Source organism: Massilia sp. UYP32, from assembly GCF_050434365.1.
GTDB classification, from domain to species: domain Bacteria; phylum Pseudomonadota; class Gammaproteobacteria; order Burkholderiales; family Burkholderiaceae_D; genus Telluria; species Telluria timonae.
This window is the reverse complement of record NZ_JBNDIK010000004.1, coordinates 110853-168523: the sequence shown is the minus strand read 5'-3', so window position 1 is coordinate 168523 and position 57671 is coordinate 110853. Positions and strand designations below refer to the sequence as shown.

Below are 57671 nucleotides of genomic sequence, written 5' to 3'. Positions count from 1 at the left end.
GTCGACGGTGTCGTTGACGAAGACGCAGACCGCCTCGCAACCCTTGGCCAGGATGGCGGTCTCGCGGCTCAGGCGGTCTTCGAGGAAGCGCAATTCATGGCCGGCGGCTTCGTTGGCCTGGGCCAGCATGGTCTTGTCGTAGCGGCGGGCGCTGTACACGGCTGTCTTCAAGAGTGACTCCCCTGATAAGTGGCACCGCTGAATTCTATTTAATGTCGTTGTAAGCCGTCGCCCGCGAAATGCCGAGGTGGCCGGCCGCCACTTCCATCGCGCGCCGCACTTCGAGATAACCGCCCTCCTTCAGCTCGCGCATCAGCGCGCGCCGCTCATGCGCCTTGAGCAGCTGGGGCGAGGAGGCCAGCCGCGCAGCAAAGGCGTCGATGCGGCGCCGGATGGCGTCGGCATTGGCCGGATCGAGCGATTCGCCCACCGGCGCCTCGCCCACGGCGTTGAACCGTTCGAGGATGCCCTGCATCGAACGGAACAGGGTCAGGTCGACGTTCAGGCACAGCGCCGCGACATAGTTGCCGTCGGCGTCCTTGATGCCGATCGAGGTGCTCTTTGCCGGGCGGCCATCCGGAAACTGGTTCGGATAATTGGCGACGACTTGCGGGTAGGCGCTGTCGGCGATGCGCGCCAGCCCCAGCTCCGTGGCCGGATCGCCGGCGGCACGGCTGGAGAGATTATTGTGGATCGCCAGCACCGCATGGCCGGGGTCGCGCAGATCGTGCACCACCACTTCGCAGAACGGGGCGAAGGTCTGGGCCAGGCCCTCGGCGATGTGGCGGACCTGCTCGATGAGCGCGGACTCGTCCTTGCTTGGCAATGTCTTGGTCATGCTGGACATTTTATCCAAGACTGGCGGTTCTGTAAAAAACGACGGCGCGCAGGCCTACACCGCCACGTGAAGTGGCGAACAGAAGCGTAGTGATGCAAGGAAGACAATGAAATCCCGAACATGGATCCGTCCAGGAGCCAATCATGAAGCGTCAACTGAGCATCTGCCTGCTGGCCGCCGCCGCGATCGCCGCGCCGAGCGCCTATTCCGACACCGTCATCGTCAAGTGCATCGACGACGCCGGCCGCGTCACCCTCACCGACCGCCCTTGCGAAGCCGGCGCCGTCACCGTGCGCACGGCCAGCATGCCGTCCAGCGAGGGCGTGACCCGGCTTGCTCCCTATCCGCTGGCGGCGCGTGCAGACGTGCTGCCGCCGCCGCGCGAGCTGCAGCGCCGCGCCGTTCCGATGCCGCGGGTCAAGGCCGAGCCGCTGGCCAGCGACGTCGCCACCCTGAAGGCGGCGCGCGCGCAGTTCCTGCTCGACGACGTGGGCAGCAGGGAAACCCTCGCCGGCCTCGAGTGATTCAGAGCAGCCGGCTCAGTGCAGCCTGCTCACGCTGGCCAGGTGCGGCGCCGGAGGATTCTCCAGCTCGCGCAGCAGCTCCAGCAAGTCCTCGTCCCTGATGAAGCCGGCGCTCGAGCGTCCTTCCAGTAAACGCTCGGGCGGCATCGAGCGCGCCACCACATAGCCCTGCACGTAGTCGACGCCGATCTCGTGCAGCGTCTGCACGGTGGCCGCGTCCTCGGCCCATTCGGCGATCGTCTTCATGCCCAGGTTCACCGCCAGGCTGACGATGGCTTCGACGATCGCCACGTTGGCCGGGTGGGCGTTGATGTTGACGATGAAATTGCCGTCGATTTTCAGCACGTCGGCCGGCAACTCCTTCAGGTACGAGAACGAGGTGTAGCCGGCGCCGAAGTCGTCCAGCGCCACCTTCACGCCGAAGCTGCGCACCTGGTCGATGAAGCGGCGCGTGTTGTCCAGGTCGTGCAGCGCCACGCTCTCGGTGATTTCCAGGCACAGGCGGCTGGCCACGTGCACGTAGCGGCCCAGGATATCGAAGGTGTCCTGCACGAAGCGCTCGTCGTTGAGCGAGGCTCCCGACAGGTTCATGCACACGAAGCGGGTATTGACCAGGTCATCGGTGTGCTCGGCGATCCAGGCCAGGGTGGTGGTGAGCACCCAGCGGTCGATCATGCTGGCGCGCCCGCTCTTCTCGGCGGCGGCGATCACGGCGCCGGCCGGCACCACGCGCCCATCCGCCTCGCGCATGCGCAGCAAGACCTCGAAGTTCATCGATTCGTGCGGCGCGCGCAGCGACATGATCGGCTGCATCTCGAGCAGCAGGTTGTCGGTCGCGTCCGGGCCGGACAGGCGCTCGACCAGGTCCAGTTCGGCCGCGCGCTGGCGGAAGGCGTCGGCGCCGCGTTCATACACCACCAGGCCGTCGCCCAGGCCGGTCTTGGCTTCGCGGCAGGCGCGGTCCGAGGTCGACACCGCATCCTTCATCGGCATGCCCGGCACCACCTCGATCAGGCCGACCGAGGCGCGCACGTGGAAGGCCTTGTCGCCCACCCGGTACGGGGTGTTGCCGAGGCGGTCGACGATGCCGCGGCAGATGATCGAGGCCAGCGGGATCGCCGTCTCGGGCATCACGATCACGAATTCGTCGCCGCCCACGCGGCCGATCTGCTGGCCACCGGCCAGCATCGTGCCCATCCGCTCGCACACCTGCTTGAGCACTTCGTCGCCCGCCGCATGGCCGAACAGGTCGTTGATCAGCTTGAAGCGGTCGAGGTCGACGTAGGCCAGCGCCATCGGCCGCCCGGCGGCCAGGCTGGCGGCGGCGCCCGAGAATTCGCGTTCGATGCCGCGCCGGTTGTAGACCTTGGTCAGCGGATCGTTGTTGGCCATGAAGCGCAGCTGCTCGGTGGCCTTGTGTTTTTCGGTGGTGTCCTGCAGCACGCCCTCGATGCGCGAGCGCGCCAGGGTGGCGCTGACCAGGAAGCGCTGGTTGCCGTCGCGGCTGGCCAGTTCCATCTCGGCCTCGGACTTGGCATGCACCTGCTCGTGCAGGTTGGCCCAGCTGGCTTCGGTGAAGAACTGGCGCCAGGCGGTGCGGCCCGGCGCGAAGCCGCTCATGCCCAGCATCTTCTGCAGGGCCGGATTGACACTCAGGAAGTGGCCGTACATATCGAGCGTGAACAGGCCGACCGGCATCGCCTGGTAGGCGTGCTCCAGCTCTTCCTGGGCTTCCTGGCGCTTCTCGGTTTCCATCCGCATCTGCTCGGCCACGGCCAGCGCCGCCAGCAGGCTCGACGCGAGCGCGGCGGTGACGCTGTTGATCACGCCGAGCAGCTCGCGCATGCCGAGCGCGGCCGACAGGACCTCGGCCAGCGACGCCAGGAAGGTCACCGCGAACGAGGCCGCGAACCAGGCCGCGACCCGCGTGCGCGATTCCACGATGATCTTGAACAGGCCGATCGTCATCAGGGAGAAGCAGCACACCAGGATGCCCCACAGCAGCGGCAGGTACATGCCATACGGCAGCAGCATGGCGGCGGCCAGCATCGGCATGCACAACCACTGCATGACGCGCATCGGCAGCAGGTAGCGCATCTCGGCCAGGTGCTCCTTGAGCAGCGCCTGGTACAGGGTCAGCGTGGCGATGCCGTACAGGGTGATCGTCACGGCGCGGCTGCGCAGCAACCATTCGGAAGGCACGGTCTGGCCCAGCCACTGGATGTCCCAGCCGGCCGACAGCGCGCCCACGCGCAGGTTCAGGATCAGCCAGCCGGCGAACAGCACGTACACCGGCTGGCGGTTGATCAGGGCCGTGATGATGATGAACAGGGCCAGCACGATCATGCCGCCGTCGAGCAGGCCTGATTTGCGGTGGTATTGCTTGACCGACAAGGCGAACTGATCGGCCGGCCATTGCAGCACCGACAGGCGCGCCGGGCCCGAGAAGGTGGCGCGGCACAGCAGCTGGCGCGGCAGCGGCGCCAGGCGCATCGCGAAACCGGCCTTGTCGGCGCGCAGGGCGCCGTCGTCCGTGCTGCGGGTGGCGGCGCCGAGGGGCTCCAGGGTATTGGCATTCCAGCAGCCGATGTCGAGCGCGTGGCGCGACGGGAATTCGATCACCTGCTCGCCGGCGCGCGGCATCGGCTCGAAGACGAACCAGACCGGCGCTTCGGACAGGTGGGTATCGTGGCTATTGATCAGCGGCGTGGCGCGCGCCAGGGCCAGCGCGTCGCCTGGCGCCAGCGCCGCGGCCCGGTCGACCGTGACGTGCATCGCAAGCGGCACGTCGCCGCTGGTGCGGTATTCGTCATGCCAGAAGACGAGCGCGATCAGCGAGACGACGCCGATCCCGACCGGAATCAGATAGTAGGCAAATATCTTCAGGACCAGCTCGACAGCCGCATGGAGCGCGGCCGGCAGCGTTGCACGGAGCTGATGATTGACGTTGGGCATGGACGATCTTGGGTGGCACTGGTGGCCCGGCGCGACGAGCGGCGGGCCATTAAAGCGCAAGGATACCGCTTTACGCTAGTGCCGTCATGCAATTATTAGGCCAGCCAGGGCGATTTCACAACGGTTTGTCATTGACAGTAAGGCTTAGGTCCGATTGCGCGCCTGCCGCGTCGATGGCTCACTAGTGCCATGGCGGCCGGTCGCACGGCGCATCAAACGGCCCGGCGTAGTCTGTTCGCAAACGAAAGGAAAGTCTATGCGGGCTGTCCCGATCCGATTCCTGTGCGCCGCGGCCTGGATGCCGCTGGCCTGCCTGGCGGCGCCGCAGAACGCGCCACCGGCGCAGTCCACCGCGCCGGCCCCGCCCCCAGCCCCGGCCCCGGCCGCGCAGCCCGATCTCGAGCCCGAGGCCGTTTCCGCCCTCGGCGCCATGGGCGCCTACCTGCGCACCCTGCCCGCTTTCGAAGTCGTCGGCCGTGCCACCACCGAGACCGTGATGGACGACGGCATGAAGCTGCAGTTCGACAGCACGGCGAACCTCAGGGTGCGCCGGCCCGACCGCCTCCAGGTCGACGTCGCCAACGACCGCAAGCAGCGCCAGATCTTCTATGACGGCAAATCGGTGACCGTCTACGGCCAGCGCCTCAAGTACTACGCCACCGTCGCGGCGCCGCCGACCCTGCGCGAGACCGTCGACGCGCTGGGCACGAAATACGGCATCGAACTGCCGCTCGCCGACCTGTTCTATTGGGGGACGGAACAGGCGCCGGTGTCCGACATCCGGGCCGCGCATTACATCGGCCCGGCGACGGTCGGCAGCCTGAAGGCCGGGCACTACGCCTACCGCCAGGAAGGCGTGGACTGGCAGGTCTGGATCCAGGACGGCAAGACGCCGCTGCCCCTGAAGCTGGCGATCACGGCCAGCGGGCAACCGGGCGAACCGACCCATACGGTGTGGCTGCGCTGGAACCTCGCGCCGCGCTTCACCGATGCCACTTTCTCCTTCCGGCCGCCGCCGGGCGCGATGAAGATCGCGCTGCAGACGGCCGACGGCAAGGTCGCGTCCATCAAATGAACGGGGGAGAACCCATGCCGCTCACTCCAGGACATCGGCGCGTCATCGGTGTGCTGCTCGCGCTGGCGGTCGTCGTCATCGCCTACGAGGCCGCCGCCCAGCGTGGCGCGGGACGCGTCGGCGGCGCGGCGGTCAGCCGCAGCGGGAGCGCCCAGGTGCATCGCGGCGCCTATGGCGGCAATTACCACGCCTCGAGCAGCGTCAGCCGCACCTCGGTCAACGGCCACGCCAACGTCAACCGCAACGTCAACGTCAACCGCAATATCAATGTGGATGTCGACCACGATTACTACCGCCCCGGCGCGGGGCTGGCGGTGGCCGGCGCGGTGGCGGTGACGGCGGCGGCGATCGGCTCGGTGGCATATTCGATCCCGTCGTCCTGCGTGGCCGTGGTCCGGGCCGGGGTCACCTACCAGCAGTGCGGCAGCACCTGGTACCAGCCGCAGTACGCGGGCACCAGCGTGAACTACGTCGTGGTCGCGCCTCCAGGATGAGAACGAGGCGCGCTTGCGCGACGGCGGCCGGCCTGGCCTGGCTCTCCTGCCAGCCCGTCCGCGCGCAGGAGGAACAAGAGCTGGCCAGGAAGCTCGCCAATCCCGTGGCCGCGATGATCAGCGTGCCGCTGCAGTCCAATGTTGACCGGCACGATGGTCCCACGCGCGATGGCCGCAGGTACACCATGAACGTGCAGCCGGTGGTGCCCGTCACGCTCAACCCGGATTGGACCCTGATCAGCCGCACCATCGCGCCGCTGGTCAGCCAGCACGACCTGGCGCCCGGCGCCGGCGGCCAGCACGGCATCGGCGACATCACCCAGAGCTTCTTCATCTCGCCGTCGCGGCCCGCGGCGCACGGCATCGTCTGGGGCGCGGGGCCCGTGTTCCTGCTGCCCACCGGCAGCGAGAGCGCGCTCAGCGCGCGCCAGTGGGGCATCGGCCCGACCGGCGTGGTGGTCAGGCAGCACGGCGCGTGGACGTATGGCGCGCTGGCCAATCACATCTGGTCCTTCGCCGGCCATGACGACCGGCCGAACGTCAGCGCCACCTTCGTCCAGCCCTTCCTCAACTACACCACCAGAACCGCCTGGACCTTCGGCATCAACACCGAGTCCAGCTACGACTGGAAGCAGGAACAGTGGTCGGTGCCGGTCATCGTCACCGCCAGCAAGCTGATCAAGGTCGGCCGGCAACCGATATCGATCGGCGGCGGCCTGCGTTACTGGGCCGACAGCCCGAGCGGCGGGCCGCGCGACTGGGGCCTGCGCCTGAGCGTGACCTTCCTGTTCGCCAGATAGCGACGCGCCGGCAGCGCCGGCGAGTCGGAACGCCCGCCGGCATGCCGCCCTGCCGTTCTCAGAACAGGTAGGAGAACGCGATCCCCACCGTCCACTGGTCGGCGTCGCCGCGGCCCTCCACCACCGGGCTGTCCTTGGCGTCGTCCAGCAGCCGCTCATAACGCCCGCCGACCGTCATCAGCCATTCCGGGTTCAGCTGGGTCGTCAGGCTGAAGGGAATCTTGATCGAGGTGACCGACGGGTCGGGGTCATAGGGCACGCCGAGCCGCTCCGGGTACAGGAAGTCGTCGCCTCCCCCGACGCCGAAGTACTTGCGGTTGAAGTCGTTACTGGCGAAGAACAGGCCAAAACCGATGCTGCCGATCAGCTGCATGCCGGCGACCGGCTGCGGGAAGGGGTGGATGTAGTTGACGCGCACGTTGCCGGTGGCGCCGTTGTACACATTATTGGTGTTGCCGACCACGTCGGCGCTGAACACCAGCTTGTGCATTGGCTGGCCTTGCGTCAGCGGCATGTGATAGGCGACGAAGGCGCCGATCTCGGTGGCCGTGGCGACCGGACGCATGCGCGAGACGATCTCGTCGTCGACATCGTCGTCGCGCCGCATGCGCCAGCGAATCAGCGGACCGGCGCGCCAGTCCTTGCGCGGCACCAGGTTGGCCATGATCTCCGGACCGAGCACCCGGACGTAGCGGTCGGATCCGAAGTTGTAGTGCAACACCGGCGCCACGGCGGCCTGGTAATCGGACGAGCCGTAATAGTCGGGCACCGCGAACACACCCAGGCCCACCAGATTGCGTTCCTCGAGTAACTCGACTGGGAGCACGTCTTGCGCCGCGGCGAGCGGTGAACAGAGCAGCGCCGCGGCGATGGCGAGGCTGCGGGGGCTGTGCGTGAATGTCTTCATGACTGACCTCTCGGAGCTGGTGGGTGGAACATCGGGGCCGCCCCGGCGCCATTCGCCGGTGCGCTTCGCACTGCTGATGGTGTGTAGACAGTCAGCGCCGCGTTTTGTGCCCCTGCCTCGTCAAGAACGTCGTGCGTCGACAGCGCTACGGCCAAGGTCCACTACCGCGCGCACCCGAAGAATGCTTATGATCGTGACTGGCCCAAAATGAAGGAGCGGGATGGAAGCGCTGGTGCATGCGACCGCCGGCTGGATCGCGCTCGCCCTCGACGCGCTCGCGGTGCTGACCGTGGCCGCCGGCGCGCTGGAGGCGCTGGCGCGCGTGCTGGCACTGTGCCTGCGGGGCGCCGCCACGCCGGCGCGGGTGCACGCGGCCTTCATCGGCTTCGGCGACTGGCTGGTGGTCGCCCTCACCTTCCAGCTTGCCGCCGACATCGTCGGCACCACGATCGCGCCCGGCTGGGACGAACTGGGACGGCTGGCCGCGATCGCGGCCATCCGCACCTTCCTCACGTTTTTCCTGGACCACGACCTGGCCCGGGCCCGCGCACGCGAGCTGGCCGAGCAGGAACGCAACGGGGCGCAGCCCGTCAAGGCTGCGCCCCGCGATCCCGGCTGACGGCGTCACCGCCGGACCGGAACACGATCAGGAGAGAATCAGTCGAACATCAGGCGAACGCCAGTTCGACGCGTGGCCGGCTGGCCGGCGGCAACGGGCGCTGCGGCAGCGCCAGCGATGACGGCGCGACCGGACCGACGTCGATGTCCGGATGGTGGGTATTGAAGAAGAAGTTCAGCATCGGGTGGCGCGCCTCGGCCCAGCGCTGCTGGAAGGTGGCGATCTCGAACGCCATGATGCGATGCGGGATATTGCCCACGTGACGCAGCGGCACCAGACCCAATTCAGGGAACACGTCGACGAACATCAGCTGATCGTATTGCCTGTCCACGGGTGGACGGCCGGTCGCCACCGAGTAATCGATAGCGTTGTCTTCGCAATACATGAAGCAGGCCTTGATCAGTGCAATCTTGACCATGCGGCCGACCCGGCCTTCGTCGATGCCGAGGCGGGTCGCCTCGACCAGGCGCTTGCCCTGAAGCCAGTCGGGCAGGACGATCGATTCCTCGACGCCCAGGGGGCGGTAGAGGTTGGTGCGGATGCGGGTGCTGCCGATCGGCGTGCCGTCCAGCTTGGACTCGGCCAGCAGGACGATGGTGTCGGCATCGTAGTCGGCCGCCTCGGGCTGCGCCAGGCTGCGGGCGAAATCCGGGACATGGCGGGCATAGGCGGCGTGGCGGATGCGCACGGCCTTGAGAAGATCCGCTTCGGTTTCTACCCGGCGGACAGTGAACGGCAAACGCTCGATCGCGCCTCCAGCGACCGGTGCGCGCGCGGTGCGCGGACGGGTCGCTTTCGGGGGGGTGAACACGGCTGCTGGAAACAGCTCCATGGCGGTACTCCTGGTTGATAAGTTGAAACAGATTTGGTCTGGATCAAATTATCAATCCGCTCACGGAAATTCGAACTGTTGAGCAGGCGTGCTTTTTGCCCTCTATTTAATAGTAAGTACACCAGTAGTTTTATGACAAAGTTGTTGGCTTTGCCCAACGAAAACCACCAGAAATCACAAGTATTGCTTTACATCAACCTCGCCGTTCCTGACACGCGGATCGAACCGCCCGCCTCGTCGCCGATCTCGGCCGTCAAACGCGAACGCGCGCCCATGTCTTCGCCCTGGACGATCTCGATCCGTCCGCCATGCGGCCAGCCGATGTCGCGCAGGTAGCCGGCCAGTGCCGCGGTGCCGGCGCCGGTGGCCGGATCTTCATAGACGCCGCCCGAGGCGAAGGGATTGCGGGTGTGGAATAGCTGCGGATGCTCGGCCCAGACCAGTACAACCGTCACCAGGCCGTGTCCCAGCATCAGCGCCCGGCCGGCGTCCAGCTCGTAGCGCATCGCCGCGAGCAGCGCGCGGCTCGACAGCGCCAGCGCCAGGTGGTCGGCGCCGCCATGGGCCAGCGCCGGCGCGATGCGCGGATCGAGATCGGCCCGGGTGTAGCCGAACAGCGCCAGCGCCGCATCGACCAGTTGCGGCTCGGCCGCCCGGCTCCAGGTCGGCGGCGACTGCAGCGCCGCATGCACCCGCTCGCCCTCGCGCCGCCCCTCGACCGTGATGCTGGCCGCGTTCAGGGTCAGCGCGTAGCGGCCGTCGCCGTCGCCGTGGGCGCGGGCCAGCGCGGCGCCGAGGGCGATGGTGGCGTGGCCGCAGAACGGCACCTCGGATTCAGGCGAAAAATAGCGCACCCGCCAGGCCTCGCCCTCCGGCGCGGCGAAGGCGGTTTCCGAAAAGCCGACCGCGTGCGCGATCCGGGCCATCTCGGCGGCGTCCGGCAAGACGGCGCCGATCCAGACGCCGGCCGGATTGCCGCCCTGGCCGTTGTCGTCGAAGGCGGCGATGCGCTGGATGTCGTTCAGGTTCATGGCAATCTCCCTTGGTGAATGCACGATACTACCGCTTCGCCCCTTCGATCTTCGGCAGCAGCGCCGCCATGATGCCCAGCAGCGGCAGGAAGGACGCGATCCGGTACACCTGCTCGATGCCGTGGATGTCGGCGATATGGCCCATGGCCGCCGCGCCGACGCCGCTGATGCCGAACATCAGGCCGAAGAAGATGCCCGAGATCAGGCCCACCTTGCCCGGCACCAGCTCCTGGGCGAAGACGACGATGGCCGAGAAGGCCGACGACATCACCAGCCCGATCACGACCGACAGCACGCCGGTCCAGAACAGGTTCGCATACGGCAGCATGATGGTGAACGGCGCCGCGCCCAGGATCGAGAACCAGATCACGCGCTTGCGGCCGATCTTGTCGCCGATCGGGCCGCCGGCGAAGGTGCCCGCGGCGACCGAAGCCAGGAACAGGAACAGGTAAAGCTGGGCGGTGCCGACCGGCAGGTGGAATTTCTCGATCAGGAAGAACGTGTAATAGGTCTGCAGGCTGGCCATGTAGATGTACTTGGAGAACACCAGCAGCGCCAGCACCACCAGGGCCTGGACCACCTTCTTGCGCGGCAGCTTTGGTCCCGCGTGCTGCGCGGCCTTCTTGACCATGTTCATCAGGTGGTTGCTGTACCAGCGGCTGACGCCGACCAGCACCGCCACCGCGACCAGCACCAGCAGCATGAACCAGGCGATCTCGCCCTGCCCGCGTCCGACCACGATGGCCGCCGCCAGCAGCGGTCCGAGCGCCGAGCCGGCGTTGCCGCCGACCTGGAACAGCGACTGGGCGAAGCCGAAGCGCCCGCCCGAGGCCAGGCGCGCCACGCGCGAGGCCTCGGGGTGGAAGGTCGAGGAACCGATGCCGATCATCGCCGCCGCGGTGAGCAGCATCGGGAAGCTGCCGGCCCAGGCCAGCAGGCCGACGCCGAGCAGGGTCACGCACATCCCGGCCGGCAGCAGGAAGGGGATCGGACGCCTGTCGGTGTACAGGCCGATCCAGGGCTGCAGCAGCGAGGCGGTGCACTGGAAAGTCAGGGTGATCAGGCCGACCTGGGCGAAGGTCAGGTCGAATTCATGCTTCAGGAGCGGATAGATCGACGGCAGCACGGCCTGCACGCAGTCGTTCAGCAGGTGAACGAAGGCGACCGAGAACAGGATTTGCATGACGGTGCCGGAAGCGGCGGGGGATATCGTGGAAGGTGAAGACGGTGATGTGGACATGGGACGACGGACTCGGATTGCGCCAACGCGGTATGGACAATCCGACAGCATATGCCAAATCCGCCGAACGCGCAGGGCCGGTGCTTCCGGTCCATGCGCGTTCGCGTCGTGCGCGACGTTCCGTTACTTCACGGGCACAAGGCGAATCGCCTGCCCACCGCCCGGCGCCAGCACCATCTTGATGGTGTCAAGGCTGGTGACGTTGCGCTTCTCGATCACGATGTCGAAGCGGCGCTTGTCGTCGCGGTAGTCGGCGTTGTCGCCGTCGCGGTAGATCTCGGCCACGTAGGTCTTGCCGGCGTCCAGGAAGTCCAGCTTCAGGTCCAGCGTGCGCCTGGCGCCATCGGTCACCGAGCCGACGTACCAGGCGCTTGACGCGCGGTCCTTGCGCGCGATGGTCACGTATTCGCCCACCGCGCCGTGCGGCACGCGGGTGTCTTCCCAGTCGGTCGGCACGTCCTTGATGAACTGGAACGGGCCCGGATAGCGCTCGTAGTGCTCGATCAGGTCGGCCGCCATCACCACCGGCGAATAGATCACGACAAAGTTGGCCAGCTGCTTGGCCTGGGTGGAGTTGAACGGCTTCTTGTCCTTGCCCTCCAGGCTCAGGATGCCCGGCGTGTAGTCCAGCGGGCCGCTCAGCATGCGGGTGAACACCAGGTTGGCCTCGTGGTCGACGCTGTTGACCGGATTGCCCCAGGCGTTGTACTCGACGCCGCGCGCGCCTTCGCGCGAGATCCAGTTCGGATACGTGCGGCGCAGGCCGGTGTCCTTCACCGGCTCATGGGTGTTGATCGCGATCTTGTAGCGCGCCGCCTCCTCGACCACCTTCTGGTAGTGGCGCACGCCCTCTTGCGAATCGGTGTAGCCGAAGTGGACCTTGCCGTTCTTGCCCATGAACTGGGCCGCGCCGCCGTCGGTCACGTAGCCGGTCTTGATGCTGTCCACGCCGTGTTTCGCGTACAGCTTGAAAGCCGCGTCCATCTGCTTCTCGTAGTGCGCGACATTGCCGCCGGTCTCGTGGTGACCGATCAGGTGCACGCCCTTCTTGCGCCCATAGTCGGTCACGGCGGCGATGTCGAAGCTCGGATGCGCCTTCGTGAAGTCCATGTCGGCGCCGTTGCCGGCCCAGTCGCTGTCCCAGCCCGGGTTCCAGCCCTCGACCAGCACGCCGCGGAAACCGTTCCTGGCCGCGAAGTCGATGTAGCGCTTGGTGTACTCGGTGGTGGCGCCGTGTTTCGGACCCGAGGCCCACGACTTGGTTTCCAGGTGCATGTCCCACCACACGCCGACGTACTTCGACGGCTTGACCCAGGAGACGTCGCCCAGCTTGTTCGGTTCGTTCAGGTTCAGCACCAGGTCGGACATGTACAGGCCGGCCGCGTCGTCGGCGATCTGCATCGTGCGCCATGGCGTGGTGAAGGCGCCGGTGCGCACCACCGGGTTGCCGGTGGCGGACGGGGTCAGGTGCGCGCGCAGGCGCTGGCCCTCGACCCGGCGCAGCCACATCGAGGCATAGTCGACCAGGGCCGCCTCGTGGAAGGCGATGTGGGTGCCGTTCTCCATGCGCACCGTCATCGGGGTGTTGGCCATGCCCACTTCACGCAGGGGCGACTTCTGGATCGGGTATTCCAGCGCCCAGACTTCGCCCGCCTGCTGCCACCAGGCGGTGGCCGGCTGCGCGACCACGAACTCGGTCAGCTCGTCGGCGATGTGCAGCGCGCGGTTGTTCGGCTGCTTGGGGAACTCGTAGCGGAAGCCCAAACCGTCGTCGAACACGCGGAACACGATCGCCAGGCGGCGGCCATCGTTCTTCTTGACGTCGACCCGCATCTGGCGGTAGTGGTTGCGCACCGTGCGGCGCTCGCCCCAGGGCTGCTCCCAGGTGCTGTCATGGTCGGTGACCACCTGGCGCTCGATCTTGAAGCCCGAGTCGAGCGGCTTGTCGCTGCCCAGCACGAAGCCCAGGCGCGACGGCGCGATCACCTGCTGGCCCTTGCGTTCGACCTGGTACGACAGGCGTCCGTCCGGCGCGACCTGCACCGACACGTTCAGCACCTTGCCCGGCGACTCGACGCTCGCGCTCGTCGCATCAAGCGCGAAGGCGCTCGAGCTCACCACCATGCCCAGCACCACGCAGCAATGCGTGGCCAGGCTGACATTCATGAATCTGGAAACCATATCTCTCCTTGTTTTACTTCACCAGCACGCGGTAACTCCACGGTGCCATTTCAACATCAAGCGATCCGCCCACCTCGACCTTCGCGCCGGTGGCGAAGTCGCGGTACGACCCGTGATGCAGCGTCTTGTCGAAGCTCGCCTTGACCGGCTTGTCCGACAGGTTCAGGGCGACGAACACCTTGTCCTTGTCGTTGGCGCGCACGAAGCTCAGGACCTGGGCCGGCGCATTGTTCGGCACCTGCACCATCCGCGCGCCGTATTCGCCGTTCCACAGCGCCGTGTTCTGTTTCTTCAATGCGATCAGCTTCTTGTAGAGCGCCGTGTAGGGCGACGCCTTCCACTCGATCGGGTCGCGCTCGAAGAAGGCCAGGCGCTTGGTGTTGCCCGCTTCCTGGCCGTTGTAGACCAGCGGGATGCCTTCGCTGACGAAACTGAACACGATCGCCGCGTCGACCGCCGGGCCGAAGGCTTCGAACTCGGTGCCGTCCCAGGCGTTCTTGTCGTGGTTCGTCGTGTACAGCATGCGGTAGGCCTGGCGCGGATAGAACTTCGCGTTCCAGGCGTAATACGCGTGCAGGCGGGTGGCGTCCGAACGGCCGCGCGCGATGTCGTGCAGCGCGTCCCACCAGGTCCAGGCATAGCTGGCGTCGAAGGCGTCGCGGTGCATGTCGCGGCTCTCCCACTCGGCCAGCATGAACACCGGCTTGATCGCGCGCAGCTCGCGGCTGGCGTGGTCCCAGAAGTCCTGCGGCACCAGTCCGGCGGCGTCCACGCGATAGCCGTCGATGCCGGCCTCCCGCACCCAGAACTTCATCGCATCCGTCATATAGCGGCGCAGTTCGGGCTTGCCGTAGTCGAGGTCAATGATGTCGTCCCAGTTGAACCAGGGCGTCGGCTGCGGCTTGCCATCGGCGCCCCTGGCGTACCACTCCGGGTGCTGCGTCATCAGCACGTTGTCCCACGAGGTGTGGTTGCCGACCCAGTCGATGATCACGCGCTGGCCCAGCGCATGGGCGCGCTCGACGAAAGCGCGCAGGTCGGCCATCGTGCCCAGCTCGGGATTCACGGCGCGGAAGTCGCGCACCGCGTAGGGACTGCCCAGCGACCCCTTGCGCTTGACTTCGCCGATCGGGTGGATCGGCATCAGCCACAGGATGTCGACGCCCAGCTCCTTCAGGCGCGGCAGCTGGCCGGTCGCGGCCCTGAACGTGCCTTCCGGCGTGAACTGGCGCGTATTGATCTGGTAGATGGTGGCGTTCTTCGTCCAGTCGGCATGCTGGAACTGGACGTACTCCCGCGGCTGATAAGGATCGGCGGCCGGCGCCGCCAGCGCCGCCGGCGCGGCGGCCAGCAGCGCCAGCGTGGCCAGGGCATGGACAAGAACGGGTTTCATGGGCAGTCCGGTCATGGTCAGAACTTGTAGTTGAGACCCGCCGAGTAGGTGCGGCCGAAGGTGACGGTGTTGGTGTACACCGTCGGATCGCTGGTGTACTCGCGGAACGGTTCGTTGGTCAGGTTATGCCCTTGCAGGAACACCGACCAGCCCTGCAGCATGCCGCCCCGGAAATCGTAGGACACCTGGGCGTCGGCAATCGTCTCGCCCTTGATGAAGGTGAACTGCGATTCGCTGCGGTAGTCGAGGATCTGGCCGATGAAGCTGGAGCGGCGGTAGGCCGCCAGCGACACCTGCAGGCCGTGCTTCTCGTAGTACAGGCGCAGGCTGGTCACGTTGCGCGACAGGCCCGGCAGGCCGATCTCGGACACCGCGCCGTTGAACACCGGCGCATTGCTGCCGGTGACGAAGGCGCTGGTCGGCAGGCGCACCGAGGAATCGGTATGCGAATGGTTCACCTGCACGCCGAAGCCATCCAGCGCGTTCACGACCAGGCCGAACGGCAGGTTGGCCGACAGCTCGATGCCGCGCATGATGCCGCCCTCCCCGTTCTGCGGCATGGTCAGGAAGCCGATCGTCGAGCCGGCGTACTGGCCGGTGGTCGGCAGCGGCGTGCTGGCGCTGGTGTACTGGGCGAAGTCGAACATCTGCGGCGCATTGATCACGTAGTTGTCGAGCTTCTTGTAGAACAGCGCGGCGCTGACATAGCCCTTCTTGCCGAAGTATTTTTCGTACGACAGGTCGAGCGCGCGCGCTTCATAGGGCTTGAGTTCCGGATTGCCGGCGAAGCCGGTCAGCGCCGGGTCCTCGGCGGTGGCGCTCTGCAGGCCGAAGTTCATGCTGGCCTTCAGGTTGTCCAGGTTGGCGCGCGAGACCTGCTTGCCGGCGCCCAGGCGCAGCAGCTGGTCGTTGCCCAGGTCGAAGGTCAGGTTCAGGCTGGGCAAGACCTCCGTGTAGTCGACGCCGCCGGTCTTGACGACCGCCGGGCAGGTGTCGGTGGTGATGCCGGTGCAGTTGGCCAGGTCGACCTGGTTGCCGCTGGCGCGCTGGCGGGTGTCGACCACCTGCACGCCGATATTGCCGCTGTACGGCAGCGACATCAGGGTGCCGTCGAGTTCGCCCATCAGGTAGGCGGTGGTGACCTTCTCGCCCACCGTCCAGTCGCGCGCCAGCACGGTGGCGTCGACCCAGCGGTTCAGTTCATACAGCGAGCCCAGGCTGCCGGTCGGATCGAACGAGGCGACCGGGATGCCGGTCGGGCCGGCGACTTCAAGGCCGCTGCCCGGCATCGGGATGCTGGCATAGCCGTCGCCGCCACGCACCGACAGGCGGCCCTCTTCGCCCAGGCGCGACTTGTCGCGCTTGGTGTAGTTGACGCCGAAGCGCACCGCGGCCAGCGGGCCCCAGTCGGTGTCGCGCTCGGCCGACAGGCGCACCGCCTGCACCTTGTCGTCGATGGTCGGCAGCGCCAGGTAGCCGGCCTGCGGCGACAGCGGGCCGCCGCCCCAGCCGGCGACGTCGGTCAGCACGGCCACGTTGCGGTCGGCGTAGTTCAGGCTCGGGCTGTAGCGCACGTCGGCGAAGTTGTTGCCGTTGAAGCCGCTGTAGCTGATCGCGCCGAGCTGGCTCTCGGGCGTGTTGCCCGGCTGGCCGGCCATGGTCTCGAAATTGCTGATGCGCTTGGTGCCCTTCGAGTACGACAGGTCGTTCACGATGCGCCACTCGCCCACCTTGAGCTCGTTGTTCACGCCGAGCGACAGCAGGCGGTCCTTGTTCGAGAACAGGTGATTGCGCACGTCGCCCTTGTAGTTGCTGAAGGTGCCGGCGGTGACGATGCCGTTCTCGATGGTGGCGTCGGTGAGCACCGCGTTCGGATCGTAGATGCCGGTGCCGCCGACGATCGCGCCTTCGAGGCCGGTCTTCTTGGTCGCCTCTTCGCCGCGCGAGTAGAACGCGTCGAAGGTCGAGCGGAATTTGTCGTTGGGCCGGAACTGCAGGGTGACCGAGGCGCCGTCGCGCTCGGCCTTGCGGCGCGAGGTCTCGGCCATGAAGCCGTTGATCGCCTTGACGGTCTGGCCGTTGTAGTCGATGTCGGCGGTGTTGGCGCCCCAGCTGTCGAATTTGAGTTCGCCGCCGTTGTCCTGCTTGAACGAGGTGAGGCCGACCGACAGGCCCAGCTTGCGGCCGAAGTACTGGTCGACGTAGGTCAGCGTCTTGCGGTGGCCCGAGCCGAGGTCGGAACCGGAACCGAAGCCGATGCGCTCCTTGCGCGCATTGGCGGCGAACATGCGCTTGCCGAAATCGAGCGGGCGCAGGGTGCGCAGGTCGATGGTCGAGGCCAGGCCCTGGCCGATCAGGCTGGCGTCCGGCGTCTTGTACACCAGCACGCTGCCGGTCAGCTCGGACGGGAACAGGTCGAATTCGGGGCTGCGCGCATCGCTGGTGGAGGCCTGCTCGCGGCCGTTGAGCAGGGAGCCGTTGAAGGTCGGCGACATGCCGCGCACGCTGACCTCGGTCGCCTTGCCGTTGATCTTGCTGCGCTGGGTGGTCACGCCCGACAGGCGCGAGATCGACTGGGCGACGGTGGTGTCGGGCAGCTTGCCGATGTCTTCGGCGGACACGGCTTCGACAATCGACGTCGCGTTGCGCTTGATCTCGATGGCCGCCTCGATGCCGCGCCGGATGCCGGACACGTTGACGGTGGCGATCGGCGCCTCGCCCGAGACGGTCGCCGCGGGCCGGACCGCGTCCTCGGCGTCCTGGGCGCCGGCTTCCTGCGCGTGCAGGGGCGCCGCCATGGTCATCAACAGCGCACAGGCGCCTGCAACCGGATGCAACTGGAAAAGCTGGCGCCGCGCGCCATCCCGACGTGTCGTCATGTCTGTCTCCTGATTATATTTATTCCAACTTGGTGTTGGTTGGATGCGATGGTCCAATATCACGCGGGCGGGGTCAACGCATGCGCTGAAGCGAATCTGAAGATTCACCAAAGCCCTGTCGCTACGCCGCGCTGGTAAACTCGCGCCATGAAAATTCTCATGATCGAAGACGATCTCGCCATCGGCCAGGCGCTGTTGTCGGTATTCCAGGACGAGGGCCACACGGCGGTGTGGCTGCGCCTCGCGGCCGACGCCGGGGCGCGCATCCGCGACGAGGCCTTTGACGCGGTGGTGCTCGACCTCGGCCTGCCCGACGGCGACGGCAACGACCTGCTGCGCGCGTTGCGCGCCGACGGCGTGCGCCTGCCGGTATTGATCATCAGCGCGCGCGACAGCCTGCAAGACCGCCTGAAGGGCTTCGACCTGGGCGCCGACGACTACCTGATCAAGCCGTTCGAGATCCCCGAGCTCTTGGTGCGCCTGCGCGCCATCGTGCGCCGCAGCCACGGCACGCTGGAAGAGAACCTGTGGACATCGGGCGACATCGTGCTCGACGAAAACCGCATGGCGGTGACGCGCGGCGGCCAGCCGGTCACCCTGTCGAAGACCGAGTTCGCGCTGCTGCTGACGCTCATGAAGCAGGCCAACCGGGTATTGACGCGGGTCGAGCTGGAGCGGCGCGCGCTGCCCGCCGGCGAGGGCCAGAGCCAGACCCTGGACGTGCACATCTTCAACCTGCGCAAGAAGATCGGCGAAGGCGTGATCCGCACCGTGCGCGGCGTCGGCTACATGGTGCAGCAGGATGCTTAGGCGGCTGGCGAACCGGCCGTCGTCGCTGTTCCAGCGCCTGATGTTCAGCTTCACGGGCGTGATCATCGGCGTGGCCATCATCGGACTGGTGTGGGTATTCCTCGAGGCCAAGGCCACCCAGCGCAGCCGCACCTTCAGCGAGAACAAGGCTCACACCGCCAATATCCAGGCCCACCTGTCGGACGTCGGCCCGGATGTGGCGCGCATGCTGCCGGTATTGGCGGAGATCGAGGCGAACCGCGTGCGCATGTTCCAGGAACTGGATTACCACTCGCACGTGCGGGTGCGCGTCTGGCTGCACGGCCGCCTGATCTACAACTCGGCGCCGCAGTGGCCCGACCGGCTGCCCGAAGTCGCCACCCGCGACGCCTATTCCTGGGTGCGCTGGGAAGCGCACGACAAGGCCCAGGACATCCTGGTCGAGCGCAGCCACGAAGTCGACGACGAATGGATGTTCTCGATCGGCGGCGTCGGCTTCCTGCTGTCCTCGACCATCTTCAGCCTGCCGCTCCTCCTGATTCCCGCCTGGCTGATCGTCGGCATTGGCCTGCGTCCGCTGCGTTCGATCGCGTCAAGCATCGCCCAGCGTTCGGACGGCGACCTGACGCCCCTGCCCGATTCCATCTACCGCGAACTGTCGCCGCTGGTGGACGCGATCAACGGCCTGATGGCGCGCCTGTCGCAGCGCATCGAGCACGAACACGAGTTCCTGACCGACGCCGCCCACGAGCTCAAGACGCCGCTGGCGGCGATCCAGATCAATGCCCACGTGCTGCTCAGCCGCGCCGGCAGCGAGATGGCCGAGCGCTGCGCCGAACCGGCGGCCGGCCTGCGAAGCGGCGTGGCGCGCGCCACCCACACCGTGCACCAGCTGCTGGCCCTCGAGCGGGCGCGCGCCGAGCCGCAGGTCGACCATCCCTGCCCGCAGACCGACGTCGCCGAGTTCGTGCGCGACCGGGTGGCGGCGGCGGCCCACCTCGCGGTGCAGCGCAATATCGAGATCGAGTTCCACGCCGATGGCGACGGCAGCGTGCCGCTGCACCTGGAAAGCATGGCGTCGGCCGTCGATAACCTGATCAGCAACGCGATCAAGTATTCGCCGCAGGACAGCCGCATCGCGGTACGCCTCCACCGCATCGGCCACATCTATCGGCTGGCGATCGCCGACCAGGGGCCGGGCATCGCCCCCGACCTGCGCGACAAGGTGTTCGAACGCTTCTACCGGGTGCCGGGACAGGAGCAATCGGGCAGCGGCCTGGGACTGGCGATCGCCGAACGCGGCGCCGCGCGCAATGGCGGCATCATCGTGCTGTCGGACGGCGACGGCGGCCGCGGGTTGACGGCGACCATCGAGTTCGCGGGCGCCGCCGCCTGAGTCACTCCCCGAGGAACGGCAGCACGCGCCCTAGCAGCAGCTCGGGCGCTTCTTCCGCGATGTAGTGACCGCAGGGCAGCGCCCCGCCCTGCACGTCGTCCGCCACGCGTTTCCACTCCGCGATCGGCTCGAAACAGCGCCCCACCACGCCCTGCTCTCCCCACAATGCCAGCAGCGGCATCGTGAGCTTGCGGCCGGCGGATCGATCAAACCGGTCGTGTTCGAGGTCGATCGTGGCGGCGGCCCGGTAATCCTCGCAGATGCCGTGCGCCGCGCCCGGCAGCGCCAGGCAGCGCTGGTATTCGCGCAGCGCGCGCGGATCGAACGGCGCCAGGCCGGCGCTGCGCTTGCCCATCACGTCGCGCACGTAGGCGGCCGGGTCGGCCTCGATCAGGCGCTCGGGCATGGGCGCCGGCTGGATCAGGAAGAACCAGTGCCAGTAGGCGCGCGCGAACGCTTCCGAGGTCTGTTCGTACATCGCCAGGGTCGGCGCGATATCCAGCAACGCCATCCGCTCGACTGCCTGTGGATGGTCCAGCGCCAGCCGGTGCGCCACGCGCGCGCCGCGATCGTGGGCCAGCACACTGAAGGTCTCGAAGCCCAGAGAACGCATGACGGCCAGCGCATCGAGCGCCATCGTGCGCTTGCTGTAGTTGGCGTGATCAAGCGCCCCTTGCGGCTTGCTCGAGTCGCCATAGCCGCGCAGGTCGCAGGCGACCACCGTGAAACGCTCGGCAAGCTGGGGCGCGACCTTGTGCCAGATCGCGTGGGTTTGCGGGTGGCCGTGCAGGAGCAGCAAGGGCGGGCCCTCGCCGCCGACGATGCCATTGATGGTGACCAGTGGGTCGACTTCGACCCGCAAGGCGCGGAAATCCGGGAACAGTGCTGTCATCTTGCCTCTGCCAGTGTGAAGATTCGTGGGCTACCACCAGGACTATACGTCACTCCGGCAACAACTCGACATTCTCGATCTCGCCGGCCTTGTTGAGCGAGAACTTCATCGTGACGTCGTCATGCGCGAAACGCGCGCGGTAGACATACAGGCGCTTGCCGTTCTTCTCGCCGCGTTCCATCGGCTGTACCTCGGACAGCTTGCCGAAGTCCCGCATGTCCGCCCGCACCCAGCCCATGAACTGGGGCGAGAAGAATTCCCTGGCCGATGCCGACAGCCCGGGTGGCTGCTCGCCGCGCTCGAAATATGCCAGGATCTCTTTCGCGCGCGCGGTGGCTGCAGGCTCGGTGTCGGCGATCGGATGCTGCACCAGGGCCGGCAAGACCATGCGGGCGACCTGGTTGCCGATTTTTTCCACCGGCGCCGAGGTCGAATTGGCCAGCACGATCACGGCCAGCCGGTCGTCGACGAAGCGGTGGATCACGCTGCGAAAGCCCTGCCAGCGGCCGTTGTGCCAGACGCGCCGGTGGCCGTTGACCGGTTCCAGGCTCCAGCCGAAGCCATATGGCTGGGTGTTCCCGTTCTTGAGGGTGACCGGCGTCCAGCTGGCCTGGCGGATGCGCGCGGTCAAAGGCTTGTCGCCATACAGCGCCAGGTCCCACAGGGCCAGGTCGTGCGCCGTCACGTACAGGCTGCCGTCGGCGGTGGCGTTCATCGTCGGCGATACCCATTCCTGGTTCTTGACCTGCCCGTCCACCAGCTCGTAGCCGGCCGCACGATGCGGCACGATATCGCGCTCGCTGATCACGCGCGCCGACATGCCCAGCGGTGCGAAGATCCGCTCGCGCAGCTGGTCACCATAGAACTTGCCGCCGACCTTCGTGCACAGGTAACCGAGCAGCTGGTAGCCGACGTTGCTGTATGCCCAGTCTTCACCCGGCTGGAAATCCAGCGGCAGCGCACCGGCGATCGCGATCATTTCGTCGTCCGTGTAATCCTTGCGCAAGTCGATTCTGTTGCCCGGGTCGGCCAGGCCCGAGGTATGCGTCAGCAGGTGGCGCACGGTGACGTCCTTCCAGGCCGGCGGCGTGTTCGGCAAGTGGCGCGCGACCGGGTCGTCGAGCCCGAGCTTGCCATCCTCGACCAGCAGCATGACCAGCGCGGCCGTGAACTGCTTGCCGATCGACGCGGCCTGGAACAACGTCGCTGGCTTGACCGGCACCTGGTGTTCGAGGTTCGCCAGGCCATATGCCTGCTCGCGGACGATCTTCCCATCACGCACGATCGCCAGGCTCAGGCCAGGCGTCTGGCTGCGCTGCATTTCCGCCTTGATGAAGTCATCGATGGGATCGGCGCGGCCCCATGAAGAGGCAAGCAAGAGCAAAACGGCAAGCAATGTCCACAAACGCATAGGGTATCCTCGGTCAATTGAATGGAGTAGATTACTTCCCAACAGTAGCATTTAAAATTGCCATGCAATAGCAACATTCTTACATGAAGATAAATTCATGCGCACCGCATGAGCTTTGCTTATGCATTGCACATGTTCTTACATAAACCTGACATTTCGATAATTGTTGTAAAGATGCACGGCGGCGGTTTTAACGAATTGACACCATGAATGGTGCTGCGCAGTATGGACCAGAGGCAACCGCCTCGCCCTTTCCCAGGACCACCGCCGTAGAACAAAAAAAGGAATCAGCACCATGCAGAAAGCCAGGACGGAAAAAACAGCACTCGCTCTCGCCATCGCCGCGCTGTGCGCGGGCGCCGCCCATGCCCAGGAGGCCGCACCACAGGCCGAGACGGCCAGCAATGCCGCCACGGTCGTGGTCACCGGCACCCGCGTTGCCAACCGCACCGCGCTCGACACCGCCGCGCCGGTCGACATCATCTCGTCCGACACCCTCAAGAACGCCGGCAGCACCGAGATGAACCAGGCGCTGTCGATGGCCCTGCCCTCGCTGAACTTTCCGCGGCCCTCGCTGACCGACGGCACCGACACCATCCGCCCCGCCACCCTGCGCGGCATGGCGCCGGACCAGACCCTGGTGCTGGTCAACTCCAAGCGCCGCCACGCCTCGTCGCTGGTCAACGTCAACGGTTCGATCGGCCGCGGTTCGGCGGCGGTCGACCTCAACACGATCCCGACCGCGATCGTGAAATCGGTCGAGGTGCTGCGCGACGGCGCCGCGGCGCAATATGGCTCGGACGCGATCTCGGGCGTGGTCAATATGCGCCTGCGCACCGACCGCGATGGCGGCGAAGCGAGCGTCACCTATGGCGCGCGCAAGTCCGAATACGATTTGTGGAACGATGTGGCGCCCGCCGGCGGCACCTGGAGCGGTCCGGATTCGCGCAAGCGCACCGACGGCCAGACCGCCACCGTCAGCCTGTGGAAGGGCCTGGCCCTGGGCGAATCCGGCTTCCTGACCGTGGCCGCCGAATACCGCGACCAGAACCGCACCGAGCGTGGCGGCTACGACATGCGCCAGCAGTACCCGCGCGTGAATGGCGCCTTCGATCCGCGCGAGAACACGATCGACCGCTTCAACGCCTGGACCGGCGAACCGGACCTCGACCAGGCCACCTTGTTCGCCAACGCCGGCAACAACCTGGGCGGCGGCGTCAAGGTCTATGGCTGGGCGAGCTACCAGGACCGCGACGCCACCTCGTCCGGCTACTTCCGCCCGCCGCAGGATGCCCGCAACATCCTGTCGATCTATCCGGACGGCTTCCTGCCGCTGATCTCCCCCACCGTCAAGGACTTCTCGATGACGGGCGGCGTGACCTGGCAAGCCGGCCAGTGGGACATGGACGCCTCGCTCGGCTACGGCAAGAACAAGATGGAGTACACGATCGAGAACACCCTGAACCGCTCGCTGGGACCGACCAGCAAGACCGAGTTCTACGCCGGCGGTTATTCGTACGACCAGGCCGTGTTCAACCTGACCGGCGTGCGCAGCATCGAGCTGGCATCGCTGTCCTCGCCGCTGAACGTGGCGGTGGGCGTCGAGGCGCGCCGCGAAGGCTATGAGCTGTTCGCCGGCGAAGAGCAGTCGTGGAGCTATGGCGGCGAGGTGCTGCCCAACGGGACGCCGGCCGCGCCGGGCGCCCAGGTGTTCCCGGGCTTCCGCCCGGCCAACGAGGTCGACGCCCACCGCAACGCGGTTGGCGCCTTCATCGACCTCGAAGCGAACGTCACGCCCGAGCTCCTTGCATCGGCCGCGGTGCGCGCCGAAAAATACTCGGACTTCGGCAACAGCGTGGCCGGCAAGCTGGCGCTGCGCTACGATTTCAACAAGGCGTTCGCGCTGCGCGGCGCGATCCAGAACGGCTTCCGCGCGCCGTCGCCGCAGCAGCAGCACTTCACCGCGACGTCCACCAACTTCATCAACGGCATCCCCTACGAGATCACGACCTTCAAGCCGTCCGATCCGGTGGCGGTGGCCCTCGGCGCCAAGCCGCTCGACGCCGAGGAATCGGTCAACGCCTCGCTCGGCGCCGTGCTGCGCCTGGGCGGCGTGAGCGTGACGGTCGACGCCTACCGCATCGACATCGACGACCGCATCATCCTGTCCGAGAACCTCACGCAGGCCAATGTGCGCGACTACATCGCCAGCCAGGGCTTCATCGGCGTGGGCGGCGGGCGCTTCTTCATCAACGGCGTCGACACCACGACCAAGGGTGTGGACGTGGTGGTCAACTGGGCGCACAACGCCGGCGCGGCGGGCCGCTTCGACTTTACGCTGGCCGGCAACTTCACCGACACCGAGGTGACCAAGGTGCCGGTGACCGAGCAGCTGTCGAGCCTGAGCCCATCGCCAGTCCTGTTCGACCGCGTCAACGTGCTCTCGCTCGAGAAGGGCCAGCCGAAGAACAAGATCAGCGCCAACGTCGCTTGGCGCCTCGGCCCATGGGGCGCGACCCTGCGCGCCACGCGCTATGGCGAGGTGCTGTCGCCGGGCACCACGGCGGCCTTCGACTTCGAGCTGGGGGCCAAGACCGTGGTCGACCTGGAGGGACGCTACGCCGTCACGCCCAAGCTGACCCTGGCCCTGGGCGCGGACAACGTCTTCGACCAGTACCCGGAAACGCTGCCGCCGGCGCTCAACACCACGGGCAATACGCCGTTCTCGACCTATGCGCCGTTCGGGCGTTCGGGACGCTATATCTACGGGCGCGCGACCTACGCGTTCTGACCCTGGCACGGCATGGGCGGCAGCCGCTCGCGGCAGCGCCGCCCATGCGTGTCGGATCGCGCCGCCCACCAGCGCCCGACAGCACGCCGTTTCAATCGAACGGCCCGAAACCGGCAGAGCTGGTATGCTATTTCCTTGAGACAATTTCTATTGTCTAAATACAATCCCCTCCTCTCAAGCGAAATTATCATGCTGGCTCACGACGATGTCGCGCAGTGGCGCGCACGTGTTTTCACGTCATTGATGTCCGTCGTCCTGGTGCTGGCCCTGATCGCGGCAGTGCCCAGCGCGGCGCTGGCGGTCTACCGCGACATCCCGGCGGTAGCCCTGATGGACACCGCCGCACTGGCGTGGATCCTGGCGATCTGGCGCATGGACCATCTGGCCTACCGGACCCGCGTCCTGAACTTCCTGGCCATGCTGTACGGCGTAGGCATCGGTTCGATGCTGGCGGCCGGTGCGATCGGCCTGTTCTACCTGCTGGCGGCGCCCGCGCTGGCCGCCGTCCTGCTGGGTACGCGGCAGGCGATCGCCGCGCTCGCGCTCAGCGCCGCCACGCTCATGGTGCTCGGCCTGACCGGACAGACCGACATCCCGGTCGGCCACTATGCGCACGATTCGCTGCCCAGCGTGCTGATCCTGACCCTGAACTTCACCTGCGTGGGCGGCCTGATCACCCTGAGCTGCGGCACCCTGCTCAAGGGCCTGGCCGGCTCGCTGAAGGATGTGCGCACCTCCGCCGCCTCGCTGGAAGAAGGGCAAAGCCTGCTGCGCGCGATGAACGGCGAACTGCGGCTGACTTCCGCCGCGCTGGCCGGCCTCAACGAGATGGTATTGATCGTCAAGGTGGACGAGCGCCCCGGCGCCATCCAGCCCGTCATCTTCGCCAACCGCGCCTTCGAGCGCCGCAGCGGCTACCGCGCCGACGAGATCGTCGGGCGCAGCATGCGCATGCTGCACGGCCCCGACACCGATCCGGCGGTGGTGGCGCGCATCGTCGAGGCCATGGGCAAGCGCGAGCCGGTATCGGCCGAGCTGGTGAACTATTCGAAGACGGGCGAGCCGTGCTGGGTCGAAATCGAGATGGTGCCGTTCGCCGGCGAAGGCGGGCCGATCACGCACCTGGTGGTGGTGGGACGCGACATCACCGAGCGCCGCCGCTCGGCCGACGCGATCGAGCAGCTGGCCTTCTTCGACGTGCTCACCGGCCTGCCGAACCGGCGCCTGCTGATGGAGCGCCTGCACGCGCTGGTGGAGGGGGCGCACGCGGGCCGCGGCCTCGGCGCGGTGCTGTACATCGACCTCGATAATTTCAAGAGCGTGAACGATGCGCGCGGCCATGCCACCGGCGACGCCCTGCTCAAGCACGTCGCCGCCCACCTGGTCGACGCGGTGCGCGAAGGAGACACCGTGGCCCGCCTCGGCGGCGATGAATTCGTCATCCTGGCCGCGAATCTCGGCAGCGACGGCGCGTCCGCCACCGCCGCCGCCCAGGATCTGGCGCAAAAGGTCGGCAAGGCGCTGCGCCGTCCGGCCATGATCGACAACCAGGTCTACCATTCATCGGGCAGCATCGGCGTCGCACTGCCGCTGCGCCAGGGTCAGACCACGCACGACCTGCTGCGCGAAGCCGATACCGCGATGTACCACGCCAAGGCGGCGGGTCGCAACGGCGTCGCGCTGTTCGAGACCACGATGCTGGCGGCGGCCGAGAACATGCTGACGCTCGAGCGCGACCTGGCCGATGCGCTGGCGCGCAACGAACTGGCGCTGCACCTGCAGCTGCAGGTCGACCCCGCCGGCGCGCCGGTCGGCGCCGAGGTGCTGCTGCGCTGGCGCCGCGCGGACGGCGTGCTGGTGCCGCCCGATGTCTTCATCCCGGTCGCCGAAGAAACCGGCCTGATCGTGCCGCTCGGCGCCTGGGTCCTGCGCCACGCCTGCCTGGCATGGCGCGAGCTGGAACGCGCCGGCCATGCGCTGCCGCTGTCGATCAACGTCAGTCCGCGCCAGTTCCGCCAGCCCGATTTCGTCGCCATGGTGCGCGCGGTGGTCCAGGAGACGGGCGTGCCGCCGCGGCAGCTGATCTTCGAAGTGACCGAAGGCCTGCTGGTGGATGACATCGACGACACGGTAAGCCGCATGCAGGAACTGGCGCAATTGGGAATCCGCTTCTCGATCGACGACTTCGGCACCGGCTATTCGAACCTGGCCTACCTGCGCAAGATGCCGCTGTACGAACTCAAGATCGACAAGGGCTTTATCCGCGACATGCCCGACGACAGCAACGGCACGGCCCTCGTGCAATCGATCCTGGCGATGGCGGGCCAGCTCGGCCTGCGGGTCGTGGCCGAAGGCATCGAGACCTCGGCGCAGGCGCGCTTCCTGGCCGAACACGGGCAGCCGTGCATGCAGGGCTACCTGTTCTGCCGTCCGATGCCGCTGCAGGACCTGATCGAACGCCTCGCAAGCGCCGAGGTGGGAGCCGCAGACTCCCTGGCCTAGCTGTCGAGCACCTCGCCCAGCCTGCGCGCGAGGAAGTCCACCAGCGCCGCCACCCGCGGCGCCAGCGCGCCCTGCTTGTAGAACACCGCCCATACGGGCTGGGTCCACGGCAGGGTGTGCTCTTCGAGCACCGGCACCAGGCGCCCCGCCGCCAGGTCCGAGCGCACCAGGAATTCTCCCACCGACGCGATGCCTGCCCCGTGCAGGGCCAGGTGGCGCACCGTCTCGCCACTCGAGGCCAGCACCTGCGGCGTGACGGTATAGCCCTCGCCGCCGGCATGCAGCAGCGGCCAGGTGTTGAGCGAGGCCGGCGCCGTGAAGCCCACGCTGCGGTGCTGCGCCAGCTCGCCTGGCTCGCGCGGCACGCCGTACTTGTCGATATAGGCTGGCGCCGCCACCACGCGCAGCCTGCCGCTGCCCAGGCGCCGCGCATTGAGCGTCGAATCGGGCAGCGCGCCGATGCGGATCGCCAGGTCGGCCCGCTCCTCGATCAGGTCGACATAGGTTTCGCCGCTGGTCAGTTCCAGCTGGACCAGCGGATACGCCTCCAGGAAATCGGGCAGCAGGGGCGCCAGCAGGTGGTCCAGGGCCGGGGTCGAGGCATTGACCCGCACCAGGCCCGAAGGCTGCGACCGGCGCGCCTGCGCCTCGGCCTCGGTATTGGCCAGGTCCTGCAGGATGGCGCGGGCGCGCTCGAGCAGCCAGGCGCCTTCTTCGGTCAGTTGCAGGCGCCGCGTCGTGCGGTGCATCAGCGTCATGCCAAGGCCATCCTCGAGCCGCGAGATGGTGCGCGAGACTCCCGATGGCGTCTGCCCCAGGCGTTCGGCGGCGGCCGAGAACGAGCCGGAATCTATGACGGCGACAAATACAATCAACGCGTCGACATCGATCATTATTGACTCCGAGTCAAAAGTCCATTGTACAGCGGCCTATTTTTCCTTGCACCCTGGCACGGCACACTGCATGCCTGGCTCCAGCCACGTCAACAACAAGGAGAATCACATGCCACTCGCACTCTGGGCGCTCACCTTGAGCGCCTTCGCCATCGGGACGACCGAATTCGTGATCGTCGGTCTGATCCCCACCATCGCCGCCAGCCTGGGCGTCTCGGTGCCCTCGGCCGGCCTCTTGGTCAGCCTGTACGCACTGGGCGTCGCCATCGGCGCGCCGGTGCTCACCGCCCTCACCGGCAAGCTGCCGCGCAAGCACCTGCTGCTCGGCCTCATGGTCCTGTTCACGCTCGGTAACCTGGTGGCCTGGATGGCGCCGAACTACGAAGCGCTGATGGCCGCGCGCGTGCTCACGGGCCTGGCGCACGGCGTGTTCTTCTCGATCGGTTCGACCATCGCCACCAGCCTGGTGCCGAAAGAGAAGGCCGCCAGCGCCATCGCGCTGATGTTCACGGGCCTCACCGTGGCGCTGGTCACCGGCGTGCCGCTCGGGACCTTCATCGGCCAGCACTTCGGCTGGCAAGCCACCTTCCTCGCCGTGTCGCTGCTGGGCGTGATCGCCGTCATCGGCAGCGCGATCCTGGTGCCGTCGACTATCGCGGGCAGCCAACCATCGAGCCTGCTGACCCAGCTCGCGGTGCTCAAGAAACCGCGCCTGCTGCTGGTGTACGCCATGACCACGCTCGGCTACGGCGGCAGCTTCATCGCCTTTACTTACCTGGCGCCGGTGCTGCAGGAAGTCTCGGGCTTCGCGGCGTCGACCGTCAGCCTGGTGATGCTGGTGTATGGCGTCTCGGTCGCGGCCGGGAATATCTGGGGCGGCAAGCTGGCCGACCGCCATGGCCCGGTGCCGGCGCTGCAGATCGTGTTCGCCCTGCTGGCCGTGGTGCTGCTGGCACTGACCTTCACCGCGCCGAGCAAACCGCTCGTGCTGATCACGGTGCTGGCCTGGGGCGCGGTCGCCTTCGGCAACGTGCCCGGCCTGCAAGTCTATGTGGTGCAGCGCGCCGAGCGTGACGCGCCGCAGGCGGTGGACGTCGCCTCGGGCCTGAACATCGCCGCATTCAACGTCGGCATCGCGCTGGGCGCCTGGGGCGGCGGCCTGATCGTCGCCCACCTCGGCCTGATGGCCACGCCGTGGATCGGCGCCCTGGTCGTCGTCGGCGCCCTGCTGCTCACGACCCTGGCCGGCTGGCTCGACCGGCGCGAAGGCGTGCCGGCCAAGGCGGCCGTGCGCAGCGCCGCCGCCACCCATTAACTCATTTCGAAGGACACATCATGAAGATGCCACAACTGGGTCTCGGGACCTTCCGCCTGCAAGGGCAAGCCGCGATCGACTCGGTCACAACAGGCCTGGAACTGGGCTACCGCCACATCGACACCGCCCAGATCTATGGCAATGAGACGGAGGTCGGCCAAGCGTTGCGCGAATCCGGCGTGGCGCGCCGCGAGGTTTATCTCACCACCAAGATCTGGACCGAGCACCTGGCGGCCGACAAGCTGGCCGCCAGCCTGAAGGACAGCCTGCGCAAGCTGGGCGTCGAGCAGGTCGACCTGACCCTGATCCACTGGCCCTCGCCCGGCGCCGCCGTCCCGGTGGCCGAGTCGATGCAGGCCCTGCTGGCGGCGCGCGACGCCGGCCTCACGGGCGCGATCGGCATCTCGAACTTCCCGGTGGCGCTGATGCGCGAGGCGATAGCCGCCGTCGGCGCGGAGAATATCGCCACCAACCAGGTCGAGCTGCACCCCTATCTGCAGAACCGCGGCGTGGCCGACTTCGCGCGCGCGGCCGGCATCCACGTCACCGCCTACATGCCGCTGGCCTATGGCAAGGTGATGAGCGACCCGGTGGTCAAGGAGATCGCGCGCCGCCACGGGGCCACGCCGGCCCAGGTGACGCTGGCCTGGCTGCTGGCCAAGGGCTACGCCGTGATCCCGTCGTCGACCAAACGCGAGAACCTGGCCGGCAACCTGCGGGCGACTGAACTCGTGCTGGGCCGGGAGGACAGCGCCGCCATCGATGCGCTCGACGATGGCGCTCGCCTGGTCAGCCCGGATTTCGCGCCGGCCTGGGATTGATTAGAGCCTATCCCGGTAGGTGTGGGGAAGCTCATGGCGACATGCGCGTAGGCGATGCATGGCTGGCGTGGGCAAGGCGCGAGGAGGCCGCATGGCAAGCCATGCAACGACGAGCAACGCAGCCCACGTCTGCCAGGCGCGCCAGGAGCGACTCACACCTACCGGGGTAGGCTCGTTACTGATCCAGTTCCGGATAGCGGCGGAAGATGCCTTCCTGGTTGAACGGGATGCGCCGTTCGGACGCCAGGTAGGCGGCGATGTTGGGCCGCGCGGCCACCCGGTCGCGCAGGCTTGCCAGCACCGGATGCTCCTGCTCGATCTTCTTCATCGCGTTCGGGAAGGCATAGCGCAGGCCTTCGATCACCTGGAACAGCGACAGGTCGGCGTACGTCACCTTGTCGCCCGTGAGGTAGTCGCGCGGCTCGGGGTTGGACAGCAGGCGCGCGAAATAGGCCATGAACTTGGGGATGCGCGACTCGACGAAATCGGCCGAGCGGCGCAGCGCCTCGGGCTTCTGGTCTTCGTAGTACAGCGCGGACGCGATCGGGTGATGGGTGTCGTGCGCCTCGGTCACCAGGTCGGCGATGGTCAGCTGCAGCTGGTGCACCCACAGGCGGCCCGGGTCGGTGCGCGGCGCCAGGCCGTGCTGCTCGCCCAGGTAGAGCAGGATGTTGGCCACCTGGCCGATGACCAGCTCGCCGGCCTTCAGGAAGGGCGGCGCGAAGGCCGGATATTCCTCGACGTCGAGCGCCGCCATCAACAGGTCGACCCCGCCTTCGCGGCGCGCCACGTCGACGTAGTCGGCGCCCGCTTCTTCCAGCGCCAGGCGGACGAATTCGCCGCGGCCCTGGATGCTCGGCCAATAGAATAGCTTGTACGGTTCCACCATGATAAATTTCTCCGATGTCTTCAGGTCGGCCCATGGTATCCGCAGTAGACCGTACACGATGCACGGCATGGTCGATACTGCTGAGGGCGTCGTAAGTAGCGGCAATTGATCGGACTGCTAGCGTCACGACACGGAACCACCAAGAGAAATAGTTGCTCGGAATGCAAATTTGGTTCTTTGAAGAGACTGTCGAGCCTCGTACAATCGACGCTCCATAACTCATCAGGAGGTCTCTCGGTTGATCTCAAAGAATCCCAAGCAGCAAACGCCGAACGCATCGCCGAACAGTTCCTGCTGGTTCGCAAGCAGCTTGAACATAGAGTGGAAGAGGCCGATCTGAATGGCATTGCCGCGACGTTGACGGCGGCCCTGTGGTCGAGCGATGAAGGGGCGAAGGCTAATGGTCTGACAAAGGGTAAGCTTATCTACCTTGCCCCACCTCGCGGTTGATTGCTCGTACTTGAAGGGCAGTTACCAATATCAGCGGTGACGGCCCCGAAACATCAACACCAATGCGGTGAGAATGCCCGAGCCGAAAAACGCGTAGAAGATGATGCCAAATGCCTTTTCAACGTTCATTCCGGGGTCAAGGAAGAGTATTGAGATATAGACAATTGCCACCGCTAAGAGTGCGACGCCAAATGAAATTAGCATGGTTCTCATGCGAATGGCTCCGCAATAGGGCAATTGAAATACTGTCCGGCTTTACTGCCGCCTGCCCGTACAACTTCTTCCGCAAAGGACGTGCAGTTATGCGCCACGCGTACAGGACGTTATTGCATTCGATCCAGTTGCGGTGCCGCTCGTCTTCGGATTCCCCATTGATGCCTCCACTATAAGGATTCAACGGTGATTCTTGCCCGAACAAGAACAATGTTGGCAGGTGTCAAAAAATACGCGAGGAAGCTCAACAAGACGATTGCTTATGAGCCGGTAATATAGATTGACGGTTGCACCATGATAAATTTCTCTCGTGTCTGTAAGCGGGCCATGGTAGCTCTAGCGGCCTGCGCACGCTGCACGGGACACTGTTAAAGCTCTCTACCGAGGTCATATCAGCGGTGGCGATCCCTTAGCGTCAATAGCAGTGCAGTGAGGACTACCGAGCCGAGAAACGAGCCAACGATCAGGCTATAAGCTGTGTCGAGATTCATCCTCGGAGCAAAAATGATGATCGAAGCCCAGACAAGTACAGCTATCAACAAGGCGCTTAGGAGTGAAATGAATGCGGTTCTCATGCGAATGGCTCCGCAATAGGACAGTTGAACATCTGATAGGCGTTGCTACCGCCTGCCCGCACCACGTCTTCCACAAAGGAAGTGCAGTTGTTCACTATCCCGCCCCAGAACCAAGGCTTATCGATGAGTTCATGCAGCTTGTCACGCGCACCCTTAGGGTTGGGCAGTTTGATATCCCAGCGGCGAATCTCACGCTTGTTGTTCTCCTTTAAGTACCGCATGTAATTACTTTCAGGGATGAACTTGGGCAAATTGTATGGGCCAGCGATATGGACATACCAACTCCAACTTTCACCAACATGGAGAAGAGTATGGCCGCATTTGTTGAGCTTATGACCCGAAACGATGACAGCACATACGTGCCGCCAGTCAGATAGTTCAAGCGGGCTGATAAACATTGATGCGCCCTCGTAGGGGGTGGACATATCGCCTCCCGTTAGCACACTTTATGGGCTGAACAGTCCCAGCTACCGCTAGTATTGCCCTGCGCTCCACCCCGGATGCTCTGGCGGGTGTAGTGCCATTTGATCTTGGCATACGCAAGCTGGACCCTCTCAGTAATGATCCCGCCTTCGCCACTATCTGGCTTGATGCTGGCGATCATTACGCTTTCCAGTTCGATCTTAAAGTAAGGGATGGGCTTGCCGTCGCCGTCTGCCCTCATGAACTCAAAGCAGGCTTTCGGGATAGTCTTGCCAGTTGCACAAGTTTGCAGGAGAACGGGCGAGGCTAAGTCAGCAAGCTTGCTGAAGCTGATCGGGTAAAGGTCGGCTCGCCCGGTGCTATGCCCGCCTGCGGTCGAAACGACATCGGCTCTTGGCTGGTGGACTGCATAGACGACGTTATTTACTTCGATCCAGTTGCGGTGCCGTTCGTCTTCCGACTCGCCATTAATGCTTTCGATCTTGAGGTATGCGTCGTTCGCCATGCTGTTCTCCGTGTCGTTGAGCAAGTCGTAACGATTCTGATCGGATGCGCCCGGCAGAGCTTGTTACTGGTCAGCACGGCAGTAGAACGGGATCAATAGAAGTTAATGTATTGGCAAGCCCATTTCTGGAATCTTGAAATTATCTAAAAATTTTTTTTGCAACTTGACCCTGTCGGACTTTCTCCAGCCCGAATCTGAAAAAGTGTTCAGAAGGCCGATTCTGAAAAGTAGCGCGGGCGACTGCCCGAGTGAATGCCAGTAATGACGTAGATGAACGCTCCTGTTATCAAATTTAAATATCCGATAGGAAGCGCTTAGAAGGCCGCTGACGGGCTTTTTGGCGGGATGGTGGGGTGTGAGGGTCCACCCCGTTCGTTTACTGTAGGACTGCTCTAAGCCGCCTGTGCGGCTTTCATGAGACGAGAGACGGTTGACTTATGCCATTCACCGCCATTCACTTGCAGGGCTGCTAACGCATCCTTGGTCCGCTGGCCGACCAGGCGTCGCTCTTGCTCTCCCACTGCGGCGTGAATGTGCAGAGTGAACGTATCAACATCAACGCCGTGCGTAGCTGTGTAGAACGGCACTCACACGCCAGCTGCTTCCTCCATTGCTGATTGGTTTCGGCGCATTATCGATGATGAATGAAGAAGCGTAACGCGCGGCAAACATGGTAGTCTTGTCGTGCATGCCTAAAAACAACCATAAGTTAACACGTCCAGAGAGAGTCCCATGACAGATCACGCCCGCCTTGGTTCCCAAGCACTGTTTGCACTTCGTCCGGGCACGAGTTAGCAATTCGGCAGATAATTGCAAAACGGAATTATTTCTTGCTCTTGCCGAGCGTGGCCAGCCATCGCGCGCAGCCCGGCAACGCAACGTCCCTTTACGCCGAATGGAGCGCTCGATGATCTTCGCTCGTCTCACCCAACGCTGGCATGCGCTGCGCTACTGGCGCGAGCACCAGTCCCTGTCCCGCCTCAAGCTGGTGCGCCGCCTCGAAAACGCCCCCGCCGACGACCTGTTCCGCCAGGTGAGCGGTCGCGACTATCTCGCGCGCGGCATGAAAGTGCGCGAGCGCATGCGCTGCGTGCTGGCCCACTACCGCTTCGAAGAGGCCACCTTCAACAGTGCCTACCGGCACGCCGCGCACCACGGCGGCCTGGTCCTGTGGCAGCACCGGGGCGAGCAAGAGGGTGACGAAGGCAACTTCATCATGCGGCTCGAGCATGCGCCGCGCATCGACCCGCAAGGCGAGCTGACGCTGTCCCTGATCGTCGACGGCACGGTGCTGCACCGCCTGTCCTGGACCTGGGTCGAGGGCGCGGTGGTGGGCGTCGACCTGCCGATCGTTCCCTTCGTCACCCGCAACGCCGGCCTGTGGCGCGATGCCGGCGGCGCCTTCGAGGCCTTCGAGCGCGTGTTCCCCAACAATTCGCCGAGCTTCTTCTGCTTTGCCGCCCTGCAGGGCGCGGCGCAGGCGCTCGGCTTCGACCGGGTGGTCGCGGTGCGCGGCAGCGCCCACGTGGCCTACGAGGCGGCGCAAGACAAGGCTTTCGAGAACGCCTACGACGGCTTCTGGCGCATCCTGGGCGGCTTTGAGCTGGACGCGCGCAGCTTCGTGGTCCCGCTGCCGTTCTACCTCAAGCCGCTGCAGGACATGCCATCGAAGCACCGCAAGCGCGCGGCGCAGCGGCGCGAACACTGGCGCGCCATCGGCGACGCGGCCCGCGCCGTGCTGCTGCGCCATATGGCGACGCCGGCCGTCAGCGAGCCCGCGGCGGCCGAGGCGCCGTCGACCGCGAAAGCCTGAGCGGCGCCGCTCGAACAGGTTGACAGATTCACCACGGCCGCGCGGGCCGTGATACACTCGCGATTCGCTAGGGGTCCTGGAACGCTGTTCCGGGTGAGAGATACCCTTCGTACCTGATCTGGATAATGCCAGCGAAGGAAAGCGCAAAGCAGCATCCCCATTCGTTTGCCCTTCCCCCACGTTGGCTCCGGCTTTGATAAAAGCGGCGCGCCACGCTGCGCGCGAAAAAGAGCAAACCATGACATTCACCTCGAAGCACACCATCCTCGCCTGCGCCATCGTGCAGGCGTTCTCCCTGTCGTCCCAAGCCGCCGCGCAGGACGCTGCGCAGTCGGCCATATCGTCGGTCGTCGTCACCGGCAGCAAGTGGATCGCGCTCGATCGCGCCAGCGTCGGCGGCTTCTCCGACGTGCAGCTGCTCGATTCCCCGGCTTCGATCTCTTCGATCAGCCAGGGCCAGATGCAGGACCTGTCGATCCGCAGCGCCACCGACGCCGCGCGCTACGACGCCTCGATCGGCGACGCCTACAATGCGATCGGCTACGCCGAGCAGTTCTCGATCCGCGGCTTCGCGCTCGACAACGCCACCAGCTACCGCAAGGACATGATCGCGATCTCGGGCGACACGCAAATCCCGCTCGAGAACAAGGAACGCATCGAAGTCTTGCGCGGCCTGGCCGGCCTGCAGGCCGGCGTCGCGGCGCCGGGCGGGATGATCAACTTCGTCACCAAGCGCCCGACCAGCGCCCCGCTGCGCCAGGCCACGGTAGAGGTGCGCGAGCGCGGCACCGTGTACGGCGCAGTCGACCTGGGCGGCCGCTTCGCGGACCGCCGCTTCGGCTATCGCATCAACGCCGCAGCCGAAGACCTGAAATCCTACGTGCGCGGCGCCGACGGCGAGCGCCAGTTCGTGTCGGCCGCCTTCGACTGGCAGATCACGCCGGACGCGCTGTTCCAGATCGACCTCGACCACCAGCACAAGTCGCAGGTCACGGCGCCGGGCTACCAGCTGATCCGCGACGAAGTCCTGCCGACCGGCGTCTCGCCCAAGACCCTGCTCAACGACCAGCCGTGGACCAGGCCGGTCGACACCGACAGCAGCAATCTCGGCCTGCGCTTCGAGTACCGCCTCAGCGACGCGTGGAACGCCACCGTGAGCGCCAACAAGCACTGGTTCAAGCGCGACGACTTCACCGCCTTCCCGTATGGCTGCAGCAACGAGGGCGACGGCTACTATCCGGGCTACTGCTCGAACGGCGACTACGACGTGTACGACTTCCAGAGCACCGGCGAGCGCAAGACGCCGTGGGGCCTGCAGGCGATGCTGCAGGGCCGCTTCGACACCGGCGCGGTGCGCCACTCCCTCACCATCGGCGGCTCGTATGCCGAACGCCATGACAGCTTCGGCGAATACGTCTACGACTACGTCGGCTCCAGCAATATCTGGAACCCGAGCGTCGTGCCGCCGGTATCGGGCGACCGCGTGACCGGCCCCGTGATGGAGCGCCGCGCCACAGAAGAGCGCTCGCTGTTCGTGCAGGACGTGCTGACCTTGTCGCCGCAATTGACCTTGCACGCCGGCGTGCGCTACGTGAAGCTCAAGCTCGACGCGCTGGAAGAAATCGAAGGCGGCTGGGTGCACACGAAGGATTCGTTCGCGCTGCCGAACGTGGCGCTGGTGTACGCGCCGGCGCGCGACTGGCGCGTGTATGGCTCGATCAGCCATGGCCTGCAGTATGGCGGCATCGCGCCGATGGAAACCACCAACCAGAACACCGCCCTGCCGCCGAGCCGCTCGAAGCAGCTGGAGTTCGGCGTCAAGCGCAACGTCAATGAGCAGCTGGCGCTGTCGGGCGCGCTGTTCGAGATCCGCCAGGGGCTGGAATACACGAACGCCGCCAACACCTTCGTGCGCGCCGGCGAGCAGACCCACCGCGGCGTCGAGCTGTCGGCGATGGGCCGCGCCACCCAGAACCTGAACTACAGCCTGTCGCTGATGGCGCTCGACACCGACCAGAAGGACACGGGCGACGCGTCGACCGAAGGCAAGCGCGTGACCAATGTGCCGGAGCTGCGCACCACCGCCTGGATCGAGTATGCGGTGCCGCAGGTGGCGGGGCTGAAGCTCGACGCCCAGTGGCAGTACTCGGGCAACAAGGTGTTCGATCCGGCCAACCGAATGAAGGTGCCGGGCTACCACGTGGCGGGGTTCGGCGCGTCCTACCTGCTGCGCGCGGGTGGGCTGAACACGATCGTTCGCGCGCGGGTGGACAATGCCTTCGACAAGTTCTACTGGCGGGACGTGACGCAGTCGCTGGGTGGCTACCTGCTGCCGGGGGCGCCGCGCACGTTCAGGCTGTCGGCGCAGATCGATTTCTGACCATCCCGCCGCTTCGCCTGCCACGCGCGCCGTGGCAGGCGTCATGCATCAATCCGACAAATCCACCAGCTTGCCCAGGCAACGCCGCTGGAAGCCGTTCAGGCCGCGGGTGATGAGTTCATCATCCTCCTCGATCACCTCGGCATCGAGCAGCAGGCGCAGCTTGGCGATGCGGTCGCCCTGGGCCAGCGCCTGCGCCAGGTGCGAACCATCCGCTTCGCCGGCCTGTTCGATCGCCTCCACCACTTCGGGCGGGAAGTCCCAGTGGTTGGCGATCACCGACGACAGCTGGCGGCTGGCCGCGAACAGTTCGACGCCGAATTCGCTGGAGCCGGGCACCCTGCCTTCGCAGATGCGGTCGGCCACCTGGAACGCGACCTGCAGACCCAGGTTCTGCATCAGGCCGGCCAGGTAGGATTCGAACACGCCGGCCGACAGGCCCGGCGCCATCACGCTGGCGGCGAACGCGCAGCGTTCGGAATGCTTCCACACATTGGGCGCCACCTGGCGCGCCACGCCCTGCACCTTGACCCGCACCAGCGGCCGGAACGCGATGCGCGCGAGCAGCATGCGCAAGCCGTTCAGGCCGAGCATGGTCACCGCGCCCTCCAGGGTCTCGATCGGCGTCACCGGCCGGTAATAGGCGCTGTTGGCTTCGCGGATCACTTCGGCCACCAGCACCAGGTCGCGCCCGACCTGGGCCGACAGCGCGCTGGTCGAGATGTTTTCGTCGGACAGCGCGGTGAGCAGTTGCGACACCAGCTCGGGGACGCGCGGCACCAGGCCGGACGCGCAGACCGGATCGGCCGCCAGCGAACGCACTTCGTCCAGGATCTGCGCTTCCTGGTCGGGCCTGGCGTTGAAGCCGCTGGAAGCGGTGAGCCAGCGATAGAAGGTGGCGTGGACGTCGTTCGCCATGTCCTCGTCGTTTTCGATCGTCGCGGTCGCGCCGGCGCTTGCCGCGGCTTGTGTCTCTTTCTCTGAACCGCCCAAAAAGCGTCCTATCCAGTTTTTCATAGCGCCCCGCCGTACGTTCGAAATCCGATGATTGTAATGCCTTCTAGAAACAAATAGTCATGAGGAGGTAAAGATTTATTGTTCGTAACGACATCGAACCTCGCCTCATATCGGCGCTCTGTGCGCCAGGTCAAAAAACGCTGTCAAAAAGTCGAGCAATCTTGTTGCAAATGATAATGATTATCATTTAGTATACATCGCAAATGAGAATCATTCTCATTGATGGGCCTGCCCAAGCACGCCTGCCTGCGCACGCATGCCGGGCGGCGCATGTGCAACCCCTCTTGACTGGACCACCATGGCAGCAACCCTTCCCGGCCTGCGACGACTTCCCGCGCTGTTTGCCACCACCTTCGCCTGCGCCCTCGCCACCCAGGCGAGCGCCTTCGATGCCCCCGCCGCGCCCGATGCACCCACCCCGCTCGACCCCATCGTCATCACCGGCCAGCGCCTCGACAAGGCCGGCACCGTGACCGTGCTCGATGCCGCCGCCCTCACCCGCCAGGGCGTGACCGACATGCAGAACATGGCGCGCTACGCGCCGCTGGTCAGCGTGCCGGGCGCCGCCAGCGGCAGCGGCAACGTCTGGGACGGCGCAGGCAATACCGGCTTCAACATCCGCGGCGTCGAGGGCAACCGGGTGGGCCTGGACCTGGACGGCATCGAGCTGCCCGAGGCCGCGCCGAAACCCGATGCCTCGACCCTGAACGGCTTCGGCGTCGGCCGCGACTACGTCGATCCCGAGACCCTTCGCTCGGTGACCATCCAGTCCGGCACCGCGCCGGCCGGCGCCGGGGCCCAGGGCCTGGGCGGCAACGTCTCCTTCGTCACCAAGGCGCCGGAGGACTACGTCAGCGAAGCCCGCCCCACCTATGCCGAGTACAAGTTCGGATCGAACCGCGCCAACGACATGCGCATGCACGCGCTGACCGGCGCCGCGCAGTCCGGCGCACTCAAGGCGCTGGCGGTGCTGGTCCACCGCGACGGCAAGGAACTCGGCTCGACGGGCAGCGCGCCGCTCAATCCGGACGACTGGGATTCGGACGCCCTGCTGGCCAAGCTGTCCTGGACGCCATGGACCGGTCACCGCTTCACGGCGACGATCGACGCCTTTCGCGCCGAGCACGACCGCGAATACGACAACAAGCAGGGCGCCCTCTACCCTGAAGGCGCGACCCAGGCCGGGCGCACCCGGCGCGACCGCTTCGGCATCGACCACCTGTTCCAGGCGCCGGCGCATGGTTCGATACGCTCGAGAGCCGTCTCTACATCCAGGACAGCGAAGTCGAAGACATCACGACGGCCCGCTACATCACGGGCGGCCAGCCGGTGCTGCGCCATATCGCGACCAGCTTCGACAACCGCAGCGTGGGCTTCGCCAGCAACGCCAGCAAGCGGCTGGGCAGCCACGACCTGGCCTATGGCATCAATGTCGAGCAGACCGACACCGCGCGTCCATGGCGCGAAGACCGCACCGTCGTCAACAGCGGCGCCCAGCAGGTGACCAACAAGAACCGCATGGCCGACATGCGGTCGCTGCGCTTCTCCGCCTTCGCGCGCGCCGACGTCGCCCTGTCGTCCTGGGCCAGCATCACGCCCGGCCTGCGCTACAACTGGCGCGAACTCGAGCCGAACAGCACGGACAACTACGCGATCGGCATTCCCAACGCGAGCCGCGAGCTGACAAAGGAAACCGACAGCTACCTCACGCCGAGCCTGGGCCTCACCGCGCAACTGGCGCCGAACCTGGAAACCTACCTGCAATACAGCCGCGGCACCCGCCTGCCGACCGCCGCCGAACGCACCGGCACCTACGATTCGCTCAGCTACACGGCAGTCGGCAACGCCTACGCGGTGATCGGCAATCCGAACCTGGACAAGGAAACCAGCAACGCCTTCGAGCTGGGCCTCAAAGGTCAGGTCGCGCGCGGCCTGCGCCTGCATGCGGCCCTGTTCCACACCCGCTACAAGAACCTGATCGAATACGCCTCGCAGCCGGCCGATCCGGTCAACTATCCGAACATCACCTTCGGCCTGTTCCGACCCGAAAACATCGGCAGCGCGCGCACCTGGGGCGGCGAGCTCACGCTCGACGCCGACCTGGGCCAGTGGAATCCATCTTTCAAGGGCGGCAAGCTGACCCTGGCCAGCGGCGTCCAGCGCAGCAAGGCGAAGAACAGCCGCACCGGACTGGAAAGCGAGCTGGCCTCGACCCTGCCGAAAAAGACCAGCCTGATCGCGGCCTGGATTGACCCCGCCCAGCGCGGCGGCATTGCCTTCGCCGCGGTCCATACCCGCGCCAAGCAGGCCGAACGCGACGTGATTGGCGGCGTGAACACGACCTTCTTTGCGGTCCCGTCAAGCACCGTGCTGGACCTGACCGGATACTGGAACATCAACGCGCACGCATCGATCACCGCCGGCGTCTACAACCTGGCCGACAAGAAGTACTGGGACTACGCCTCGTCGCGCAGCCTGCCGGCCGCCACCACGGCCATCACCGCGGCCATCACCGCGGCCGACATCGAACGCCAGGCGCGCCCCGGGCGCCATGCGGCCGTCACCTTCAAGCTGGTCTATTGAACGAACAAGGAGAACACATTCATGAAACTCACCCGCCACTTCCTGGCCGCCGCCATAGCCCTGGCATTGGTCCCGGCGCAAGCCGCCCCGCAACTGGCGCAGCAGTGGGCCGAACTGAAGGCCAAGGAGCCGCGCCTGCAGACGCGCGACGCCGCGCGCCAATTGAAGGTATCCGAAGCCGAGCTGCTCGCCACCGGCATTGGCAGCACCGTGGTGCGCCTGAAGGAAAGCGACCATGCGCCGCGCGAGATCATGCGCCGCGCCCTCGACCTCGGCAAGGTGATGGCGCTCACGCGCAACGAGAACGGCGTGATCGAGACCACCGGCGTGGCCATGCGCATCCCGAAACAGGCCGAGAAAGGCAGCGCCGACGAGGCCGAGCGCGAAGCGCGCAACCTGAACATCGCCGGCGGCTACCTCGGCGGCCCGATCGACCTGCGTTTCCAGTTCGCCAAATGGAAGTACGCCTTCGCCGTGACCCAGCCCGGCCGCGACGGCGCCATCAACCGCAGTCTGCAGTTCTTCGACGCCAGCGGCAACGCCGTGCACAAGCTCTACCTGCGCGACGACGCCAATATACCGGTCTTCGACAAGCTGGTGGCCGACTTCCGCCATCCGAGCCAGAACGCCCAACTGGATGTGGCGCCCGTCGTGCCAAAGCCCGCCGAAAAACCCGACAATGCGGTCGACGTCAAGGAATTCCAGACCGCCTGGCAAGAGATGACCGACGTCCACCAGTTCAACCGCATCGTGTCGGAATTCGGCCTGACGCGCGAACAGGCGCTGCGCCTGGCCCCGGGCGGCGTGGTGCAGAAAGTGGCGCCGCAGGCGGTGCGCAAGCTGCTCGGGGATGCGGCGAAGAACGGGGTCGCGATCATGGCCTTCCTCGGCAATGGCGCACTGACCCAGATCTACGGCGGCAAGGTGAACAAGGTGATGGCGGCCGAAGGCTGGTTCAACGTGCTCGATCCGGACTTCAACCTGCACCTGCGCGACAGCGCGTTCAGGAGCGGCTACGTGGTGCGCCGGGCCGGCGTCACCTCGGTCGAGTTCTTCGACGACCAGGGCGAGCTGGTGGTGACCTTCTTCGGGGTGCGCGAGCGCGGCAAGCCGCAGCCGCAGTCGTGGCTCGACCTGGCGGCCAGCCTGCCGAAGGGCTAACCTTCAGGCTTGCCGAGCAGCCCTTCGACCTGCCGCATGCGATGCGGCAGGTCGCCTGCCAGCAAGGTGTAGGCGATCCCGCGCGCGGCCAGCGTCTCCACCAGCATCCGGTGCACCATCTGGCGCACCTCTTCCGATTCGCGCTGCAGGCCGTCCGGCTCCCACGGGGTGTCGGGCGCGGTGACGAAGGTCCAGGCGTAGTCGTGGCGCGCGTCGAGCGCCGCCAGCTGCGCATCCACCCTGCCCCAGTATACGCGGCTGTACAGCGCCGTCATCAGGGGCGTGGTGTCGCAAAACAGCAAGCGGCTTGCCTCGGCCGCCGCGGCATCCTCGCGCGCACGCTGGGTCAGCGCGATGCCATACTGATCCTCCTCGTGCGGCACCCTGCCCTGCGCATCGACGAATTCGCGCAGGTATTCGGGCACCCACAGCGTGCCGTAGTGGCGCGCCAGGGCCTCGGACAAGGTCGACTTGCCGGACGACTCGGCGCCGAGGATGGCGATGCGAGCTGCCTCGACACTCATGCGCGCTCCCGCGCCAAGGCAGCCCAGGTGCGCAGGCCGGCGATCGCCAGCAGCACGAACACGCCGTACAGCACGGCGGTCAGCACCAGGCCCTTGTACAGGTAGAGGCCGACGTACAGGATATCGACCGCGATCCATACATGCCAGTTCTCGACCTTCTTCTTCGCCAGCAGCAGCTGGCCGACCAGGCTGCCGGCGGTCAGGAAGCCGTCCGCGTGCGGCACGTCGGTGTCGGTGAAGTTGTCGAGGAAGGTCGACAAGAGCACGAAGCCCGCCAGCCAGGCCGCCAGCGACCAGGCGCGGCCGCCCGGTTTCAGGAAGGTAGGGAGCAGCGGCGCCGTACTAACTCCGGCAGCGCCGTGCAGCCACTGGTACCAGCCCCAGACCGAGGCCGCGATGAACACGAATTGCAGCCCCATGTCGCCGTACAGGCGCGCGTCGTAGAACACCACCGCATAGGTTGCGGATGAGGCGATCGAGAACAGCCAGGCCCAGTGCTTCTGGCGGATGTTGAGCACGACGGTGGTGACCGCCAGCAGGAAGGAGATCAATTCCAGCGGCGAGGTCGCGAGACCGGCGATGACGAGGGGTTCGTTCATTCTTGTTGGCGGAAAAGCCGTCGTCCCCGCGCAGGCGGGGACCCAAGGCTGCGTGCAGCCCGACGGCGCGCGCAGAACTTGGGTTCCCGCCTCCGCGGGAACGACGTGCATGGTGCAACTCGGCGCGCAAGTGCACCGATGGGCAACGTCCGAATTACTTCTTCGGATACTTGATCGTCATTTCCTTGAGCAGGTTGTCGGCGTGGTCGACTTCCTTCATCACCCACAGCATGTAGCGGATGTCGACGTGGATCGCGCGCGTGATGGCGGTGTCGAAGTACCAGTCCTTGGTGATCGATTCATAGGTCGAATCGAAGTTCAGGCCGATCAGTTCGCCGTTCTTGTTCATCACGGCCGAACCGGAGTTGCCGCCCGTGGTGTCGGCGCTCGACAGGAAGTTGACCGGCACCGTTCCCAGCGCCGCATCCTTGAACACGCCATAGCGCTTGGCCTGGATCGCTTCCTTGAGCGGGGCCGGCACGATGAACGGATCCTTGCCGGTCTCCTTTTCCAGGATGCCTTCGACCGTGGTGAACGGGCCCTTGACCAGGCCGTCGCGCGGCGAGAACGGCGACACGGTGCCGTAGGTCACGCGCAAGGTCGAGTTGGCGTCCGGGTAGACCGGTTTGCCCTGCGATTTCTTCCATGCGATCACGGCCGCCATGTATTGCGGGATCACGCGTTCGAGGTTGCCGTCGATCTCGTTGCGGCGCTCTTCCAGCGCCATGCCGGCGTCGTGCAGGCGCACCGCCAGCTGAATAAAAGGATCGTCCGACTTGCGGAAGGCCTCGACGTCCTTGCCGATCCAGGCCAGGCGCTTGGCGGTATCCGACAACTCGCTGGCCTTGTACATGCCAGTGAGCGCATCCTGCGCCGGCAGCAGCGCGTCCACGCCTTGCGGACGGACCTTGGCGTCGATGCCGGCGTAGCGCGCGAGGGCGGCGGCGTAGCGCGCCTGGTCGACGCTCGGCACGAACGACTGCTCCAGGCGGGTCAGGCGCGCCTTGATGAAGCCGAGGTCGCGTTCCTGGTAGCCGCTTTCGCGCTCGGCGTCCGGCTTGCCGCGCTCCAGCGCCAGGCGGTACAGGGTACGCGCGCTCTTGAGCAGGTCGCTGTGGGTGGCTTCGAGCCAGGCGGCTTCCTGGCGCTGCAGCGCCATGTCCTGGGCGATCACCGCGTCCAGTTCGGACAGCAGGCCGGCGTTGCCGTCGGCATGCGCCTTCTGCCAGGCGCGGAACTCGGCATCCTGCACGTCCTTGATGGCGGCGATGTCCTTGCGCGCGAAGCCGTCGAGCAGGCCCCTGGTCTTCTTGAGCACATTGTTCAGGCCCTTGTCGACGCTCGCATAGCGCACGGTCCAGGACGGATTGCCCTGGGTCGCGGCGGCGATCACCGACAGGTCGGCGGTGATGCCCGCGGCCTTGGCCGGCAGGTCGACGTCGCGCGCGAAGCGGATCTCGCTCGGCAGCTTGTAGCGGCTGGTACGGCCAGGATAGCCGGCCAGCAGGATAGGATCGCCGTTCTTCAGGCCCTCGGCCGAGACGACCAGGAAGTCCTTCGACTTGTAGGGCACGTTGTCGGGCGACGGGTCGGCCGGACGGCCGTCCTTGCCGACGTAGGCGCGGTAGAAGGCGTAGTCGCCGACGTGGCGCGGCCACTCGTAGTTGTCGATGTCGCCGCCGTAGTTGCCGATGCGGTCGGACGGCGCGTACACCAGGCGCACGTCGCGGATCATCAGCTGCTTGATGCGGTAGTACTCCAGGCCGCGGTGGAAGGCAGGCACCGAGCAGCGCGTCGATTTGTCGGTTTCGCATTCGGCCACCAGGGCCTTGATGCGCGACTCGACCAGCGCATGGCGCTCGCGGCCCGACATGGACGGATTCAGGCCCTGGAGCACGCGCCCGGTCACGTTCTCGACCTTCTCGGTCACGTACACCAGCGTGTTCGGGCCGCCCGGCAGTTCGTCGGCGCGGTTCCTGGCCAGGAAGCCGTCGACGATGTAGTTCTTCTCGGCGCTCGAATTGCGCTGGATGGCGCCATAGGCGCAGTGGTGGTTGGTCACCACCAGGCCGTCGGGCGACACGAAGGACGCCGAGCAGCCGCCCAGCGAGACGATCGCGCTCATCGGATGCTTGCCCAGGTCGGCCAGCTTCTCGGCAGGCATGGTGATGCCGATGCGTTTCAGTTCGGATTTCAGTTGCGGCAGCTGGTGCGGTTGCCACTGGCCTTCGTCTGCGAAGGCGGCGCTCGCCGCGCCCAGGAGGGCGACGGGCAGGACGATCGATTTGAACAAGACAAGTCCTCGAGGTGAAAAAAGCAATGCGCGAGTATAGCCCCGTTGGGTGATGCCCGTGCGATTTTCTGGGGTATTGACGGTCGTCCCGGCGGCGTCAACATCACGTCATATTGGCGTGGCAAGATGTCACATCATGCAGAAAGAAGGCAGGTTGACATGCGCACCGAGGCCCCCTTGTACCGACACCAGGTCCTCTTCCTCTCCCAGAACTTCTTCATCAAGGACAACCGCGCCGAACTGCTGCTGCACGCGCACAAATACGATTTTGACATCCGTTTTTTCAGCGAAGTGGCCGAATTCACCGCCGCCGTCGCGGCCGACCACGGCGCCAGCCTGTTCGTGATCGACCTCGACGCCCTGCACAATATGCAGGCCGACCTGCACGACAGCCGCAAGACCCTGATGCTGGGCGAGCTGCTCGAACGCCTGCCGCCCGGCCATGAATACGTCTACCTGCAGTCGAGCCGCCAGGGCAGCCGCTTCCTGCTCCAGCAACGCCTGGTGGACAGCAACTGCCTGGCCTATGCCGAAAAGCCGATCGCCAACGACGTCCTGGTCGACAGGCTGTTCAACCTGTTGGCCCGCACCGGACGCGGCGACCCGGTGTCGCTCGTTTACCTCGGCGCGCCGGGCGACCTGGATACGGCGGCGCTGCTGGCGCAGCGGGTCGAGGTGGTCCATCACCCGGACGCGACCACGCTGCACCTGCGCGTCAAGGAGCTGCAGCCCGACCTGGTCGTGATTCTCGATGACGAGTACCGGCGCCTGGACGCGCTGGCGCGGGTCATGAAGAAGAACATCGAGGCCGATCCGGTGCGCGAGATCGTGCTGCTCCAGCGCCGCCCCGACGATGCGCTGGCGCGGCGCGCGCTCGGCGACGGCTTCGACACCGTCCTGCAGGCCAGCGGCGGCCTGGTCGAAGCGCAGCTGGCCAGCCGCGCCGCCAGGATCCGCGTCAGCAAGGACCTGATCGGCAAGGACCGCGCCACGGGCCTCCTGAACAAGGTGGGCCTGCAGCGCAAGACGCAAGACCTGATCCGGCAAGCCACGCTCGAGGGCAAGCCGCTCGCCTTCGGCGTGATCGACATCGACAAGTTCAAGACCATCAACGACACCTGGGGCCACCACTTCGGCGACATCGTCATCAAGCGCCTGTGCCTGTGCCTGGCGCCGCGAATGGGCGAGCGCGACCTGCTGGCGCGCTTCGGCGGCGAGGAATTCGTGGTCGTGTTCTGGGACTGCGCGCTCGACGCGGCGTGGCGCCGGCTCGACGCGCTGCGCCAGGCCTTCGGCGCGGTCGGGTTCCAGGTGGCGCCGGGCGAGGCGCGGCATTTTTCGTTCAGCGGCGGCCTGGCCGCGTTCCCCGAGCACCGCAGCGAGAACGCGCTGTTCCTGCGGGCGGATGCGATGCTGTACACAGCCAAGGAGACCGGCCGCAACAGGATTTGCTCTACATGAGCAATCCCGTCGTCTCGTCGGCCAGCACGATCGCTTCGTATTGTCGTCGCACCATCCCCTCGCCATACAGGCGCTCCAGCCGCCGCACCGCGAAATGCCCGCGGCTCATGTTCTGGAAATGGTCGACGAACAGCAGGTTGATGGTCGCGCCGCCCACCGCGCCCAGGGCCGGCACCAGCATCGCGGCGCCTTTTTGCGTGACGTGCACCTGGAAGCGCGCCGCCACCGTGGCGATCAGGCGCAGCAGGGCCGGCGTCGTGGCGGCGTTGGCCGACCTGGCCGCCAGCGCCTGGGCGGCGTCGCTCACCGCCCGCGCCAGCGCGATGCGCATCGCGAAATAGCCCGAATCGGCGGCATCGTCAGCGCCGCCCGGTCCGCCCATGGCCAGCACGCGCAGGCATTCCAGCCGGGTTTCGGCATCTTGCGGACGTTCGCCATTGGCGCGCGCGATCTCGGCGATCGAGCGCAGCATGATGACGGTGGACAGCGGCAGGTCGACCAGGAGGCCCGGAAGGCCGAACACGCCGGCCACCCCGCCCGACACGCTCGCCGCGAACTTGTGCAGGCGCGGGTACGATGCCTCCTTGCCGCCGTCGGGCAGCGTGGACAGCGCTCCCGTCATCGCATACTGCAGCGCATGCTCGGTGGCCTCGCCCACCCGCTTTTGCCACGGCGCCGGCAGGCGCTCGATGGCCGCTTCGATCGGCGAGCCGACCAGGTTGCTGATGCGCGCGGCCAGGCCGGGGGTCTCCAGCAGGCGCTTGGCCTCGTGCAGCTCGGCCAGGTGTTCGGCATTCATGTTCATGGCGGTCTCCTCGCGAAAAAAGGTGACGCAATACCGCGGTCAGCCCGGCAAATCGGTCAGCTTGCCCAGGCAGCGGCGCTCGAAACTGTCCAGGCCTTCGGTCACGAGCGCATCGTCCTCCAGCACCACGCGGGCGTCGAGCAGCAGCCGCAGCTTGGCGATCCGGTCGCCGCGTTCGAGCGTGCGCGCCAGCGGCGAGGCATCCGGCTGGCCGACGCCGGCGATGCCTTCCACCACGTCGGGCGGAAATTCCCAGTGGGCGGCGATGGTCGACGACAGGCTGCGGCTGACGTCGAACAGGCGCCGGCCGAAGTCGCTGGAACCGGGAATCTTGCCATTTTCGACCGCCCGCTCGGCCAGGCGGAAGGCCACCACCAGCCCCAGGTTCTGCATCAGGCCGGCCAGGTAGGCTTCGAACACGCCGGCGCCCAGGCCCGGCGCCATCAGGCTCGAGGCCAGCGCGCATTTCTCGGACTGGTTCCAGACCAGCGGCGCGGCGTGGCGCGCGAAGCCCTGGTCGGCCATCCTGATCAGGGGCCGGAAGGCGATCCGGGCCAGCAGCATGCGCAGGCCGTTCTGGCCGATCATCATGAGAGCGGCGTCGAGCGACTTCACCGCCTGCAGCGGCCGGTAATAGGCGCTGTTGGCCTCGCGGATCACCTCGGCCACCAGCACCAGGTCCTGCTCGACCTGGCGCGCCAGGTCTCCGGTCGAGACCTCGTCGTCGGCCAGGTCGCGCAGCAGCTTCGGGATCAGCTCAGGGATACGCGGCACCAGGCCGCTGGCGGCCAGCGGGTCGGCCGCCAGCGTGCGCACCAGATCGAGGATGTGCTCCTCGACCTCCGCTCCGGCCTGGTAACCGCCGGATGCGGTCAGCCAGCGGTAATAGGCGGCGTCGACCTGGACGCCATAGTCACCTTCCGCCGCCTCGACCTGTGCAGCGGAGGCGCTGGCGTCGGGCGCTTTGTCGGCGCTGCTCAACATGCGATTGATCCAGTTTTTCATGGCGTGTGCCTGACTATCGATAATCGCAGCATTGTAATGCCTGACGCGTGATTACTGCACCGCGTCCGCCAGCCTTTGTTCCTGCCAGCCGCCGCCCAGCGCCTGGATCAGCGACACCGCCGCCGTCTGGCGGTCGGCCTGCACCTGCACCAGCGAACGGCGCGCGTTCAGGGCCGTCACCTGGGCCTGCACCACCTCGGTATAGCTGACCTGCCCCGCCTTGTAGCGGTTCAGGATCTGCTCTTCCACCAGGCCGGCCGCCTCGGCCGCCTCGGCCCGCAACTGCTGCTGCTGTTCCAGCACGCGGGTGGCGGACAGGCCGTTCTCGACGGCGGCGAAGGCGTCCAGGGCCACCTGGCGGTAGCGCGCCACGGTCGCCTGGTGGCGCGCCTCGGCGCCTTCCACGCTGGCGCGGGTGGCGCCGGCATTGAAGATGGTCTGGGCCGCCGACAGGCCGAACGACCAGGCCGCGGCGGACGCCGAGAACAGGTCGCCCACCCGGCTCGTGTTGTTGCCGTAGGAAGCGGACAGGCCGAAATTCGGGAAGTAGGCCGAGCGTGCGACGCCGATGTCGGCATTGGCCGCCGCCACATCGCGCTCGGCGGCGGCGATGTCGGGACGGCGCTGCAGCAGGGTCGAGGGCACGCCGACCGGCACGTCCGGCACCGACACGTGCCATGGCGCCGGCGGCAGCGAGAAGCTTGAGGGGGTCTGGCCGACCAGCACCGCGATCGCGTGCTCGAGCTGGGCGCGCTGGTTCTGCAGGCCGAGCGCTTCGCTGCGGGCATTGGCGAGCTGGGTCTGGGCCTGCAGCACGTCGGAGCGCGCCGCGATGCCGGCTTCGAAACGGTTCGAGGTGATTTGCAGCACGCGCTCGTAGCCTTCGATGGTCGCGGCCAGCATCTCGCGCTGGGCGTCGGTCTGGCGCAGCGAGAAGTAGTTGATCGCCAACTCGCCCTGGGCCGCAAGGACGGCGCTGGCCAGGTCGGCGGCGGTGGCCTGGGCGCTGGCCTCGGCGCCGGTCACGGCATTCCTCAGGCGGCCGAACACGTCCGGCTCCCAGCTGGCGCCGATCTGCAGGCGGTACGCATTATCGGCGCTGCGCTCTCCCCCGCCGGCGCGATCCGCGCCGGCGCCCAGCGACACCACCGGGAACAGCGAGGCGCGCTGCTGCGCCACCAGCGCGCGCGCCTGGGCGTAGTTGGCGACCGCCACCGCCACGTTCTGGTTCGCGGCCTCGACCTGCCTGGCCAGCCGGTCGAGTTCGGGGTCTTCGAACAGGGTCCACCAGGGGCCGCGCTCGAGCGCGTCGGCCGGCGCGGCCGGCACCCAGCCTGCGGCCTCCTTGTAGGCGCCCGGCAGCGCCGCGCCGGCGGCAAGCGGGTCCGGGCGTTCGTAGGCCGGACCGACGGCGCAGCCGGCCAAGGTGGCGCTAAGCGCACCGGCAAGGGCGAGCAGGGAAAGACGGAATGGAAGCTGTTGTCGCATAGTGGTCATGGTTTGGCCAGTGACGGACCACCCTCGTCTTCATGAGGGTGGCGCGTCAGATTGTGTTCATCGGGTTTGCGCGTGCGCAGCTTGTCGAGCAGGACGTAGACCACCGGCGTGGTCAGCAGGGTCAGGAGCTGGCTCGCGACCAGGCCGCCGATGATGGCGATGCCCAGCGGGCGGCGCAACTCCGAGCCTTCGCCGAAGCCGATCGCCAGCGGCAGCGCGCCCAGGGCCGCGGCCAGGGTCGTCATCAGGATCGGGCGGAAGCGCAGCATGCAGGCCTCGCGCACCGCCTCGGTCGCGGAGAGGCCGCGCGCGCGTTCGGCTTCGAGCGCGAAATCGATGATCAGGATCGCATTCTTCTTGACGATGCCGATCAGCAGGAACACCCCGATCAGGGCGATGATCGAGAACTCCATCTTGAACAGCAGCAGCGCCAGCACCGCGCCGACGCCGGCCGACGGCAGGGTCGAGAGCACCGTCACCGGGTGCACCAGGCTCTCGTACAGGATGCCCAGCACGATATAGATGACGACGATCGCGGCCAGGATCAGCAGCGGCTGCTCCTTGCTCGACTCTTGCGCCGCCGCCGCCGTGCCCTGGAAGCTGCCGCGCACATTGGTCGGCATGCCGATATCGGCTTCGGCCTGGCGCACCGCGGCCTCGCCGTCGGTCAGCGAGAAGCCCGGGTTCAGGTTGTACGACACCGTGGTCGCCAGTTCCCCGTCCTGGTGGTTGACCGAGGTCGGCGTGGCGCTTTCGGCGAAACGCGCGATCGCCGACAGCGGCACCATGGTGGCGGCGGCGCTGGCCAGGGCCTGCCCGCCGGACGGGTCGCGCGCCGCGGTGAGATAGGCGGTCGACGAGGTCGAGGCGCCGGCGGCGCCGGCGGCGGCGGCCGTGCCGGTGCCGGTGGAGACCGCGCTCGAGGCCCCGCCGGTCGGCCGCGCCGGGACGTAGACGTCCTTCAGCGCTTCGGGCGACTGCGCGTATTTCTGGGCCACGCCCATCACCACGTGGTACTGGTTCAGCTCATCGTAGATGTTCGCCACCTGACGCTGGCCGAAGGCGTTGTACAGGGCATTGGTGACGTCGCGCGTGGTGATGCCCAGGCGCGCCGCCGATGCCTTGTCGATGGTGACATAGGTCTCGACGCCGTTCTCGGCCTGGTCGGTGTCGACGTCCACCAGCGCCGGCTGCGCCTTCATGGACTCGGCCAGGCGCGTGGCCCAGGTCTTGAGGTCTTCGGCGTTGTCGCTCTTGAGCGTGTACTGGTAAGTCGAGTTGCTGGAGCGCCCGCCCATGCGCAAGTCCTGCACGGGATTCAGGAAGATCGTGATGCCGGTGACCTTCGCCATCTGCGGACGCAGGCGCGCGATCACGGCCTGGGCCGCGACGTCGCGCTCGCCCACCGGCTTCAGGTTGACGAACATGAAACCGCCGCCGGCGCGCCCGCCGCCGGTGAAGGCGACGACCGTGTCGACCGCCGGATCCTTGCGGATGATCTCCACCAGCTGGTAGATCTTCTGCTGCATGGCCTGGGACGAGATACTCTGGTCGGCGCGGATGCCGCCGTTCATCTGGCCCGAATCCTGCTGCGGGAAGAAACCCTTGGGGGCGCTGGAGAACAGGTAGACGTTCAGCGCCACCGTGAACAGCAGGATGATCATCACCAGGAGTTTACTGTCCAGCGCCCAGTCGAGCGCGTGCTCGTAGGTGCGCAGCACGCGCGCAAAGCCAGCTTCGGACCAGCGCGCGAGGCGCCCCGGCTGCTTGTCCTTGTCTTCCTTGCGCAGCAGCCAGGCGCACATCATCGGCGTCGTGGTCAAGGAGATCACCAGCGAGATCAGCACCGCCGCCGACAGCGTCACCGCGAATTCGCGGAACAGCCGTCCCACCTGCCCGCCCATGAACAGCAACGGAATGAACACCGCCACCAGCGACAGCGAGATCGACAGCACGGTGAAGCCGACCTCGCGCGCGCCCAGCAGCGCGGCCTGCATGCGGTCCATGCCGTTTTCGATATGGCGCGCGGTATTTTCGAGCACCACGATGGCGTCGTCGACGACGAAGCCGGCCGCCACCGTCAAGGCCATCAGCGACAGGTTGTTGAGCGAGAAGCCGAGCGCGTACATCACGCCGAAGGTGCCCAGCAGGGACACCACGGTGGCCACCGCCGGCACCACGGTGGCGCGCAAGGACCGCAGGAACACGCTGACCACCGCCACCACCAGCACGATCGACAGCACCAGGGTGAACTCGATCTCGTGCAGCGAGGCGCGGATCGAGTTGGTGCGGTCCGAGGCCACCGCCAGGCTGATGTCGCCCGGCAGCTGGGCCTGCAGGGACGGCAGCAGGTCGCGGATGCCGTCTACGGTCTCGATCACATTCGCCTCGGGCTGGCGCGTGACCAGCACGATCACCGCCGGCTGGCCGTTGAACAGGCCCAGCGTGTACACGTTCTCGGGGCCGTCGAACACCGTGGCCACGTCGGACAGGCGCACGGCGGCGCCGTCGCGCCAGGCGACCACCAGGTCCTTGTAGTCGCTGGCGCTGCGGCCGTCGCCGCCGGCCGGCTGCGAATAGATCTGCAGCCGGTTGCCGTTGCCCTCGATCTCGCCCTTGGGGCGGTTCGGATTGCTGGCCTGGATCGCGGCGCGCACGTCTTCGCTCGAGACGCCATAGCGGTTCATCGCATACGGCACCAGTTCGACCCGCACCGCCGGCAGCGAGCCGCCGCCGATCTCCACTTCGCCCACGCCCTTCACCTGGGCCAGGCGCTGCTGGACCAGGTTCGACACCGATTCATAGATCTGGGCCGGCGATTTGGTCTTGGAGGTCAGCGCCAGAATGATCACCGGCGCGTCCGACGGATTGGCCTTGCGATAGGTCGGGTTGCTGCGCAGCGTCGCCGGCAGGTCGGCGCGCGAAGCGCTGATCGCCGCCTGCACCTCGCGCGCGGCGGCGTCGATCTGGCGGTTCAGCTCGAACTGCAGATTGATGCGGGTCGAACCGGTGCTGCTGCTCGAGGTCATCTCGTTGACGCCGGCGATCACGCCCAGCCGCCGCTCGAGCGGCGTGGCCACGCTCGAGGCCATGGTTTCCGGACTGGCGCCCGGCAGCGAGGCCGACACCGACACGGTCGGATAGTCGACCTGGGGCAGCGGCGCCACCGGCAGCACGAAATAGGCGCCGATGCCGGCCAGCGCCAGGCCGATCGTCAGCAGGACCGTGGCGATCGGGCGCTCGACGAAGGGGCGCGACAGGTTCATGCGCCCGCCCCTTCCGTCTTATGGGGGGCCTTGCCGGTCCAGCGCCGCGCGGTACGATCAAAAGCGAGATAGATCACCGGGGTGGTGAAGAGGGTCAGCAGCTGGCTCAGGATCAGGCCGCCGAAGATGGCCAGGCCGAGCGGCCGGCGCAGCTCGGCGCCTTCGCCGGTGCCGAGCATCAGCGGGATGGCCGCGAACAGCGCCGCCAGCGTCGTCATCAGGATCGGGCGGAAGCGCAGCAGCGCGGCCTGCCTGATCGCCACCAGCGGCGACTTGCCCTCCTCGCGCTCGGCCTCGATCGCGAAGTCGATCATCATGATGGCGTTCTTCTTGACGATGCCGATCAGGAGGATGATGCCGATGATGCCGATCACGCCCAGGCCCTGGCCGCTGACCCACAACGCCAGCAGCGCGCCGACGCCGGCCGACGGCAGGGTCGACAGGATGGTCAGCGGGTGGATGTAGCTCTCGTAGAGCACACCCAGCACGATGTAGACGCAGACGACGGCGGCCAGGATCAGCCACAGCTGGTTCGACAGCGAGGCCTCGTAGGCGCCGGAGGCGCCGAGGAAGGTCATGCTGACCGAGGCCGGCATGCCGATCTCCTCGGCGGCGGCGCGGATCGCGCTCACGGCCTGGCCCAGCGACGTGCCGGAGGCGGTGTCGAAGCCGACCGTCGCCGCCGGATACTGGGCCACGTGGATCACCTGCAGCGGCGCCTGGCGCTCGCTGATGGTGGCGATCGCCGACAGCGGCGTCGGCTGGCCGGAACCGGTGCGCAGCTGCAGGCGGCCGAGCGCGGCGATCGACATCGCCTCGTCCTGCTGCGCCTCCAGGATCACGCGGTACTGGTTGGTCTCGGTGAAGATGGTGGACACGATGCGCTGGCCGAAGGCGCTGTACAGCGCGTCGTCGATCGAGGCGGCCGTGATCGACAGCCGCGACGCGGTGTCGCGGTCGATGTCGATGAAGGCGGCGGCGCCGGTCGCGCCGGCATCGGTGATCGCCGTGCGCAGCTCGGGCAGGCTGCCGATCTTCTGCGTCAGCCGGCGCGCCCACTCGTTGACGGTGTCCTCGTCGGCGCCTTCGATCGACAGCCGGTACTGGGTCGGGCCGCTCTCGGCGTCGATGGTCAGATCCTGGGTCGGCTGCAGGAACAGCTGCAGGCCCGCCACATTGGCCACGCGCTGGCGCAGGCGCTGCATGGTCTCGAGCTGGTCGCCGCGGTCGGCCTTCAGGTTGATCAGCATGGTGCCGGTGTGCAGCATCGTGTTGTTGGCGGCGTCGACGCCCACGCAGGACGCCACCGAGGCGACTTCCGGGTCGGCCATGATTTGCCGCGCCGCTTCCTGCTGCAGTTTCGCCATGTCGGTGTACGAGATCGATTGCCGCGCCTGCACCCGCGCCTGCAGCTGGCCGGTGTCCTGGGTCGGGAACAGCCCTTTCGGGATGACCGTCCACATCAGGGCGGTCAGGACCAGGGTGCCCAGCGCCACCAGCAGGGTCAGGCCCTGGCGCTTCAGGACCCAGCCGAGCATCACGTCGTAGCGCTCGATGACGCGGTCAAAGAAGGCCTGGAACCGGATGGCGAACCTGCTCGGCTTTTCTTCCTCGTGGCTGCGCAGCCAGCGCGCCGACATCATCGGCACCAGCGTCAGCGACACCACGCCCGAGATCAGGATCGTGATCGCCAGCGTGACGGCGAATTCGCGGAACAGGCGGCCGACCACGTCGCCCATGAACAGCAGCGGGATCAGCACCGCGATCAGGGACACGGTCAGCGAGATGATCGTGAAGCCGATCTGGGAAGCACCCTTGATCGCGGCCGCCATCGGTTTTTCGCCCTTTTCGATATAGCGCGCGATGTTCTCGATCATGACGATCGCATCGTCGACGACGAAGCCGGTGGCGATCGTCAGCGCCATCAGCGACAGGTTGTTGAGGCTGTAGCCGAGCAGGTACATCACGCCGAAGCTGCCGATCAGCGAGATCGGCACGGCGAGACTGGCGATGATGGTCGCGCGCAGGCTGTGCAGGAAAGCGAAGATCACCAGCACCACCAGCACCACGGCCAGCAGCAGTTCGATCTGCACGTGCTTGACCGAGGCCCGGATGCCGGTGGTGCGGTCGCTCAGCACGTCCATGCGCAGCGCCGTCGGCAGGCCGGCCTGCAGCTCGGGCAGGCGCGCCTTGATCGCGTCCACGGTGGCGATCACGTTGGCGCCCGGCTGGCGCTGGACGTTGAGGATGATCGCCGGCTTCATATTGGCCCAGGCGCCCAGGCGCACGTTCTCGGCGCTGTCGACCACCTTCGCCACATCGAGCAGCTTGACGGGCGCGCCGTTGCGGTAGGCGACGATCAGGTTTTGATAGTCGGGGACGGTGACCAGCTGGTCGTTGGCATTGATCGCATACGAGCGGGTCGGGCCGTCGAAGCTGCCCTTGGCGCTGTTGGCGTTGGCGGCGCTGATCGCGGTGCGCAGGGTGTCCAGCCCCAGGCCATAGGAGGCGAGCGCTTCGGTATCGGCCTGGATCCGCACCGCCGGCCGTTGGCCGCCCGACAGCGAAACCTGGCCCACGCCCGAGACCTGGCTGATCTTGAGCGCCAGGCGCGTGTTGACGAGGTTCTGCACCTCGGTCAGCGGCAGCGTGTCCGAGGTGATGGCCAGGGTCAGCACCGGCGCGTCGGCCGGGTTGACCTTGGCGTAGACCGGCGGCGCCGGCAGGTCGGTCGGCAGCAGCGAGCCGCCGGCGTTGATCGCGGCCTGCACTTCCTGCTCGGCCACGTCGAGCGTCTCGCCCAGCGCGAACTGCAGGGTGACGATCGAGACCCCGGCGGCGCTGGTGGAGCTCATGCGGGTCAGGCCGGCCATCTGGCCGAACTGGCGCTCCAGCGGCGCGGTGACGGTGCGCGCCATGACTTCGGGACTGGCGCCCGGGTACAGGGTCTGCACCTGGATGGTCGGGAAGTCCACCTGCGGCAGCGCCGACAGCGGCAGGAAGCGGTAGCCGACCAGGCCCGAGAGCACGATCGCCAGCATCAGCAAGGCGGTGGCGACCGGGCGGTTGATGAAGGGAGTGGAAGGACTCATCGGATGCTCCCCGCGCGCTCATCGCGGCGCCGCAACATCATTGCTGCGCTCCCTGGGCCGGACGGCCTGCGCCCTGGCCACGACCCTGGCCCTGCCCCTGCCCCTGGCCGCGCGCGCCGGCGCCGGCCGGACGATCGCCCGGCAACACCACGCTGGCGCCGTCACGCAGGCGGTCGGCGCCTTCGGTGATCACCTGCTCGCCCACCTTCAGGCCGCTGGCGATCTGCACCTTATCCACGGTCGCCTGGCCGCGCTGGACGATGCGCAGCGCCACGGTGCGCGCTTCCGGATCGAGCACGTACACGAAGTCGCCGTTGGCGCCATGGCGCAGCGCCGTCACCGGCACCACCACCGCGTCGCGCAGGGTGTCGACGGTCAGGCGCAGGTTGACGAACTGGCTCGGGAACAGCTTGTTGTCGCCATTGGCGAAGCGCGCCTTGGCGCGCACGGTGCCGGTCTGGGTGTCGACCTGGTTGTCGAGGGCGATGAAGCTGCCGGTGGCCAGCGCCTCGGTGCGGGTGCGGTCCAGCGCGGTGGCCGGC

General features: G+C 66.7%; 44 protein-coding genes, 1 pseudogene and 1 riboswitch (2 of these 46 cut by a window edge). Of the genes and pseudogenes, 18 read left to right on the top strand and 27 right to left on the bottom strand.

Annotated features, from left to right (window positions below):
• Together ABIB42_RS04755 and ABIB42_RS04750 are read right to left on the bottom strand one after the other, a co-directional pair.
• On the bottom strand, positions 1-171 hold the 5' end (the start) of the coding sequence (locus tag ABIB42_RS04755; protein ID WP_005666583.1) for a 2-hydroxyacid dehydrogenase. The gene continues 822 nt to the left of window position 1, outside the view; 171 of the gene's 993 nt are visible here — the first part of the coding sequence; the start codon lies at positions 169-171; its stop codon lies beyond the left edge, outside the window.
• Positions 172-205: 34 nt separating this feature from the next.
• Positions 206-847, bottom strand: a complete 642-nt coding sequence (locus ABIB42_RS04750) for a helix-turn-helix transcriptional regulator (protein ID WP_040776150.1) — start codon at positions 845-847, stop codon at positions 206-208.
• A 134-nt stretch (positions 848-981) separates the two neighbouring features.
• Between ABIB42_RS04750 and ABIB42_RS04745 the strand changes: the two genes are divergently transcribed.
• Positions 982-1362: a hypothetical protein gene (locus ABIB42_RS04745; protein WP_005666579.1), complete on the top strand. Its 381-nt coding sequence runs from the start codon at positions 982-984 to the stop codon at positions 1360-1362.
• Positions 1363-1377: 15 nt separating this feature from the next.
• Here ABIB42_RS04745 and ABIB42_RS04740 read toward each other — a convergent pair whose 3' ends face one another.
• Positions 1378-4317, bottom strand: coding sequence for a putative bifunctional diguanylate cyclase/phosphodiesterase (locus ABIB42_RS04740; protein WP_005666577.1), 2940 nt, complete (start codon positions 4315-4317; stop codon positions 1378-1380).
• A gap of 256 nt (positions 4318-4573) precedes the next feature.
• Between ABIB42_RS04740 and ABIB42_RS04735 the strand changes: the two genes are divergently transcribed.
• The 3 genes from ABIB42_RS04735 to ABIB42_RS04725 are packed head-to-tail and all read left to right on the top strand — an operon-like array spanning position 4574 to position 6686.
• Positions 4574-5392 (top strand): DUF2092 domain-containing protein, encoded by an 819-nt coding sequence (locus ABIB42_RS04735; protein ID WP_005666575.1) that lies wholly within the window; start codon positions 4574-4576, stop codon positions 5390-5392.
• Positions 5393-5406: 14 nt separating this feature from the next.
• A complete protein-coding gene (locus ABIB42_RS04730; protein WP_005666573.1) occupies positions 5407-5886 on the top strand; it encodes a hypothetical protein in 480 nt (159 codons plus the stop codon).
• Positions 5883-6686, top strand: a complete 804-nt coding sequence (locus ABIB42_RS04725) for a transporter (RefSeq protein WP_429247968.1) — start codon at positions 5883-5885, stop codon at positions 6684-6686. The genes ABIB42_RS04730 and ABIB42_RS04725 overlap by 4 nt, the downstream gene beginning before the upstream one ends.
• Positions 6687-6744: 58 nt before the next feature.
• Here the strand turns inward: ABIB42_RS04725 and ABIB42_RS04720 are convergent, their stop codons facing one another.
• Positions 6745-7593: a MipA/OmpV family protein gene (locus ABIB42_RS04720; protein WP_071362080.1), complete on the bottom strand. Its 849-nt coding sequence runs from the start codon at positions 7591-7593 to the stop codon at positions 6745-6747.
• 232 nt (positions 7594-7825) lie between these two features.
• On the opposite strand from ABIB42_RS04720, the gene ABIB42_RS04715 reads away from it, so the two are divergent.
• On the top strand, positions 7826-8212 hold the full coding sequence (locus tag ABIB42_RS04715; protein WP_312162466.1) for a DUF1622 domain-containing protein: 387 nt from the start codon (positions 7826-7828) through the stop codon (positions 8210-8212).
• Between the two features lie 49 nt (positions 8213-8261).
• On the opposite strand, the gene ABIB42_RS04710 is transcribed toward ABIB42_RS04715, so the two are convergent.
• The 6 genes from ABIB42_RS04710 to ABIB42_RS04685 all read right to left on the bottom strand — a co-directional run bounded on the left by ABIB42_RS04710 (position 8262) and on the right by ABIB42_RS04685 (position 17768).
• Positions 8262-9044 carry an N-acyl amino acid synthase FeeM domain-containing protein gene (locus ABIB42_RS04710; RefSeq protein ID WP_429247967.1) on the bottom strand — a complete coding sequence of 261 codons (783 nt, stop codon included), beginning with the start codon at positions 9042-9044 and terminating at the stop codon, positions 8262-8264.
• Positions 9045-9232: 188 nt separating this feature from the next.
• Positions 9233-10075: a PhzF family phenazine biosynthesis protein gene (locus ABIB42_RS04705; RefSeq protein ID WP_429247966.1), complete on the bottom strand. Its 843-nt coding sequence runs from the start codon at positions 10073-10075 to the stop codon at positions 9233-9235.
• Between the two features lie 28 nt (positions 10076-10103).
• Entirely contained in the window at positions 10104-11258 is a 1155-nt protein-coding gene (locus tag ABIB42_RS04700) for an MFS transporter (RefSeq protein WP_005666562.1), read from the bottom strand.
• Between the two features lie 180 nt (positions 11259-11438).
• Positions 11439-13496 (bottom strand): glycoside hydrolase family 97 protein, encoded by a 2058-nt coding sequence (locus ABIB42_RS04695; RefSeq protein WP_005666561.1) that lies wholly within the window; start codon positions 13494-13496, stop codon positions 11439-11441.
• Positions 13497-13509: 13 nt separating this feature from the next.
• Positions 13510-14889 (bottom strand): alpha-amylase family glycosyl hydrolase, encoded by a 1380-nt coding sequence (locus ABIB42_RS04690; protein WP_429247965.1) that lies wholly within the window; start codon positions 14887-14889, stop codon positions 13510-13512.
• 17 nt (positions 14890-14906) lie between these two features.
• On the bottom strand, positions 14907-17768 hold the full coding sequence (locus ABIB42_RS04685; RefSeq protein ID WP_429247964.1) for a TonB-dependent receptor: 2862 nt from the start codon (positions 17766-17768) through the stop codon (positions 14907-14909).
• A 159-nt stretch (positions 17769-17927) separates the two neighbouring features.
• Here ABIB42_RS04685 and ABIB42_RS04680 point away from each other — a divergent pair, with 159 nt between their 5' ends.
• Positions 17928-18578 (top strand): response regulator transcription factor, encoded by a 651-nt coding sequence (locus ABIB42_RS04680; RefSeq protein WP_229409785.1) that lies wholly within the window; start codon positions 17928-17930, stop codon positions 18576-18578.
• Positions 18571-19953 carry an ATP-binding protein gene (locus ABIB42_RS04675; protein WP_184240289.1) on the top strand — a complete coding sequence of 461 codons (1383 nt, stop codon included), beginning with the start codon at positions 18571-18573 and terminating at the stop codon, positions 19951-19953. Before ABIB42_RS04680 ends, ABIB42_RS04675 begins: the two co-directional genes overlap by 8 nt.
• 1 nt (position 19954) lies before the next feature.
• Here the strand turns inward: ABIB42_RS04675 and ABIB42_RS04670 are convergent, their stop codons facing one another.
• Together ABIB42_RS04670 and ABIB42_RS04665 are read right to left on the bottom strand one after the other, a co-directional pair.
• On the bottom strand, positions 19955-20845 hold the full coding sequence (locus tag ABIB42_RS04670; protein ID WP_429247963.1) for an alpha/beta fold hydrolase: 891 nt from the start codon (positions 20843-20845) through the stop codon (positions 19955-19957).
• Positions 20846-20894: 49 nt separating this feature from the next.
• Positions 20895-22223 carry a serine hydrolase domain-containing protein gene (locus ABIB42_RS04665; RefSeq protein ID WP_429247962.1) on the bottom strand — a complete coding sequence of 443 codons (1329 nt, stop codon included), beginning with the start codon at positions 22221-22223 and terminating at the stop codon, positions 20895-20897.
• A gap of 328 nt (positions 22224-22551) precedes the next feature.
• Here ABIB42_RS04665 and ABIB42_RS04660 point away from each other — a divergent pair, with 328 nt between their 5' ends.
• Together ABIB42_RS04660 and ABIB42_RS04655 are read left to right on the top strand one after the other, a co-directional pair.
• Positions 22552-25047, top strand: a complete 2496-nt coding sequence (locus ABIB42_RS04660) for a TonB-dependent receptor plug domain-containing protein (RefSeq protein WP_429247961.1) — start codon at positions 22552-22554, stop codon at positions 25045-25047.
• Positions 25048-25236: 189 nt separating this feature from the next.
• Positions 25237-27549 carry a putative bifunctional diguanylate cyclase/phosphodiesterase gene (locus ABIB42_RS04655; RefSeq protein ID WP_429247960.1) on the top strand — a complete coding sequence of 771 codons (2313 nt, stop codon included), beginning with the start codon at positions 25237-25239 and terminating at the stop codon, positions 27547-27549.
• On the opposite strand, the gene ABIB42_RS04650 is transcribed toward ABIB42_RS04655, so the two are convergent.
• Positions 27546-28442: a LysR family transcriptional regulator gene (locus ABIB42_RS04650; protein ID WP_071362066.1), complete on the bottom strand. Its 897-nt coding sequence runs from the start codon at positions 28440-28442 to the stop codon at positions 27546-27548. The genes ABIB42_RS04655 and ABIB42_RS04650 overlap by 4 nt on opposite strands.
• 109 nt (positions 28443-28551) lie before the next feature.
• On the opposite strand from ABIB42_RS04650, the gene ABIB42_RS04645 reads away from it, so the two are divergent.
• Both ABIB42_RS04645 and dkgB read left to right on the top strand, forming a co-directional pair.
• Positions 28552-29757: an MFS transporter gene (locus tag ABIB42_RS04645; RefSeq protein ID WP_184240299.1), complete on the top strand. Its 1206-nt coding sequence runs from the start codon at positions 28552-28554 to the stop codon at positions 29755-29757.
• A 20-nt stretch (positions 29758-29777) separates the two neighbouring features.
• Entirely contained in the window at positions 29778-30578 is an 801-nt protein-coding gene (gene dkgB / locus ABIB42_RS04640) for a 2,5-didehydrogluconate reductase DkgB (protein WP_184240301.1), read from the top strand.
• 175 nt (positions 30579-30753) lie between these two features.
• On the opposite strand, the gene ABIB42_RS04635 is transcribed toward dkgB, so the two are convergent.
• Entirely contained in the window at positions 30754-31467 is a 714-nt protein-coding gene (locus tag ABIB42_RS04635; protein WP_005666540.1) for a glutathione S-transferase, read from the bottom strand.
• Positions 31468-31644: 177 nt separating this feature from the next.
• Here ABIB42_RS04635 and ABIB42_RS04630 point away from each other — a divergent pair, with 177 nt between their 5' ends.
• Positions 31645-31917 carry a hypothetical protein gene (locus ABIB42_RS04630; protein ID WP_157225554.1) on the top strand — a complete coding sequence of 91 codons (273 nt, stop codon included), beginning with the start codon at positions 31645-31647 and terminating at the stop codon, positions 31915-31917.
• A gap of 30 nt (positions 31918-31947) precedes the next feature.
• On the opposite strand, the gene ABIB42_RS04625 is transcribed toward ABIB42_RS04630, so the two are convergent.
• The 3 genes from ABIB42_RS04625 to ABIB42_RS04615 all read right to left on the bottom strand — a co-directional run bounded on the left by ABIB42_RS04625 (position 31948) and on the right by ABIB42_RS04615 (position 33633).
• The gene (locus tag ABIB42_RS04625) at positions 31948-32130 is read right to left on the bottom strand and encodes a hypothetical protein (protein WP_005666539.1); all 183 of its coding nucleotides are present in this window, start codon (positions 32128-32130) and stop codon (positions 31948-31950) included.
• Positions 32131-32701: 571 nt separating this feature from the next.
• A complete protein-coding gene (locus ABIB42_RS04620) occupies positions 32702-33130 on the bottom strand; it encodes a hypothetical protein (protein WP_005666538.1) in 429 nt (142 codons plus the stop codon).
• 11 nt (positions 33131-33141) lie between these two features.
• Positions 33142-33633, bottom strand: a complete 492-nt coding sequence (locus ABIB42_RS04615) for an Hcp family type VI secretion system effector (protein WP_184239360.1) — start codon at positions 33631-33633, stop codon at positions 33142-33144.
• A gap of 907 nt (positions 33634-34540) precedes the next feature.
• Here ABIB42_RS04615 and ABIB42_RS04610 point away from each other — a divergent pair.
• Both ABIB42_RS04610 and ABIB42_RS04605 read left to right on the top strand, forming a co-directional pair.
• On the top strand, positions 34541-35446 hold the full coding sequence (locus ABIB42_RS04610; RefSeq protein ID WP_005666537.1) for a DUF535 family protein: 906 nt from the start codon (positions 34541-34543) through the stop codon (positions 35444-35446).
• Between the two features lie 59 nt (positions 35447-35505).
• Positions 35506-35603: riboswitch (TPP riboswitch) on the top strand.
• Between the two features lie 81 nt (positions 35604-35684).
• Positions 35685-37826, top strand: coding sequence for a TonB-dependent receptor (locus ABIB42_RS04605; protein ID WP_184239362.1), 2142 nt, complete (start codon positions 35685-35687; stop codon positions 37824-37826).
• A gap of 48 nt (positions 37827-37874) precedes the next feature.
• Here ABIB42_RS04605 and ABIB42_RS04600 read toward each other — a convergent pair whose 3' ends face one another.
• Positions 37875-38744: an HDOD domain-containing protein gene (locus tag ABIB42_RS04600; protein WP_273027628.1), complete on the bottom strand. Its 870-nt coding sequence runs from the start codon at positions 38742-38744 to the stop codon at positions 37875-37877.
• Positions 38745-39099: 355 nt separating this feature from the next.
• On the opposite strand from ABIB42_RS04600, the pseudogene ABIB42_RS04595 reads away from it, so the two are divergent.
• The 3 genes and pseudogenes from ABIB42_RS04595 to ABIB42_RS04585 form a co-directional block, all read left to right on the top strand.
• A pseudogene (locus tag ABIB42_RS04595) lies at positions 39100-39597 on the top strand (TonB-dependent receptor plug domain-containing protein); the annotation flags it as partial.
• A gap of 515 nt (positions 39598-40112) precedes the next feature.
• Positions 40113-41426: a TonB-dependent receptor domain-containing protein gene (locus ABIB42_RS04590; protein ID WP_085986711.1), complete on the top strand. Its 1314-nt coding sequence runs from the start codon at positions 40113-40115 to the stop codon at positions 41424-41426.
• Positions 41427-41447: 21 nt separating this feature from the next.
• The gene (locus ABIB42_RS04585) at positions 41448-42587 is read left to right on the top strand and encodes a hemin-degrading factor (RefSeq protein ID WP_429247959.1); all 1140 of its coding nucleotides are present in this window, start codon (positions 41448-41450) and stop codon (positions 42585-42587) included.
• Here ABIB42_RS04585 and ABIB42_RS04580 read toward each other — a convergent pair.
• From ABIB42_RS04580 to ABIB42_RS04570, 3 genes are all read right to left on the bottom strand, one after another.
• Complete coding sequence (locus tag ABIB42_RS04580; RefSeq protein ID WP_005666523.1) at positions 42584-43111, bottom strand: AAA family ATPase; 528 nt, start codon at positions 43109-43111, stop codon at positions 42584-42586. The genes ABIB42_RS04585 and ABIB42_RS04580 overlap by 4 nt on opposite strands.
• Positions 43108-43710, bottom strand: coding sequence for a nicotinamide riboside transporter PnuC (gene pnuC, locus ABIB42_RS04575; protein WP_005666521.1), 603 nt, complete (start codon positions 43708-43710; stop codon positions 43108-43110). The genes ABIB42_RS04580 and pnuC overlap by 4 nt, the downstream gene beginning before the upstream one ends.
• 154 nt (positions 43711-43864) lie before the next feature.
• Entirely contained in the window at positions 43865-46003 is a 2139-nt protein-coding gene (locus ABIB42_RS04570; RefSeq protein ID WP_005666519.1) for a S46 family peptidase, read from the bottom strand.
• Positions 46004-46162: 159 nt separating this feature from the next.
• On the opposite strand from ABIB42_RS04570, the gene ABIB42_RS04565 reads away from it, so the two are divergent.
• Positions 46163-47464: a GGDEF domain-containing protein gene (locus ABIB42_RS04565; protein WP_184239367.1), complete on the top strand. Its 1302-nt coding sequence runs from the start codon at positions 46163-46165 to the stop codon at positions 47462-47464.
• Here ABIB42_RS04565 and ABIB42_RS04560 read toward each other — a convergent pair.
• The 6 genes in view from ABIB42_RS04560 to ABIB42_RS04535 are tightly spaced (at most 51 nt apart) and all read right to left on the bottom strand, a layout consistent with a single transcriptional unit that may run on beyond the window.
• Positions 47457-48269 carry an EcsC family protein gene (locus tag ABIB42_RS04560; RefSeq protein WP_429247958.1) on the bottom strand — a complete coding sequence of 271 codons (813 nt, stop codon included), beginning with the start codon at positions 48267-48269 and terminating at the stop codon, positions 47457-47459. The genes ABIB42_RS04565 and ABIB42_RS04560 overlap by 8 nt on opposite strands.
• Before the next feature lie 39 nt (positions 48270-48308).
• The gene (locus ABIB42_RS04555) at positions 48309-49274 is read right to left on the bottom strand and encodes an HDOD domain-containing protein (protein WP_429247957.1); all 966 of its coding nucleotides are present in this window, start codon (positions 49272-49274) and stop codon (positions 48309-48311) included.
• Between the two features lie 51 nt (positions 49275-49325).
• Complete coding sequence (locus tag ABIB42_RS04550; RefSeq protein ID WP_429247956.1) at positions 49326-50771, bottom strand: efflux transporter outer membrane subunit; 1446 nt, start codon at positions 50769-50771, stop codon at positions 49326-49328.
• On the bottom strand, positions 50768-54037 hold the full coding sequence (locus ABIB42_RS04545) for an efflux RND transporter permease subunit (protein WP_429247955.1): 3270 nt from the start codon (positions 54035-54037) through the stop codon (positions 50768-50770). Before ABIB42_RS04545 ends, ABIB42_RS04550 begins: the two co-directional genes overlap by 4 nt.
• The gene (locus ABIB42_RS04540; RefSeq protein WP_429247954.1) at positions 54034-57129 is read right to left on the bottom strand and encodes an efflux RND transporter permease subunit; all 3096 of its coding nucleotides are present in this window, start codon (positions 57127-57129) and stop codon (positions 54034-54036) included. Before ABIB42_RS04540 ends, ABIB42_RS04545 begins: the two co-directional genes overlap by 4 nt.
• Positions 57130-57166: 37 nt before the next feature.
• Positions 57167-57671, bottom strand: partial view of an efflux RND transporter periplasmic adaptor subunit gene (locus ABIB42_RS04535; protein WP_429247953.1) — the final stretch only. It continues 833 nt past the right edge of the window; only the last 505 of its 1338 coding nucleotides appear in the window; its start codon lies beyond the right edge, outside the window; its stop codon occupies positions 57167-57169.

Coding starts and splice junctions, on each gene's coding strand:
- ABIB42_RS04695 (WP_005666561.1), bottom strand. CDS start 13,496: ATGGTTTCCAGATTCATGAATGTCAGCCTGGCCACGCATTGCTGCGTG.
- ABIB42_RS04650 (WP_071362066.1), bottom strand. CDS start 28,442: ATGATCGATGTCGACGCGTTGATTGTATTTGTCGCCGTCATAGATTCC.
- ABIB42_RS04710 (WP_429247967.1), bottom strand. CDS start 9,044: ATGGAGCTGTTTCCAGCAGCCGTGTTCACCCCCCCGAAAGCGACCCGT.
- ABIB42_RS04700 (WP_005666562.1), bottom strand. CDS start 11,258: ATGCAAATCCTGTTCTCGGTCGCCTTCGTTCACCTGCTGAACGACTGC.
- ABIB42_RS04655 (WP_429247960.1), top strand. CDS start 25,237: ATGCTGGCTCACGACGATGTCGCGCAGTGGCGCGCACGTGTTTTCACG.
- ABIB42_RS04610 (WP_005666537.1), top strand. CDS start 34,541: ATGATCTTCGCTCGTCTCACCCAACGCTGGCATGCGCTGCGCTACTGG.
- ABIB42_RS04585 (WP_429247959.1), top strand. CDS start 41,448: ATGAAACTCACCCGCCACTTCCTGGCCGCCGCCATAGCCCTGGCATTG.
- ABIB42_RS04620 (WP_005666538.1), bottom strand. CDS start 33,130: ATGTCCACCCCCTACGAGGGCGCATCAATGTTTATCAGCCCGCTTGAA.
- ABIB42_RS04680 (WP_229409785.1), top strand. CDS start 17,928: ATGATCGAAGACGATCTCGCCATCGGCCAGGCGCTGTTGTCGGTATTC.
- ABIB42_RS04540 (WP_429247954.1), bottom strand. CDS start 57,129: ATGAGTCCTTCCACTCCCTTCATCAACCGCCCGGTCGCCACCGCCTTG.
- ABIB42_RS04745 (WP_005666579.1), top strand. CDS start 982: ATGAAGCGTCAACTGAGCATCTGCCTGCTGGCCGCCGCCGCGATCGCC.
- ABIB42_RS04625 (WP_005666539.1), bottom strand. CDS start 32,130: ATGAGAACCATGCTAATTTCATTTGGCGTCGCACTCTTAGCGGTGGCA.
- pnuC (WP_005666521.1), bottom strand. CDS start 43,710: ATGAACGAACCCCTCGTCATCGCCGGTCTCGCGACCTCGCCGCTGGAA.
- ABIB42_RS04580 (WP_005666523.1), bottom strand. CDS start 43,111: ATGAGTGTCGAGGCAGCTCGCATCGCCATCCTCGGCGCCGAGTCGTCC.
- ABIB42_RS04545 (WP_429247955.1), bottom strand. CDS start 54,037: ATGAACCTGTCGCGCCCCTTCGTCGAGCGCCCGATCGCCACGGTCCTG.
- ABIB42_RS04645 (WP_184240299.1), top strand. CDS start 28,552: ATGCCACTCGCACTCTGGGCGCTCACCTTGAGCGCCTTCGCCATCGGG.
- ABIB42_RS04660 (WP_429247961.1), top strand. CDS start 22,552: ATGCAGAAAGCCAGGACGGAAAAAACAGCACTCGCTCTCGCCATCGCC.
- ABIB42_RS04635 (WP_005666540.1), bottom strand. CDS start 31,467: ATGGTGGAACCGTACAAGCTATTCTATTGGCCGAGCATCCAGGGCCGC.
- ABIB42_RS04750 (WP_040776150.1), bottom strand. CDS start 847: ATGTCCAGCATGACCAAGACATTGCCAAGCAAGGACGAGTCCGCGCTC.
- ABIB42_RS04550 (WP_429247956.1), bottom strand. CDS start 50,771: ATGACCACTATGCGACAACAGCTTCCATTCCGTCTTTCCCTGCTCGCC.
- ABIB42_RS04670 (WP_429247963.1), bottom strand. CDS start 20,845: ATGACAGCACTGTTCCCGGATTTCCGCGCCTTGCGGGTCGAAGTCGAC.
- ABIB42_RS04705 (WP_429247966.1), bottom strand. CDS start 10,075: ATGAACCTGAACGACATCCAGCGCATCGCCGCCTTCGACGACAACGGC.
- ABIB42_RS04725 (WP_429247968.1), top strand. CDS start 5,883: ATGAGAACGAGGCGCGCTTGCGCGACGGCGGCCGGCCTGGCCTGGCTC.
- ABIB42_RS04685 (WP_429247964.1), bottom strand. CDS start 17,768: ATGACGACACGTCGGGATGGCGCGCGGCGCCAGCTTTTCCAGTTGCAT.
- ABIB42_RS04735 (WP_005666575.1), top strand. CDS start 4,574: ATGCGGGCTGTCCCGATCCGATTCCTGTGCGCCGCGGCCTGGATGCCG.
- ABIB42_RS04560 (WP_429247958.1), bottom strand. CDS start 48,269: ATGAACATGAATGCCGAACACCTGGCCGAGCTGCACGAGGCCAAGCGC.
- ABIB42_RS04615 (WP_184239360.1), bottom strand. CDS start 33,633: ATGGCGAACGACGCATACCTCAAGATCGAAAGCATTAATGGCGAGTCG.
- ABIB42_RS04600 (WP_273027628.1), bottom strand. CDS start 38,744: ATGGCGAACGACGTCCACGCCACCTTCTATCGCTGGCTCACCGCTTCC.
- ABIB42_RS04730 (WP_005666573.1), top strand. CDS start 5,407: ATGCCGCTCACTCCAGGACATCGGCGCGTCATCGGTGTGCTGCTCGCG.
- dkgB (WP_184240301.1), top strand. CDS start 29,778: ATGAAGATGCCACAACTGGGTCTCGGGACCTTCCGCCTGCAAGGGCAA.
- ABIB42_RS04690 (WP_429247965.1), bottom strand. CDS start 14,889: ATGAAACCCGTTCTTGTCCATGCCCTGGCCACGCTGGCGCTGCTGGCC.
- ABIB42_RS04675 (WP_184240289.1), top strand. CDS start 18,571: ATGCTTAGGCGGCTGGCGAACCGGCCGTCGTCGCTGTTCCAGCGCCTG.
- ABIB42_RS04605 (WP_184239362.1), top strand. CDS start 35,685: ATGACATTCACCTCGAAGCACACCATCCTCGCCTGCGCCATCGTGCAG.
- ABIB42_RS04555 (WP_429247957.1), bottom strand. CDS start 49,274: ATGAAAAACTGGATCAATCGCATGTTGAGCAGCGCCGACAAAGCGCCC.
- ABIB42_RS04720 (WP_071362080.1), bottom strand. CDS start 7,593: ATGAAGACATTCACGCACAGCCCCCGCAGCCTCGCCATCGCCGCGGCG.
- ABIB42_RS04740 (WP_005666577.1), bottom strand. CDS start 4,317: ATGCCCAACGTCAATCATCAGCTCCGTGCAACGCTGCCGGCCGCGCTC.
- ABIB42_RS04565 (WP_184239367.1), top strand. CDS start 46,163: ATGCGCACCGAGGCCCCCTTGTACCGACACCAGGTCCTCTTCCTCTCC.